This is a genomic window from Massilia sp. BHUDP2 (assembly GCF_046236355.1).
Taxonomy (GTDB): domain Bacteria; phylum Pseudomonadota; class Gammaproteobacteria; order Burkholderiales; family Burkholderiaceae_D; genus Telluria; species Telluria varians.
In genome coordinates this window covers 504,956-562,626 of sequence record NZ_JBJUVW010000004.1, presented here as the reverse complement: position 1 = coordinate 562,626, position 57,671 = coordinate 504,956, and the positions used below count along the sequence as shown (strand labels likewise).

Here is a 57,671-nt window from a genome sequence, read left to right as displayed (position 1 = left end):
AAACGCATTTTGAACGAGACAGAGGTATCACCATGAAAATGATTACCGCCATCATCAAGCCCTTCAAGCTGGACGAAGTCCGCGAAGCGCTGTCGGAGATCAACGTACAGGGCATGACCGTGACCGAAGTGAAGGGCTTCGGCCGCCAGAAAGGCCACACCGAGCTGTATCGCGGCGCGGAGTACGTGGTCGACTTCCTCCCGAAGATCAAGATCGAAGCGGCCGTCGACGACGCCGTGGTCGAGCAGGTGATCGACGCCATCTCGGGCGCTGCCCGCACCGGCAAGATCGGTGACGGCAAGATTTTCGTGGCCGACCTCAACCAGGTCATCCGTATCCGTACCGGCGAGACCGGCAACGACGCACTCTAAGGGGAAGCCGAATGAAGCATACCGTTACCAAAGTCCTCGCCGGCCTCGCTGCAGCCGGCCTGGCGCTGCCGGCGCTCGCCGCGCCCACCGTCAACAAGGGCGACACCGCGTGGATGTTCGTCGCCACGCTGCTGGTCATCATGATGTCGATCCCGGGCCTGGCGCTGTTCTACGGCGGCCTGGTGCGCGCCAAGAACATGCTGTCGGTGCTGATGCAGGTGTTCATGGTGTTCTCGCTGATCATCGTCCTGTGGTGCCTGTACGGGTACTCGCTGGCCTTCACCCAGGGCAATGCCTTCATCGGGGGCTTCGACCGCGTCTTCCTGAACGGGATCTATGACGCCGCGGCCGGCACCTTCAGCCAGGCCGCCACCTTCAGCAAGGAGACCATGATCCCCGAATTCATCTTCGTCGCCTTCCAGGGCACCTTCGCCGCCATCACCTGCGGCCTGATCGTCGGCGCCTTCGCCGAGCGCGTGCGCTTCTCGGCCGTGCTGCTGTTCATGGTGATCTGGTTCACCTTCGGCTACCTGCCGGTGGCCCACATGGTCTGGTTCTGGGCCGGCCCGGATGCGATTTCGGATGCCGCCAGCCTGGCGAGCGTCACCGAGAATGCCGGCTTCCTGTGGCAGCACGGCGCACTCGACTTCGCCGGCGGCACCGTGGTGCACATCAATGCGGCGGTGGCCGGCCTGGTCGGCGCGTATGTGATCGGCAAGCGCATCGGCCTGGGCCGCGAATCGATGGCCCCGCACTCGCTGACCATGACCATGATCGGCGCCTCGCTGCTGTGGGTGGGCTGGTTCGGCTTCAACGCCGGCTCGGCGCTGGAAGCGGGCGACGTGGCCGCGCTGGCCTTCATCAACACCCTGCTGGCGACCGCCGCGGCGGCCGTGTCGTGGATGTTCGGCGAGTGGGCCTTCAAGCGCAAGCCTTCGCTGCTGGGCGCGGTGTCGGGCGCGGTCTCGGGCCTGGTGGCGATCACCCCGGGCGCCGGCTTCGTCGGCCCGATGGGCGCACTGGTGATGGGCCTGCTGGCCGGCGTGGTCTGCCTGTGGGGCGTGACCGGCCTGAAACGCCTGCTGGGCGCCGACGACTCGCTCGACGTGTTCGGCGTGCACGGCGTGGGCGGCATCCTGGGCGCGCTGCTGACCGGCGTGTTCGCGGCGCCGCAGCTGGGCGGGCAGGGCGTCTGGGACTACGTCGCCAACAAGGCCTCGCCGGATTACTCGATCGCCGGGCAGCTGCTGGTGCAGGCCGAGGCGGTCGGCGTGACCATCGTGTGGTCGGCGCTGGTGGCCTTCATCGCCTTCAAGCTGGTGGACGTGGTGGTGGGCCTGCGCGTACCGGCCGATGCCGAGCGCGAAGGGCTGGACATCACCAGCCATGGGGAGTCGGCTTACCACCTGTAAGCGCGATGTTCCAAGGAAGGCGCCCGCATGGGCGCCTTTTTACGTTTACGACAAGTATGCGGACTTTAAATAAGGATATTCGTCCATACCTAAGGCTACCGATATAATTCGAATAAGCCACTACTAGGACGTCCACACCATGGTTCCGCACCTCGCCACCGCCCTGACCGGTCCCCTCCTGGACCTGGAAAAGAAGATTCTCGAAGCCACGCCCGCCATCGAACGCTGGTTCCGCCTCGAGTGGCAGGAGCATACGCCGCCGTTCTATTGCTCGGTCGACCTGCGCAATGCCGGCTACAAGCTGGCGCCGGTCGACACCAACCTGTTCCCGGGCGGCTTCAACAACCTGTCGACCGAGATGCTGCCGCTGACGGTGCAGGCCGCCATGGCCGCGATCGACAAGTATTGCCCGGATGCACGCAACCTGCTGATGATCCCGGAAGTCCACACGCGCAACCCGATGTACCTGCAGAACGTGGCGCGCCTGATGCAGATCTTCCGCCAGACCGGCCTGCACGTGCGCCTCGGCTCGTTGTCGCCGGACGTCACCCAGCCGACGCCGCTGGCGCTGCCTGACGGCAACATGCTGGTGGTGGAGCCGCTGGTGCGTTCGCCGAACGGCCGCCGCGTCGGCCTGGCCGATTTCGATCCCTGCACCATCCTGCTGAACAACGACCTTTCGAGCGGCATCCCTTCGATCCTGGAAAACATCCACGAGCAGTCGCTGCTGCCGCCGCTGCACGCCGGCTGGGCGCTGCGCCGCAAGAGCAACCACTTCAAGGCCTTCGACGAAGTGGCCAAGAAGTTCGGCAAGCTGATCGAGATCGACCCCTGGCTGGTCAACCCGCTGCACAGCAAGGTCGGCGAAATCGACCTGCAGCAGGACGTCGGCACCGAGCAACTGGCCGATGCCGTCTCGGCCCTGCTCTCGAAGATCAAGAAGAAGTACAAGGAATACGGCATGAAGGAGCAGAAGCCCTTCGTGATCGTCAAGCCCGATGCCGGTACCTACGGCATGGGCGTCATGACGGTGAAGGATGCCAGCGAGGTGCGCGACCTGAGCCGCGCCCAGCGCAACAAGATGACCGTCATCAAGGATGGCGTGGCGGTCACCGACATGATCGTGCAGGAGGGCGTACCGACCTTCGAATCCATCAACGACGCGGTGGCCGAGCCGGTGGTGTACATGATCGACCGCTACGTGGTGGGCGGCTTCTACCGCGTGCACGCCGAGCGCGGCATCGACCAGAACCTGAACGCCCCGGGCTCGCAGTACGTGCCGCTGGCCTTCGCCCAGCAGCACGCGGTGCCGGACCTGAAAGCCAAGCCGGGCACGGCGGCGCCGAACCGTTTCTACGTGTACGGCGTGGTGGCGCGCCTGGGCCTGCTGGCAGCCTCGCTCGAGCTCGAGCGCACCGATCCGAACCCGGAAGTTTATTAATCCGAAACACACCGGGGTCAGGTCTGACATTTAGACACGAGCTCGAGCATGGACAAAGTTGTATTGCTCAGTTCGTGTCCGAATGTCAGACCTGACCCTCGCAGTATGGGTAGCTTCGGGGCGGCTGGACGGCATTCCGGCGGGGCTCGTCCGCGAGCTTTCGCGTTTCCGGCTAAAATCGGGGTATCTCCTGCCATGGATGCCCCATGAAAATCGCTTTCCTCGCCGACCCGCTCTCCACGTTCAAGATCTACAAGGATTCGACTTTCGCGATGATGCGCGAAGCCGCCAGGCGCGGCCACGCCGTCTACGCCTTCGAACAGCGCGACATGGTGCTGGAAGAGGGCGTGGTGACGGCGGTCGTCACGCGCATCCACCTTACCGGCGAGGCCGACCAATGGTACCGCGCCGACCGGCCGGAAAGCGTGGAGCTTTCGTTCTTCGACGCCGTCATCGAGCGCAAGGACCCGCCCTTCGACATGGAATACGTGTACGGCACCTACCTGCTGGAGCTGGCCGAGCGCCAGGGCGCGCGCGTGTTCAACCGCCCGGGCGCGATCCGCGACCACAACGAGAAGCTGACGATCGGCCAGTTCAGCCAGTACACCTCGCCAACCCTGGTCAGCTCGAGCGCGGCGCGGCTGCGCGCCTTCCACGAGAAGCACGGCGACGTGATCTTCAAGCCGCTCGACGGCATGGGCGGGGCCGGCATCTTCCGCGTCAAGGACGACGGCATGAACCTGGGTTCGGTGATCGAGTCCCTGACCGGCAACGGCAAGCATACGATCATGGCGCAGAAATTCATCCCCGCCATCAAGCAGGGCGACAAGCGTGTGCTCGTGATTGACGGCAAGCCGGTGCCGTTCACGCTGGCGCGCATCCCGCAGGGGAACGAAGTGCGCGGCAACCTGGCCGCCGGCGGCCTGGGCGTGGCGCAGCCGATCACCGCGCGCGAGCGCGAGATCGCCGAGGCCATCGGCCCGGAACTGGCGGCGCGCGGCCTGTTGCTGGTAGGATTGGACGTGATCGGCGATTTCCTGACCGAAGTGAACGTCACCAGCCCGACCTGCTTCCAGGAGATCGCCGACCAGACCGGATTCGACGTGGCCGCGATGTTCATCGACGCGGTCGAACTGAAGGCAACAAAGTAAGCGAGATCCACTGACATGGTAGGCATCCTGCTGATGACCCACGCTCCGCTGGGCCAGGCATTCATCTCCGCGGTGGCCCACGTATTCCGTGGCCCCACCGAGCGCTTCGAGGCGATCGACGTGACCGCCGACCAGGACCTGGCCCAGGTGAACGCCCTGGCCAAGGAGGCGATCGCGCGCCTGGACGAGGGCGACGGCGTGCTGGTCATCACCGACATCAAGGGCGGCACCCCGTCCAACTGCTGCAACTCGCTGCATGATGCCGGCCACGTGGAAGTCATCGCCGGCATCAGCCTGCCGATGCTGCTGCGTGCGATCACCTACCGCCGCGACACCCTCGACGTGGTCGTGGAAATGGCCCTGGCCGGCGCCCAGAACGGCGCCGTGCGGGTGGATAACCGCATCCGCGTCGGATCGAGCTGAACACCCCATCCTTTTTGGCCACGCGCATAAAACGAGACAATAAGCGAGAACATGATTCAACAGGAATTCGAGATCATCAACAAGCTGGGCCTGCACGCCCGCGCCTCCGCCAAATTCACCCAGCTGGCCGCCAAGTTCAAGAGCGACGTCTGGCTCACCCGTAACGGCCGCCGCATCAATGCCAAGTCGATCATGGGCGTCATGATGCTCGCCGCCGGCAAGGGCGCCAAGGTGCTGCTCGAGGCCGACGGTCCCGACGAAGAAGCATGCATCGCCGCCCTGGGTGGCCTGATCAACGACAAGTTCGGCGAAGGCGAGTAATGCCGCGCGAAGCGGCAGCTCCCCGCCACACGGGACCCTCGATGGCATCGTTCACGCTCCACGGCATTCCGGTTTCGCGCGGCATCTCGATCGGCCGCGCGCACCTGCTCACGCCGGCCGCGCTCGACGTCAAGCACTACCTGGTCCCGGAAGAACAGGTCGAGGCCGAGGTCGCGCGCCTGCAGCACGCCATCGCCGAGGTGCACCGCGGCCTGCAGGCCCTGTGGACCGAGCTGCCCAAGGACGCCCCGACCGAACTGGGCGCCTTCATCGACGTGCATGCGCTGATCCTGTCCGACCCGATGATCTCGGAAGCGCCGCTCGACATCATCCGCACCCGCCACTACAACGCCGAATGGGCGCTGGTGACCCAGATCGACGAGCTGTCGAGCCAGTTCGACGAGATCGAGGACGAGTACCTGCGCGAGCGCAAGCACGACATCCAGCAGGTCGCCGAGCGGGTGCTGAAGGTCCTGATGGGCACCGCGCTGGAGATCCCGCCGCCGCTGGCGGGCGAGGACCACGCGCCGCCGCAGATGATCGTGGTCGCCCACGACATCTCGCCGGCGGACATGCTGGCCTTCCGCGACCGCGACGGGGAGACGCGCTCTTTCATCGGTTTCGTCACCGACGTCGGCGGCCAGAACTCGCACACGGCGATCGTCGCGCGCTCGCTCGACATCCCGGCGGTGGTCGGCATGAGCCAGGCCTCGCGCCTGGTCGAGCAGGACGACTGGGTGATCATCGACGGCGACGCCGGCGTGGTGATCTGCAACCCGAGCCAGCTGGTGCTGGAACAGTACCGCGCGCGCCAGGCCGCCCTGATCAAGGCGCGCAAGCGCCTGCTCAAGCTCAAGAAGACCCCGGCGGTGACCAAGGACGGCACCCCGGTCACGCTGCTGGCCAACATCGAGCTGCCGGACGACTGCCCGGCCGCGCTGGATGCCGGCGCGATGGGCGTCGGCCTGTTCCGCTCCGAGTTCCTGTTCATGGGGCGCGGCGGACTCGGGAATGCGCTGCGCATCCCGAGCGAGGACGAGCAGTTCGAGCAGTACCGCAAGGCGGTGGTGGCGATGAAGGGCCGCCCGGTCACCATCCGCACCCTCGACGTCGGCGCCGACAAGCCGCTCGACCCGACCGAGCACACGGCCCTCAACCCGGCGCTGGGCCTGCGCGCGATCCGCTACTGCCTGGCCGAACCCCAGCTGTTCCTGACCCAGCTGCGCGCGATCCTGCGCGCCTCGTGCTACGGGAAGGTGCGGATCCTGATCCCGATGCTGGCGCACGCCTTCGAGATCGACCAGACGCTCGCCATGATCGAGCAGGCCAAGGCCCAGCTGCGCGCCGAGAACGTCAAGTACGATCCAGGCGTGGAAGTCGGCGCCATGATCGAGATCCCCGCCGCCGCGCTGGCGCTGCCGATGTTCGTCAAGCGCATGAACTTCCTGTCGATCGGGACCAATGACCTGATCCAGTACACGCTGGCGATCGACCGCGTCGACTACGAAGTGGCGCACCTGTACAATCCGCTGCACCCGGCGGTCCTGATGCTGATCGCCCAGACCATCGCCACCGGCCAGAAGGCCGGCCTGGACGTCGCCGTGTGCGGCGAGATGGCGGGCGACACCAAGCTCACCCGCCTGCTGCTGGGCATGGGCCTGCGCGAATTCTCGATGCATCCGGCGCAGCTGCTGTCGGTGAAGCAGGAAATCCTGAACAGCGACCTGTCCGCGATCACCACCCGCACGCGCCGCATCCTGCGCTCGATCGAGCCGAACGAGATCGCCAGCGCGGTCGAGCAGCTCCAAACACTCTGACAAGAAACACCTCCACAGCTTCCATGGGATCGATCGGAAACGTCACACCACAGGCGATGCACTTCGCCGAGCCGCTGCGCCTGCAAAGCGGCGCCAGCATCGGCGACTACACGCTGATGTATGAAACCTATGGCACCCTGAACGCCGACAAGTCGAACGCGGTCTTGGTCTGCCACGCGCTGAACGCCTCGCACCACGTGGCGGGCACCTATGCCGACCAGCCCAAGAGCCAGGGCTGGTGGGACAACATGGTCGGCCCCGGCAAGCCGCTCGACACCAACCGCTTCTTCGTGATCGGCGTGAACAACCTCGGTTCCTGCTTCGGCTCGACCGGGCCGATGCACACCAACCCGGCCACCGGCAAGCCCTATGGCGCGGCCTTCCCGCTGCTGACGGTGGAAGACTGGGTGGCGGCGCAGGCACGCCTGGCCGACCGCCTCGGCATCGACTGCTTCGCGGCCGTGATGGGCGGCTCGCTCGGCGGCATGCAGGCGCTGTCGTGGAGCATCATGTTCCCCGAGCGCCTGCGCCACTGCATCGTGATCGCCTCCACCCCCAAGCTGTCGGCCCAGAACATCGCCTTCAACGACGTGGCGCGCCAGGCCATCCTGACCGACCCGGACTACCACGGCGGCGACTTCTACGAGCACGGCGTGGTGCCGAGGAACGGCCTGAAGGTGGCGCGCATGGTCGGCCACATCACCTACCTGTCGAACGACGACATGGCGGAGAAGTTCGGCCGCAAGCTGCGCAACGCGGCCGAGACCAATGACTACAAATTCGATTTCGGCATCGACTTCGAGATCGAGTCCTACCTGCGCTACCAGGGCGACAAGTTCTCGGAATACTTCGACGCCAACACCTACCTCCTGATTACCAAGGCGCTCGACTACTTCGACCCGGCGCGCGTCCACGGCGGCGACCTGGCCAAGACGCTCGAGGGCACAAAGGCCCAGTTCCTGATCGCTTCCTTCACCACCGACTGGCGCTTCTCGCCCGAGCGCAGCCGCGAGATCGTGGAGGCGCTGCTGTCGAACCGGCGCAAGGTGACCTATGCCGAGATCGACGCGCCGCACGGCCACGACGCCTTCCTGCTGGAAGACCCGCGCTACATGGCGGTGGTGCGCGCCTATTACGACCGCATTGCCCTCGAACTCGCAGGCAAGGAGGCCGCATGAACCTGAACGACCTGAACGCCCTGCGTCCCGACCTGGCCTTCATCGCCGACTGGGTGCGCGAGCGCGCCCACGTGCTCGACGTCGGCTGCGGCGACGGCGCCATGCTGCGCTACCTCGAGCTGAGCAAGGGCTGCACCGGCTACGGCGTCGAGATCGCCGACGACAAGGTGCTCGAGAGCACCCAGCGTGGCATCAGCGTGATCCAGCACGACATGGAACAGGGCCTGGACCTGTTCCGCGACAACGCCTTCGACGTGGTGCTGTGCCTGTCCTCGCTGCAGATGATGCAGCACGTCGAGGCGCGCCTGCGCGACATCGTGCGGGTCGGCCAGGAAGCCATCGTCTCCTTCCCGAACTTCGCCTACTGGCCGCACCGCGTGGCGCTGATCCGCGGCCGGATGCCGGTCTCGCGCACGCTGCCCTACCAATGGTTCGACACGCCCAACGTGCGCTACGCCACCATCCACGATTTCAAGGACCTGGCCGAGAAGTGCGGGCTGGAAGTGCTGGAATTCGTGGCGCTGGCCGAAGGCCGGCCGGTAAGCTTCCTGCCCAACCTGCGCGGCAGCCTAGCGGTATTTCGTTTGCGCAAGAAAACCGGCGTGGTGGCGTGAACGGATAGCTTCTTATGTGCGGTGGCGGCTTGTCGAGCCGGCCGCCATCCGCGATGATCGGCGCTATACAGCTTCCAACCCGTTACTTTCCTTGGAGATAGTGCTGCTAAGAACAGCCTATCGGTGACGAATGAAAAAACTTAAACACTTGGCCGCCAGCTTTGCCCTGCTCGCCGCATTCGGCACGGCCGGCGTCGACCTGGCCATCGCGCAGGATAGCCGCAACACGACGGTCCAGGACGGCATACAGGTCCGCCCATTGTCGCGCCTGAGCAAGTTCATTCCGGCAGAACAACTCAACGAAGCGGCGGCGCAGCAATACACGGAAATGATGAGCCAGGCGCAACAGAAAGGCGTGCTGCTGCCGGCCTCGCATCCTGAAGTCCAGCGCCTGCGCGCCATCGCCAAGCGCATCATCCCGCACACGGCGCGCTGGAACCAGGACGCGACCCAGTGGCAGTGGCAGGTCAACCTGATCGACTCGAAGGACGTCAACGCCTTCTGCATGCCGGGCGGCCGGATCGGTTTCTTCACCGGCATCCTGAGCTCGCTGAAGCTGACCGACGACGAAGTGGCGGCCGTGATGGGGCACGAAATCGCCCACGCCCTGCGTGAGCACAGCCGCGAAAAAATGGCGAAGCAGGGGCTGACCAACATGGGCGCGCGGGTTGGCGGCGCCCTGATCTCGGGCATCTTCGGCATCGATCCGGGCATCACCGGCACGATCGCCAGCTATGGCGCCCAGTTCGCCGGCCTGAAGTTCTCGCGCGACGACGAGCGCGAGGCCGACCTGGTCGGCCTGGACATCTCGTCGCGCGCCGGCTACGACCCGCGCGCCGGCATCGCGCTGTGGCGCAAGATGGCCGCGCTGAACCAGCGCGCGCCGATCGAGGTGTTCTCGACCCACCCGGGCGGCGAGAGCCGCATCAAGGACATGGAAAGGCACATGAACGTGCTGTTGCCGGTGTATGCGCGCGCCAAGGGCACCTCGGTCGCCAAGCTGCCGCCTTACCAGACCAATGTCGCCCTGCGTTGATGGTTGGAGTGCATGAGTAAAGGCAGGAAAGGGCACCAGGCCGAAGCCAACGCCTACGTTCCCTTGCCGACCCGCGACGGCGTCGCGCCCAGCTACCTGTGGATCACCGAGACGCGGGCCGGCGGCATGCTGCGCTTTCTCGCCGAACGCTTTCCCGACGTGCCGGAAGCCGCCTGGGCGCGGCGCCTGGCGCGCGGCGAGATCGTCGATGCGAAAGGGACATCCTTGCAGGCGGACAGCCAGGTGCGCCAGGGCATGCGCATCTGGTACTACCGCGAGCTGGAACAGGCCGAAACCCCGATCCCGTTCCGGGAACGGGTGCTGTTCCAGGACGAGCACCTGCTGGTGGCCGACAAGCCGCACTTCCTGCCGACCATCCCGACCGGGCGCTTCCTGCACGAGACCCTCCTGGTTCGCCTGAAGAAGCAGTTCGATCTGCCGCACCTGGTGCCGATCCACCGCTTGGATCGCGAGACCGCGGGCGTGGTGATCTTCTCGCACAATCCGGCGTCGCGCGGCGCCTACCAGTCGATGTTCCAGAAACGCGTGGTGACCAAGGTCTACGAGGCCCTGGCAGGCCCGATCGAGGGCCGGGAATTCCCCTTCACCTACCGCAGCCGCATGCAGGACGCGGAGCAATTCTTCGTGAGCGCGGAAGTGCCGGGCGAGCCGAATTCGGAAACCCTGGTCGAGCTGATCGAGCGGCGCGGCGAGGTGGCGCACTACCGGCTGCACCCGCACACGGGCCGCAAGCACCAGCTGCGCCTGCACCTGTCCGCGCTCGGCGCGCCGATCCTGAACGATGCCTTTTACCCGGTGGCGCTGCCCTGCAAGGGCGATGATTTCAGCGCGCCGCTGCAGCTGCTGGCGCGCTCGATCGCTTTCGAGGATCCGCTGGACGGCCGGCCGCGCCGCTTCGAGAGCGGCTTCCGGCTCGACTGGCCTTGAAGCCCTTCGGGCCTGTCAGGAAATAATCCCCGGCAGGTCGACCACCCACTGCGGCGAGCCGATGACCGCCACGTTCCCCGCGAGGTCGAGCACGGCCTCGTTGTTCATGTGCAGGTTGTAGAGGCCGGTCATCGAGATCCTGAAGTTCAAGACCGAGTCTGGACCGGCCGCGCTGTCGCTGGTGTACCAGTTGTTGCTGCTGCCGGTGAAGTTCAGCAGGTCGCCGGCGGCCTGCACCAGCTTGAACAGGCCGGTCGGACGGAACACGATCTGTTCGCTGAAGCCGAGCTTGAACTCGCGCGAGAGCTTGTTGCTGTCAAAACCGGTCACCGTCGGGCCGGTGGTGTCGATCACCAGGGTGAAGGCATTCGATGCGGCGCTGGTATTGCCCGCCTGGTCGATCTGCCTTGCCGTGATGAGGTAGCTGCCGTCGGTGGTGAACTTGTCGGCATCGCGCACCGTCAGTGTCCAGTTGCCGGCCGCATCCGCGCTCTGGCGGCCGATCTCGCGGCTGCCCGCGTACAGGACGATCGTGGCGCCGGCTTCCGCGCCGCTGCCCTTGAAGGTCGGCGTGGTGTCGTTGGTGATGTTGTCGGTGTTCGAGCTTCCGCTGTCGCTCGCCGCATCCAGGTCCGGCAGCGCCAGCTTTGCCGGCGGGGTGGTATCGATCCTCAGGTTGAACGATTCCGAATAGCCGCTCTTGTTTCCCGCGACGTCGTACTGCTTCAGGCCGACGCTATGGTAGCCGTCGCCGAGGACGGTGCTGGTGATGGTCCAGTTGCCCAGGGCGTCGGTGACGGTGTTGCCCACCTCGCGCTCGTCCACGAACAGCGCGACGACGCTGTTGGCCATCGCCCCGCTGCCGTGGAAGGTCGGGGTGGCGTCGCGCGTGATGCCGTCGCTGTTCGAGATGCCGGTGTCGCTCGAGGCGGCCAGCAGCGGCTTGGGCGGGGCGCTGTCCGGGCCGGTGAGGTCGACCACGACCCTGACCGATGGGGATTCGGCGCCGAGATTGCCGGCCCCGTCGACCTGGCGCACCTTGAAACTGTGCTCGCCTTCATCCAGCGGGGAGCTGACATAGGCGGTCCAGTTGCCGGTCCCGTCGCTGTAGCCGCTGCCGTATTCGGTCGTGCCGGCGAAGATCTTGACCTCCGTGTAGGGCTCGGCACCGCTGCCGCGCAGGGCCACCCAGCGCTCCCTGGTGATGCCGTCGCTGTCCGAGATGCCGGTGTCGCTGGCGAGGAAGGCGTTGGGCAGGGCGGCGGGGCCGACGGTGTCGATCGTCAGCTCCAGCACCATTGATGCTGCGCTGACATTGCCGGCGCGGTCGACCTGCTTCACCGTGATGCCGTGTTTGCCGTCCGCCAGCGGCGTCGTCGCGCCGAGGGTCGCCGACCACTGGCCGGCGGCATCGGCGCTGGCCGTCGCCAGCAGGGTCGCGCCGTCGTAGATCTGGACGCCGGCATGGGCCTCGACCACGCCGCTCAGCGTGGGCGCGTTGTCGCTCGTGATGCGGTCCCCGACATTGCCCGTATCGCTTGCGCTGCTCAAGGTCGGCTCGGCCGGCGCCACCGCGGCGACGGTGTCGATCGTCAGCACCAGCGGCGCGGAAGCGGCGCTGCGGTTGCCGCTGCCGTCCACCTGCCTGACCGTGATCTCGCGCACGCCGTCCGCCAGCGGCGTGGCCGCACCGAGCGTCAGGCTCCAGCTGCCATCGCCGGCTGCGGTGGTGGCGCCGAGCAGCTCGGCGCCTGCGTAGAGCTCGACCGTGGCATGGGCCAGGGCGGTGCCGGACAGGGTGGGCGAATTGTCGCTGGTGATGCCGTCGCCGGGCGTGCCCGAGTCGCTGGACAAGGCCAGCACGGGCGCCGCCGGCGCCGGCGGCGCGGCCGGGGCGTCGCTCGCGCCGCCGCTGATCGTCAGCGCCAGCGCCGGGGAGGCGTCGCTCCTGTTGCCGGCGCGGTCGACCTGCCTGACCGTGATGTCGTGCAGGCCATCCGCCAGCGGCGCGGCCGCGCCGATGGTCGCGCTCCAGGCGCCGGCGGCGTTGGCGACGGCGGTGCCGAGCAGGGTGGCGCCGTCGTAGATCTCGACCGTGGCATGGGCCTCCGCGCTGCCGGACAGGGTCGGCGAATTGTCGCTGGTGATGCCGTCGCCGAGCGTGCCGGAGTCGCTGCCGGCGTCCAGCACGGGCGCCGCCGGCGCCACCGGAATCGCGGTATCGATCGTCAGCGTCAGCGCGCTAGAGGCGGTGCTGGTGTTGCCGGCGCGGTCGCGCTGGACCACGGTCAGCTCGTGCACGCCGTCCCCCAGCGGGAGGATCGATGCGATGCTCCAGGCGCCGGCGGCGTCGGCGGTGGTGCTGCCCAGCCAGGTCGTGCCCTTGTAGATGCTGATGCGCGCGTGGGCCTCGCCCTTGCCGTGCAGGGCGGGGGAGGCGTCCTTGGTGATGTTGTCGCCCAGCGTGCCGGAATCGCTGGCTGCGGACAGCGTGGCCGCCGCCGGGGCCGTGGGGGCGATCGTATCGACCACCAGGTCGATCTTGCTTCCGTAGCCGCTGCCGTTGTAGATGCCGTCGCTGAAGTCGATATGGGCCGCGTCCAGCAGCTTGCCGGACAGGTCGGCCACGTTGCCGGCCAACTGCGAGGTGTCGGCAATGCGCAGGCTGGCGATGTCGTCGCCGGCTTCGATCGTGTAGGTAAACAGCATCTCGCTGCCGTACACGTCGTCGAGCACGGCGCGCTTGCCGTTGCTGAGGATGAGCGAGGGCGCGGTGTCGCCCGCCACCTTCACCTGCTCGCTGAAGCTGACGTAGAACTGGATCTGTTCGCCGGCGCGGTAGTAGCCGTCGGCGGCATGGACGGTCACGCGCTCGGCGCTGGGCAGGTGGCCGTCGTCGGTATGGAAAGAGATTTCGTACTCGCCGAACGGATTGCCGGCCATGTCGGTCAGCGTGCGCGGCAGGATGATGGTGTAGCCGGTGTCGGGCATCATCTGGTGCACCGCGGCCGGAATGCGCAGGGTGAGACCGTCCGCCGACAGCCAGCCGGTGTCGAAGGGGATGCTGCGATGGCCGTCGCCGATCCAGATCGTCAGCACATCTTCCTTGTACTCCGGGTCGTCGTTGTCGGTATCGGCGAACCAGCGCACGGCTTCGGTAAAGCCGATCACCAGGTCGGCACCGAGGTCGATGTCGACGCCGCCTTCGGGCGCGCTCTTCACGCCGGGCGCCTCGGTGTCCACCGTGACGGTGCGCGTCGCCGCCGGGCTGGCGTGGCCGTTGCCGACCACGCGCGCCACAATGGTGTTCGGTCCGTCGTCGAACAGATGGGCGGGCTGGTCGCCGGCGCGCTCGCTCTCGCTGTCGTAGCGCCAGGTGGTGATCCCGTTCTCGGTCGAGAAGCCGATCTTCGCCGGGTCGACCGTGCGGCCATTGATGACCAGCTCCAGGTGCTCGCCTTCGTCGATCGTGCCCACCAGGGTGCCGGAAACGACCTGGCGCGGGTCGTTGGTGATGCCGTCGTCCGCGCTGAGCCCGTTGTCATGGACCAGGAGGATCCGGGCGCCGACATGCGAGTCGACCAGGGTGTCGACCGCATAGGGTGCGGAGGTGACGGTGCCGCTGTGCGGCAGGCTGTCGCGCGGCTGGACGGCGGCCAGGTTCAGGCGCACGACGTTGGACGCGGAATCGACGCTGTCGTCCTGCACCAGGCGGAAGTGCCAGCTCAGGCCGTCCTCGCTGCGCGCGAGGTACTCGACGCGCGCGTGTTCGGCGCTGAACACCCCAAGGGGCACCGCGTCGACCGCATGCGAGAAGCTGACGAGCATCTCGAGCGGCGCGCCGGCCTTCAAGACCCCGTCCGCAATTGACACGGTCGCGCTCAGGCCCGGCGGCGGCGGCGGTGGCGGCTCTGCCGGCGGTGTGGTGAAGGCCGCGCTGCCCGGCAGCGTGATGGCCGCGAGCGGCTTGCCGCCGCTGAGCAGTGTGCCCGTGCCCATGTACACGTTCAGCGTGGCGCCCGCAGGCAGGCCGGCGCCACTAAAGCTCAGCTGGTGGCTCTCGCTGATGCTCACCTGGTCGAGCGACAGCTCTTTGGCGAAGCTGCCGCCCACTACACGCAGCCTGGGTTCGCCGGTGACGCGGTCGATCACGGTCTGCACGGCGCCGTCCGTCACGAAGATCGAACCGCTGCCCTTGCTGATGGCACCCGCAAATGTCAGGCGCACCCCGTCGGTGGTCCAGGCGGTGTCGATCGGGAATACGGAGGGGGGAATCGTGGTCGTGGGCATGGCCGGCTTTTGTTGTTATTAAATTAACTAAACATTCTGGTTGGAAAGTTACCAGACGGATAGTATCAACAAAAAGGCATGCCATTTCGCCAAAGCGGGCGATATGCTGTGTTTTCGCATCATCCCGGCAGCGAATCCCCCCGGGATGGGGGGGGGCAGGTCGCGGACAGGATTAGAAGCTCAGCTTATAAATTCTGCTGAACTATTAGAGATCGTAATCAATGATGAGCGGGGCGTGGTCGCTGAAACGCTCGTCCTTGTAGATCGACACCGACTTGGCGCGCGCCGCGATGCCCGGGGTGGCGACGTGGTAGTCGATGCGCCAGCCCACGTTCTTGGCATAGGCCTGGCCGCGGTTGCTCCACCAGGTGTAATCGGCGGCGTCCGGCGCCACCCTGCGGTGCACGTCCACCAGGCCGATTTCGTCGAAGATGCGGGTCATCCAGGCGCGCTCTTCCGGCAGGAAGCCGGAATTCTTCTGGTTGCTCTTCCAGTTCTTGAGGTCGATTTCCTTGTGCGCGATGTTCCAGTCGCCGCAGATCACGACTTCACGGCCTTCCGCTTTCAGCTCCTGCAGGTGGGGCAGGAACACCTCCATGAAGCGGAACTTGGCCAGTTGGCGCTCCGGCGACGAGGAGCCGGACGGGCAATACACCGAGATCACGGTCAGGTTGCCGAAATCGCAGCGGGTATAGCGGCCTTCGGCGTCGAATTCCATGCAGCCGAAGCCGATGCGCTTGTTGTCCGGCGCGACGCGGCTGTAGACGCCGGTACCCGAATAGCCCTTCTTCTCCGCGTAGTGGAAGTGGCCGTGGTAGCCGTGGGGCGCGAGGAATTCCTCGGTCATGTCGGCCTGCTGCGCCTTCAGTTCCTGCACGCAGATGAAATCGGCGGACTGGGTGGCGAGCCAGTTGAAGAAACCTTTCTTGTGGGCGGAACGGATACCGTTCAGGTTCGCGGAGATAATTCGTGGCATGGATCTGGTCAAGGTAACAATGCGGAGCGACGCGGCAGGGCGGCGCGGGAGCGCGACAGTGTAGCGTGTTTTGCCGGACGCCGGAATGGCGCGGCAAGGACGTTACAATACGTGCTTTCGAAATTTTGGGAGAAGCACGTGAGCGATCTGCGCCAGGAGTTTATTTCGTTTTCGGTGAAGGCCGAGGTATTGCGCTTCGGTGAATTCACCACCAAGGCCGGGCGTCAGTCGCCGTACTTCTTCAACGCCGGCCTGTTCCACGACGGCGCGACACTGGGCCAGCTGGCCCAGTTCTACGCCCAGACCCTGCTCGACTCGGGCGTGCAGTTCGACATGCTGTTCGGCCCGGCCTACAAGGGCATCACCCTGGCCAGCGCGACCGCGGTGGCGCTGGCCGCCAAGGGCCGCAACACCTCCTTCGCCTACAACCGCAAGGAAGCCAAGGATCATGGCGAGGGCGGCACCATCGTCGGCGCCAAGCTGGCAGGGAAGGTCGTGATCATCGACGACGTGATCTCGGCGGGCACCTCGGTGCGCGAATCGGTCGACATGATCCGCGCCGCCGGCGCCGAACCGGCCGCCGTGCTGATCGCCTTGGACCGCATGGAGCGTTCCGGCAAGGACGGCGCGCTGTCCGAGCATTCGGCGGTGCAGCAGGTGTCGAAGGAATTCGGCATCCCGGTGATCTCGATCGCCAACCTGGACGACCTGTTCACCTACCTCTCGAACGCGGGCGGTGCCGAGCTGGGCGCGCACAAGGACGCGGTGGCGGCCTACCGCACGCGCTACGGGGTATAAGAAGCGGCAGCCTGGCCATCACTCCCGGGTGGCCTTTTTCGCGCGGCCTTGGGTCATCAGGAACTTGGCCAGCGCGTGGTAGGCAGGAAGCGAAGTAGGGTCGTTCGCCGTATTTCCTGCATTCGGGTGGCTGGCAAATCGCGCGATCACCATCTCTGCCTTGGGATCGATGTAGAGCGCCTGGCCATGGACGCCACGGGCCATGAAGGCGCCATGCTCGTTATGGGTCACCCACCACATGCTGCGGTAAGACCATCCGGGCAGCAGCTTGTATCCTGCCTTCGCAAAATGGCCCCGATCGGCACCTTTCCGGATATCCTCGATCGCCGCCCTGGGCACGATCTGTTGTCCGTTATAGCGGCCGTCGTTGCGGATCATCTCCCCGAACTTCGCCAGGTCACGCAGCCCGGTGCTCAACCCGCCGCCCGCGAAAGGCGTCCCGGTCGAATCGACCGACATATAGGCGTCCTGTTCGGCGCCAAGCTTGCTCCAGAGTCGCTCGGAGAGTAGCTGCGCCACGGAGCGCCCGCTCACGCGTGCCAGGATCCACCCGAGTGCATCGGTATTCGCGGTCCGGTAGTGGAAGGCCTCGCCATGCAAGCCCTCCGGCTGCACGGTCTGCAGGAATTCATAGTAGGAGCGCGGGCCCTGGTAATCCTTCGGCTTCGGCAAGGGATTGCCGGCCGCGGCGTGCATCCAGACTTCCGCCTTCGGATCGGCGTAGTCTTCGCTGAACTTGATGCCAGTGGTCATGTCCATGACCTGGCGCACGGTGGCATTGCCGAAGGCGGAGCGCTTCAATTCAGGGACGTAGTCAGCCACCTTGCGCTCGGGGCTCAATGTCCCCTCCGCAACCATCATGGCCGCCAGCGTGCCGACGAAGGTCTTGGTGACGGACATTGCGCCGTGCTGTCCTTCCGGCTTGAGGACGCCGAAGTAGCGCTCGTAGACGATGCGCCCCTGGTGCAGAACGATGATGCCATCCGTATAGTTGGCCAGCAGCGAATCCTGCCAGCTCATCGGCTGATCGCTCCCCAGGGGCAGGAAGCTGATGGCGTCGATGTCCTTGCGAAGCTGGCGCTTGAGCGTGACCGGCGCGCTCAATCCCCGTGAGACGTTGACGGTCGGCATGAGCTGCCTAAAGTTGGAAACACTCCAGCGCAGCGCAGGAAATGTGAAGTAACTCCCATCCTCGAATCGCAGGATACGGTCGGGCGGCGGCGGAGAGCCGACCATCCAGCCAAGCCTGGCTGGATCGGATTCAATGGCATCAAGGACTTTCTCGCCGGCGGAAGCCAGGCCAGGCGCGAGGCTTGCCATGAACACCGTTGCAAGCACTGCCGGTACAACAGCTCGTGCAGATCTGTGTTCCATGTTCTCTCCCTGCATCAGGTTCCGATAATCAAGGGATGTGCTGCCGATATACCGAGCCTAGTATAGGCACAAATAAAAAAGACCGGAGCAGGCTCCGGTCTTCCTGGGTGGGACGGGTGGACAGCTCAGCCGGCCAGCTTCTTCTTCAGCAGCTCGGTCACCTGGGCCGGATTGGCCTTGCCCTTCGAGGCCTTCATGGTCTGGCCGATCAGGGCGTTGATCGCGGCTTCCTTGCCGGCGCGGTACTGCTCGACCGACTTGGCATTGGCTGCCAGCACTTCGTCGACGATCGCTTCCAGCGCGCCCGTATCCGAGATCTGCTTCAGGCCCTTCTGCTCGATCACGGTGTCGGCCAGGTTCTCGTCAAGCGACTTGGCTTCCCACATGGCGGCGAACACTTCCTTGCCAGCCTTGTTCGAGATGGTGCCGTCGGCGATGCGCTTGAGCAGCAGGGCCAGCTGGGCGGCGGATACCGGCGAGTCGTCCAGCTCGACGCCTTCGCGGTTCAGGGTCGACGACACGTCGCCCATCATCCAGTTGGCGGCGGCTTTCGCGTTTTCCTTGCCGGCCGCAAGCACCACGGCCTCGTAGTAGGTCGCCATCGCCTTCGAGGAGGTCAGCACCAGGCTGTCATATTCCGGCAGGCCGTACTCGCCGGTGAAGCGGGCGCGCAGGGCGCCCGGCAGTTCCGGCATGTCTGCCTTGACGCGCTCGATCCAGTCCTGGCCAATCACCAGCGGCGGCAGGTCCGGGTCCGGGAAGTAGCGGTAGTCCTGCGCGTCTTCCTTGGTGCGCATGGAGCGGGTTTCCTTCTTGTCCGGGTCCCACAGGCGGGTGGCCTGGATCACCTTGCCGCCGTCTTCGATCAGCTCGATCTGGCGCCGCACCTCGTAGTGGATCGCTTCTTCCATGAAGCGGAAGGAGTTCAGGTTCTTGATCTCGCAGCGGGTGCCGAATTCCTTCTGGCCGACCGGACGCACAGAGACGTTGACGTCGCAGCGGAAGGAGCCTTCCTGCATGTTGCCGTCGCAGACGCCCAGCCACACGACCAGCGAGTGCAGGGCCTTGGCATAGGCCACGGCCTCGTTCGCGCTGCGCATCTCCGGCTCGGACACGATCTCGAGCAGCGGCGTGCCGGCGCGGTTCAGGTCGATGCCGCTCATGCTGGCATAGTCCTCGTGCAGCGACTTGCCCGCATCTTCCTCGAGGTGGGCCCGGGTCAGGTTGACGGTCTTGGTCTCCAGCTTGCCGTCCTTCTCGTAGGCGAAGCTGATGGTGCCGCCCTGGACCACCGGGTCCTCGAACTGGCTGATCTGGTAGCCCTTCGGCAGGTCGGGGTAGAAGTAGTTCTTGCGGGCGAAGACCGATTGCGGCGCGATTCTAGCGCCCACGGCCAGGCCGAAGCGGATCGCGCGCTCGACGGCGCCGCGGTTCAGGACCGGCAGCACGCCCGGCAGCGCCAGGTCGACCGGGCTGGCCTGGGTGTTCGGCTCGGCGCCGAAGCGGATCGAGCTGCCGCTGAAGATTTTCGAATTGGTCGTGAGCTGCACGTGGTTCTCAAGACCGATGACGACTTCCCATTGCATAGTGTGTTCTCTCTCAGTTCTGTGCTGGCGCTACACGCCATCGGTCCTTAGACGCCTTCCGGCGCGCGGGTATGCCAGTCGGTCACTTGCTGGTACTGGTGCGCGATGTTCAGCAGCTTGGCTTCGGCAAAGTAGTTGCCGATGATTTGCAGGCCGACCGGGCGCTTGGCGTTTTTCTCGCCCTGGCCGAAACCGACCGGGATCGACATGCCCGGCAGGCCCGCCAGGCTGGTCGACAGGGTATAGATGTCGGCCAGGTAGTTCGCCACCGGGTCGTTCGCCTTCGAACCGAGATCCCAGGCCACCGTCGGCGCCACCGGGCCCATGATCACGTCGCACTTGTCGGCGAACGCGGCCTGGAAGTCGTCCGCGATCAGGCGGCGGATCTTCTGCGCCTGCACGTAGTAGGCGTCGTAGTAGCCGTGGCACAGCACGTAGGTGCCGACCATGATGCGGCGCTGGACCTCGCGGCCGAAGCCTTCGGCGCGGGTTTTGCGGTACATGTCCTGCAGATCCTTGTACTCGCTAGCGCGGTGGCCGTAGCGCACGCCGTCGAAGCGCGACAGGTTCGACGAGGCTTCGGCCGGGGCGATGATGTAGTAGGTCGGGATCGACAGCGCGGTCTTCGGCAGCGAGATCTCCACCAGGGTGGCGCCCAGCTTGACGAATTCGTCCAATGCGGCGCGCACCGCCTGCTCGACATCCTGCGCCAGGCCTTCGCCGAAGTATTCCTTCGGCACGCCGATGCGCAGCCCGTTCAGCGGCTTGTTCAGGTCGCGGGTGTAGTCTTCCGCCACGTTGCCCTGTTCGACCGTCAGGCTGGTCGAATCGCGCTCGTCGAAGCCGATCATTTCGTTCAGCAGCAGGGCGCAGTCCTCGGCGGTCTGGGCGATCGGGCCGCCCTGGTCGAGCGAGGAAGCGAAGGCGATCATGCCGAAGCGCGACACGCGGCCGTAGGTCGGCTTGATGCCGGTGACGCCGCAGAAGGCGGCCGGCTGGCGGATCGAGCCGCCGGTGTCGGTGGCGGTGGCGGCCGGCGCCAGGCGCGCGGCGATCGCGGCGGCCGAACCGCCCGAGGAGCCGCCCGGCACCGCCAGCGGATCCCAGGGGTTTTTCACCGCGCCGAAGGCCGAGTTCTCGTTGGCCGAGCCCATCGCGAATTCGTCGAGGTTGACCTTGCCCAGGGTGACCATGCCGGCGCGCTGGAAGCGCTCGACCACGGTGGCGTCGAAGGGGCTTTCATAATTGGCCAGCATCTTCGAGCCGGCTGTGGTGCGCCAGCCACGGGTGACGAAGATGTCCTTGTGCGCGATCGGCACGCCGGTCAGCGGGCCGGCCGAACCATCGGCGATGCGGGCGTCGGCGCCGGCGGCCTGCGCCAGGGTGCGTTCGCGGTCCAGGTGCAGGAAGGCGTTGTGACTGCTCGCTTCGATGCGGTCGAGGTAGTGGCTGGTGAGTTCGACGCTCGAGACCTGCTTCGATTGCAGGAGCGCGGACAGCTCTTTGATGGTCTTGTTGTGCATGTGCGTGTCTTGTGAAAAGCGGTTGCGTGCGAGTGTGCCGGATTACTCGATGACCTTCGGCACCAGGTACAGGCCGTCCTGCGCCTTCGGCGCCGGTGCCTGGTAGTCCTCGCGGCGGTTCTCCTCGGTGACCACGTCGTCGCGCAGGCGCAGCGGCAGCGCCATGATGCTTGCTAAGGGCTGCGACAATGGCGCAACGCCGGTCGTGTCCACCGCCTGCATCTGCTCGGCCAGGGCGAAAATGCCGTTCAGCTCGGCCAGCGCGGTTTCGGCGTGGGCTTCGTCCATTTCGAGCTGGGCCAGGTTGGCGATGCGTTTTACGTCTGAAAGTGTCAGGGACATGGCAAAGGGCGCGGCGTCAAGCCGCGTGCAAAATGTGGTTGGGCTAATAACGAAAGTTGGCAAGCGGTCAGCGAACGGTCTGCTACGTCCGATAAAACCTTGGTAACACCGCCGATCTCGCGTTGGAAATGGGGGGTAAAACCACCCGTTTTCAGCATTTAATCGACAAATTATAAGGTAGAATGGCGGGCTAATGCGCTGTCGGGCTGCGAGACCGCCCGCCGCAGGAAAGACCGCGAGGCACAATGCCTGTGCGGCGAGGACAATCCCGATCAATTTTCGACGCGCGCCCCGCGCGCAATCAGGACACACATGTTTGGTTCTTTACGCAGCTACTTCTCGAATGACCTGGCGATCGACCTCGGTACCGCCAACACCCTGATCTACGTGCGCGGCCTGGGCATCGTCCTGGACGAGCCGTCGGTCGTCGCGATCCGCCAGGAAGGCGGCCCGAACGGCAAGAAGACGATCCAGGCGGTCGGCAAGGAAGCCAAGCAGATGCTGGGCAAGGTGCCGGGCAACATAGAAGCCATCCGCCCGATGAAGGACGGCGTGATCGCCGACTTCACCGTCACCGAGCAGATGCTGAAGCAGTTCATCCGCATGGTGCACGATTCGAAATTCTTCCGCCCGTCGCCGCGCATCATCATCTGCGTGCCCTGCGGTTCGACCCAGGTCGAGCGCCGCGCGATCCGCGAATCGGCGCTCGGCGCCGGCGCCTCGCAGGTCTACCTGATCGAAGAGCCGATGGCGGCCGCGATCGGCGCCGGCCTGCCGGTCTCGGACGCTACCGGCTCGATGGTGGTCGACATCGGCGGCGGCACCACCGAAGTCGGCATCATCTCGCTGGGCGGCATGGTCTACAAGGGTTCGGTGCGCGTCGGCGGCGACAAGTTCGACGAAGCCATCGTCAACTATATCCGCCGTAACTACGGCATGCTGATCGGCGAGCAGACCGCCGAAGCGATCAAGAAGGCAATAGGGTCCGCTTTCCCGGGCTCGGAAGTCAAGGAAATGGAAGTCAAGGGCCGCAACCTGTCCGAAGGCATCCCGCGCTCGTTCACGATTTCCTCGAACGAGATCCTGGAAGCCCTGACCGACCCGCTCAACAACATCGTCTCGGCCGTCAAGAACGGCCTGGAACAGGCTCCGCCGGAACTGGGCGCCGACATCGCCGAGAAGGGCATGATGCTGACCGGCGGCGGCGCGCTGCTGCGCGACCTGGATCGCCTGCTGATGGAAGAGACCGGCCTGCCGGTGCTGGTGGCGGAAGACCCGCTGACCTGCGTGGTGCGCGGCTCGGGCATGGCGCTCGAGCGCATGGACAAGCTGGGCTCGATCTTCTCCTACGAATAAGAATACGGGACAGGGGCGACGCTAAAAGCGTCTCGGCGGGCAGGGCGCACGGAAGCATCGTGCGCCTCTGCCCGCCTTGACGTTGGCATGCCGCCCGGTCTAGACAGGACGCCAACCAGGACATGGAATACAGTCCTCCGCCGCTTTTCAAACAGGGTGCCCCGGCGCGGGTCAAGGCGATCGTCTTCGCCCTGATCTCGGTCGTGCTGCTGGTCGTCGACGCCCGCTACCAGACCCTGAGCTCGGTGCGGCAGGTGGCCGCCACCGTCCTCTATCCCCTGCAGATGGCCGCCCTGATGCCGCGCGAGGCGCTCGGCAACATGGCCGGCTACTTCTCCTCGATTTCCTCGCTCCAGAAGGAAGTGAACGAGCTCAAGACCCAGCAGCTGGCGCAGTCGCGCCTGCTGCAGCAGGCCCAGCTCCAGATGGCCGAGAACGCGCAGCTGCGCCGCCTGATGGATGCGAAGCAGCACCTGCCGGTCCAGGCCCAGATGACCGAGATCCTGTACGACGCGCGCGACCCGTCGACGCGCCGCATCGTGATCGACCGCGGCTCGCGCCACGACGTCGTACCCGGACTGCCGGTGATCGACCATGCGGGCGTGGTCGGCCAGGTCACGCGCGTGTTCCCGTTCACTTCCGAGGTCACGCTCCTGACCGACCGCGACCAGGCGATTCCCGTGCAGGTGCTGCGCAGCGGCCTGCGCAGCATCGCCTATGGCCGCGGGCAGTCCGGCCTGCTCGACCTGCGCTTCGTGGTGGCCAATGCCGACATCCAGGTGGGCGACGTGCTGGTGACCTCGGGCCTGGACGGCATGTATCCGGCCGGCCTGGCGGTGGCCAAGGTGGTGCAGGTCGAAAGCGTGGCCGGCGGCACCTTTGGGCGCGTGGTCGGCCAGCCGCTGGGCGGCATCGACCGCAACCGCCAGCTGCTGGTCATCATGTCGCAGTCGAACCTGCCGCCCAAGCCCGCGCCCGACGCGAAGCCGGCCGCCACCACCGCGCGCCGCAAGCTGCCGGACATGGCCCCGATCCCGGCGCCGCCGCTGGCGCCCGCGCCGCTGCCGCCGCAGGGCGTGCCCGCGCAGCCCGCCCGGCCGCCCGCTGCCGCTCCTGACCAGCAGGCCGGCGCCGCGCCTGCGGCCACCGCGCCGGCGCAGGCAGGTACTCCGGCGGTCCAATCCGCCGCCGTCAACCCGGGCGCCGTACCGGCCGCCAGGGCAGGGGGCGCCACGCCGCCGGCCGCGACCGCCGCGCAAGCGCCGGCGCCGGCCGGCACTGCCCCGGCCAGCGCCGTCCGCCCGGCCAACAGGGAGGGCCAATAATGCCCGGTAACCGTCCGCACTACATTCTGCTGCCCGTCAGCCCGCTGTTCATCACCTTCAGCCTGGTGTGCGCCTTCATGCTCAACCTGCTGCCGATGGGCCGCTGGGTCGGCGCGCCCGACTTCGTCGCGCTGGTGCTGGTGTTCTGGGGCATCCACCAGCCGCGCAAGGTCGGCATCGGGGTCGCCTTCGTCATGGGCCTCCTGATGGACGTGCACGACGCCAGCCTGCTGGGCGAGAATGCGCTTGCCTATACCCTGCTGTCCTACCTCGCCATCATGATCCACCGCCGCGTGCTGTGGTTCCGCCTGACGACCCAGGCCATGCACGTGCTGCCGCTGCTGCTGCTGGCGCAGGCGGTGCAGTTCTTTGTCCACTTCACCGCCTCGGGCCGTTTTCCCGGCGTGCTGTACTTCGCCGAGAGCATCGTCGCCGTCGCCCTGTGGCCGGTGATTACCTGGCTGCTGCTGGCGCCGCAGCGCCGCGCGGTCGACCGCGACCATACCCGCCCGATCTGACCGACCGAACCGAGTTTCCTGCGCTGTGACCGAATTCAAGGACAACGACCGCGAGATCCACCTGTTCCGCATGCGCCTCACGGCGCTGGTGGCGCTCGTCTTCATCTGCTTCGGCCTGCTGGTGGCGCGCTTCGTCTGGCTGCAGGTGCTGCGCCACGACCAGTTCGCCGCGCAGGCCGAGGGCAACCGCATCGCGCTGGTGCCCATCGTGCCCAACCGCGGCCTGATCGTCGACCGCAACGGCGTGGTCCTGGCGCGCAACTACTCGGCCTATACGCTCGAGATCACGCCGTCCAAGCTGCAGGCCAACCTGGAATCGACCATCGACGAGCTGTCCAAGCTGGTCGAGATCGACGCGCGCGACCGGCGCCGCTTCAAGCGCCTGCTGGAAGAGTCGCGCAGCTTCGCCAGCGTGCCGCTGCGCACCCGCCTGACCGACGATGAAGTGGCGCGCTTCACCGCGCAGCGCTTCCGCTTCCCGGGCGTGGAGGTGCAGGCGCGCCTGTTCCGCCAGTATCCGCTGGGCGAGACCGCCTCGCACGTGATCGGCTACATCGGCCGCATCAACCAGAAGGAGCAGGCCCAGCTCGAGGAAGACGGCCTGGATGCCAACTACAACGGCACCGAGCATATCGGCAAGGAAGGCGTGGAGAAGAAGTACGAAAACCACTTGCACGGCATCACCGGCTACGAGCAGGTCGAGCGCACAGCAGGCGGGCGCGCCGTCCGTACGCTGTCGCGCACGGCGCCGACGCCGGGCAGCAACCTGATCCTGTCGATCGACATCGAGCTGCAGAAGGTGGTCGAGGAAGCCTTCGGCGAGCAGCGCGGCGCGCTGGTGGCGATCGAGCCGGCCACCGGCGACGTGCTGGCCTATGTGTCGCGCCCGGGCTACGACCCGAACCTGTTCGTGGACGGCATCGATACCCAGAGCTGGAACGAGCTGAACACCTCGCTCGACCGCCCGCTGATGAACCGCCCGCTGTCGGGCGCCTACCCGCCGGGATCGACCTTCAAGCCCTTCATGTCGCTGGCCGCGCTCGAAATGGGCTTCCGCAAGCCGTCCGACGCGATCCGCGACGCCGGCTTCTACGTGCTGGGCGGGCACCGCTTCCGCGACGACAAGCCGGGCGGCCACGGCGTGGTCGACATGTACAAGTCGGTGGTGGAATCCTGCGACACCTATTACTACCAGCTCGGCAACGAGATGGGCATCGATAACATCTCGAACTTCATGAAGCAGTTCGGCTTCGGCGAACTGACCGGCATCGACCTCGAGCACGAGAAGGCGGGCGTGCGGCCATCGAAGGAGTGGAAGGCGAACCGCTTCAAGAGCCGCGCCGCCGGCAGGTGGCAGGGCGGCGACACCATCTCGATCTCGATCGGGCAGGGCTACAACAACTACACCATGATCCAGCTGGCGCACGCGGTCTCGACCCTGGCCAACAACGGCATCGTGATGAAGCCGCACCTGGTCAAGCTGATCGAGGACGGCGCCACCAAGCAGCGCACCCAGACCGTGCCGAAGGAAACCCGGCGCATCCCGCTCAAGCAGGAAAACATCGACTTCATCAAGCAAACCATGGTGGGCGTGACCCAGGATTCCAACGGCACCGGCCGCCGCGTGTTCGCCAACGCCGGCTACGTCTCGGCGGGCAAGACCGGCACCGCGCAGGTGATCGGCCTCAAGGGCGGCAAGTACAACGCCCACGCGATCGACGAGCGCCACCGCGACAATGCGCTCTACGTCGCCTTTGCCCCGGCTGACAAGCCGACGATCGCGCTGGCGCTGATCGTCGAGAACGCGGGCTTCGGCGCCGCGGCCGCGGCCCCGATCGCGCGCAAGGCGCTCGACTACTACCTGCTGGGCAAGCGTCCGGCGCCGCCGGCCTCGAAGACGGCGCCGGCACCGAAAGCCGCGCCGGCGCCGAAAGCCGCACCGCCCGCACCGGCCGCCGCGCCGGGCCCGGTCATCCAGGCCGCCGCCGCGGGCGCGCCCGGCGTCCCCGCCACACGAAAGGAATAAGCCATGGCGCACATTCCAGAACGCCGCTCGCTGCGGCGCCGCCTGCGTCCCTATTTCGCGGTCTTCGACTGGCCGCTCGGCCTGGTGCTGTTCGTGCTGATGATGACCAGCCTGATCACCATGGCCTCGGCCGGCGCCGAGTTCCCGGACCGCGTCGAGCACCAGATCCGCAACTTCCTGCTGTCCTTCGCCGTCATGTGGATCGCCGCCAACGTGCCGCCGCAAACCCTGATGCGGCTGGCCGTGCCGATCTACACCTTCGGGGTCGCGCTCTTGATCGCGGTGGCGATGTTCGGCATCATCAAGAAGGGCGCGCGGCGCTGGCTGCACGTGGGCGTCGATATCCAGCCCTCCGAAATCCTGAAGATCGCGACGCCGCTGATGCTGGCCTGGTACTTCCAGCAGCGCGCCAATGCCGGCACCTGGAAGAACTACCTCATCGCGGCGGTGATCCTCCTGATCCCGTTCACGCTGATCGCCAAGCAGCCCGACCTGGGCACCGGCCTGATGGTGTTCGCTTCGGGCTTCTACGTGATCTTCCTGGCCGGCCTGCCGTGGAAGGCCATCATCGCGCTGGGCGTCTCGGCCGCGGCGGCGATGCCGATCGCCTGGTCGATGCTGCACGACTACCAGCGCGAACGGGTGATGACCCTGATCGATCCGACTTCCGACCCGCTGGGCAAGGGCTTCCACATCATCCAGTCCGAGATCGCGATCGGTTCCGGCGGCCTGTTCGGCAAGGGCTACGGCCAGGGCACCCAGGGCGCGCTGGAATTCGTGCCCGAGCAGACCACCGACTTCGTGTTCGCCGTGTATTCGGAGGAATTCGGCCTGGTCGGCAACCTGTTCCTGCTGTTCGTCTACCTGCTGCTGATCGGGCGCGGACTGATGATCGCCGCGAATGCGCCGAACACCTTCACGCGCCTGCTGGCCGGGGCGATCACGATGATGTTCTTCACTTATGCTTTCGTCAACATGGGCATGGTGATTGGTATCCTGCCCGTCGTCGGAGTTCCCTTACCTTTCATGAGCTACGGCGGAACAGCCTTTATTACGCTCGGCCTCGGCGCTGGTATATTGATGAGCATTCAAAGACATCGTAAACTAGTGCAGACGTAATTTAACAAGGACCGCGCATGGCCGTTCCAAGAAAACAACTTGCCACGGTCATCGCACTGGCCATCTTCGCCACCGGCTGCAGCACCACCGACACCGGCGAACGCAAAAGCTTGATTCCTTTGCCGTGGAAGCATCCCAAGGCGAAGGTCGGCGAACTGCCCAAGCTGCCGCCCGCCAATTCCGGCCGCGGCGGCTACTACAAGGACGATGGTCCCGGCCTGAATCCGCCGGCGGGCCTGATGGACCTGCCCGATGCGGTGGTCAAGGCCGAACCCTATTCGCGCTGGGCCAACCGTCCCTACTCGGTGTTCGGCCAGACCTATACCCCGATCCTGCACCAGGATCCCTTCGTGCAGCGTGGCGTGGCCAGCTGGTACGGCGTGAAGTTCCACGGCCAGAAGACCTCGTCCGGCGAACTCTACGACATGTACAAGATGACGGCGGCGCATCCGACGCTGCCGATTCCTTCCTTCGCACGCATCACCAGCGTCGAAACCGGCAAATCGGTGGTGGTGCGCATCAACGACCGCGGTCCCTTCCACGCCAGCCGCATCGTCGACGTGTCCTACACGGCGGCGCTCAAGCTCGGCCTGCTGGGCAAGGGCAGCCACGAAGTCCAGGTCGAGCGCCTGTTCCCGGACGATCCGATCCGCATGGCCTCGGAGCGCCGTGTCGCCACTTCCGAAGCGCAATCGGCGCCGCCTGAAATCACCACGCTGATGCTGGAAGACCGCGTGCGCACCGACAGCGCCGCCGTGGCCGAGGTGGTGCCCAAGCTGGTCCCGCGCGGCAGCTTTTACGTCCAGCTCGGCGCCTACAGCCGCTCCGGCACCGCGGAAGCCATGAGCGAAAAGCTGATCGATGCCGGCATCGAAGTCGGCAAGCTCGAAGTGGTGAAGGTGGGTTCGGTGAACCGCCTGTACGGCGGACCGTTCGGCAGCCGCGAGGATGCGGCGGCGGCGGCGCAGGCGGTGCCGTCCTCGTTCGGACTGAAGCCGATCGTCGTCAAGCGATAAGCGCTTCCAGAGAATCTTTCCATCCTACGGAACGCCTGCATTGTTCGGCACCAGGACGTGCCGGACCGATCAGCGGCAGGGACGCAGCTGCACCCCAGCGAAATCGTCGGCAATGCCCGCCACGCGGGCGCGCTCGTCCGGCGTCAGGTCGCGGAACTGCCAGGCTGCGCGCGTGCCCTGCGGCCCGCGCGGCAGCACCCGCACCCCGCGCACGCCCTGTTTGCCGAGCGCCGCCACCAGACCCTGCGCGGCGGTCTCGGTCTTGAACACGCCCAGCGACACCGCCCATTTGAGCGGCGAGTCGCCCTGCATCACGAAGAAGTTCTGCACGCCTTTTTCCTTCAGCTCGGCCACGCGACGCTCGGCGCCTTCCTTGCCGCCGTTCGGCGGCAGGTAGACCAGGTGGCTGGTGATTTCCTGGAAGGGCACGCCCGTGCGCACGGCGCGTGCGCCCAGGTCGAGGCGGGCGATGCGGGTTTCGAAGCGGCGCGCATCGGCGGCCGCGAAGGCGCCGGCCTGGGTGCAGGCGACCGTCTCCACCTGCGGCGCTGGAACGGGTTCGGCGGGCGGCGCTTCCGGCGCCGCCGCGGTCTCGGCGGCCGCGCGCGCTTCAAGCGCGCTGAGCATCACCATGCGCTCGAGGGCCAGCTGGTTCTTCAGGCGCTGCGGCTCGCGTTCGCCACCCTCGAGCGTGCCGAGATAGCCTTGGCCGTAGGCCAGCAGCAGGGCGTTCAGCGCCAGCAGCGCCCAGAATACGAATTTCAACAAGTGCGCTCCTCCATCCCTAGGTGGCCGCCGCGTGCAGGCCGACCAGCACGATGTTATCGACCAGCAGGCAGGAGAACTTGAGGACCGGCGCGATATAAGGCGCCGCGCCGCCGGAAACGATGCACGCCGTGGCGGCGTGCGCTGCGTAGGCGCGCTCGATGGCGCCGGCCTGGGCCGACAGCACGCCGGAGACGATCGCGTCGTCGGTGTTGTCGCCGAAAACCGGCGGCGGGGCTGCGCCGCCCGGGCCTTCGCCCGGGCTCACCTGGGGCAACTGGGCCGTATTGCGGGCCAGCGAGCCGGCCATCAGGGCCAGGCCCGGCAGGATCATGCCGCCGATGAAGCGGCCGTCCTTCGTCACGGCATCGACCGTGGTCGCGGTGCCGCAGGTCGCCACGATCAGGTCCTGCCCGGGCGCCAGCGCACGCGCGCCGATGGCGGCGGCGAAGCGGTCGCAGCCGAGCTGGCCCGGGTTGCGGTAGCCGTTCTGCAGGCCGGCGCGTTCCAGAGTGGAGGCGAACCATTCGACCGCGATTCCGGTCGGCAGCGCCTGGGCGATGCGTTCGCGCACGGCGGCGCCGGCCACGTTCGAGACGATGGCGCGCGCCACGCCGGCCCGGCGCCACGTATCGGCGGCGCCATCGAGTCCGGCATGCGAGACCGCGTCGGTCAGCGTCCAGGCGCCCAGCGCGGCGCCGGGCGCCGCGATCGCCCACTTGATGCGGGTATTGCCCGCGTCGATCAGCAGCAGGTTCATGCCCGTCTCACTCGCTGAGCCGCAGCGACACGTCGCCCGCCAGCACGCTCGTGCGTCCCTCGGCGGTGTCCAGCAGCAGGCGGCCGGCATCGTCGACGCCCGCCGCCAGGCCTTCCTGCAGCACCTTGCCGTTGTCGAGGATGACGACGGCGCGGCCCTGCCAGGCATGGCGCAGGTTCCAGCGCGCGCTGAAGGCGGCGAAGCCCCGGCTGGCGAACAGGCGCAGCGCGTCGGCCAGGGCGTCGAGCAGGGCGGCCATCAGCTGGTCGCGGTCCATGCGCGCCAGCCAGGGCGCGCCGGCGGCGCTGCGCCCGAGTTGCGCTTCCACTTCGTCCGGCATGACGAGGTTCAGGCCGATGCCGATCACGGCCCAGGTGCCGCCGCCGCTGTCGCTTGACGCCGACTGGGTCTCGATCAGGATCCCGGCCAGCTTGTCGCCGTCCTTGAGCACGTCGTTCGGCCACTTGAGCTGGATCTGCACGCCGAGCTGCCCCAGCGCGTCGCCCAGCGCCACGCCGATCGCCAGCGGCAGGCCGGTGAGCCCCTGCAGGCCGCCTTCGAACTTCCAGGCCAGCGAAAAGGTCAGCGAATTCTCGCTGGAAGAGAGCCAGCTGCGGCCGGCGCGTCCGCGGCCCGCGGTCTGGTGCTCGGCGACCAGCAGCAGCGGCTCGCTGAGCTGCGCGGCGCGCGCCAGCAGGTCGGCGTTGGTCGAACCGGTCTCCGGCACGACCTCCACCGCGACACCGGCGCGGGACAAGGAAAAGATCTTCGCGGCGTTCATGCTTCCCCCTGGCGCTGTTTTGTCGGGGCACGCGAGAAGGCGAGATCGAACAAGGGGTTCGGCAGCAGGCGCAGCAGCTTGGCCGCGACGCCCATCTGCCAGGGCAGCACGCGGTAGCTGGAGCCGCGCGCGATGACCTTGGCTGCCTGGGCGGCGAAGCGCTCGGCGGGCATCAGGAAGGGCATGGGAAAACGGTTCTTGCGGGTCATGGGAGTGTCGATATAACCGGGGGCGATGGTGACCACCTTGATGCCGGAAGCACGCAGTTCCAGGCGCAGCGATTCGCAGTAGCTGTGCACCGCGGCCTTGGAGGCGCAGTAGGCGCCGGCGCCGCGCATGCCGCGGATGCCCGCCACGCTGCCGATCCCGACCAGGCGGCGCGGGCCCTGTTGGGCTTTCATGGAAGCGATGAAGGGTGCGAAGGTGGCGACGGTGGCGTTTACGTTCGTGGCGAACACGGCGTCGAACACCGCCAGGTCGGCGGGGCGCTCAGTGAGGGTGCCGTGCGAGATGCCGGCGCTGGCGATGACGATGTCGGCGCCGCCCTTGGCCGCGATGAAGTCGGCGGCAGCGGCGGCCACGGCGTCATGGTCGGTGACGTCGGCCGCGTAGACGCGGTGGCGTTCGGGGTGGGGGAGGCTGGCGGCGAGTTCTTCCAGCAGCGTGCGGCGCCGCGCCAGCAGGCCGAGGGATGCGCCGCGCGCCGCGTATTCGCGTGCCAGCGCCGCGCCGATGCCGCTCGAGGCGCCGGTGATGAATACCCGGTCTGCCGGCAAGCTCACTTCTTGTCTGCTTTGGCGCGCGCGACCAGCGTGTCCATCACCTGCAGGGTGCCCTGCAGCGCGTCGTTGCCGCTGACGTTGCCGGATTCGCCGACCATGCCGGGCGAGGTCAGGAAGCGGCCGTCGATCGCGATCATCGGCCAGTGGGTGATGCGGTAGGCTTCCATCATTGCCTGCGCGCGGCGCAGCTTGGCCTGCACGCCGAAGGAGCGGTAGGTGTCGATGAACTTGGCGCGGTCGATGCCGGCGCGGCTGGCCCAGTCGAACACCTGTTCGTCCTGGGTGAAGCCGACGCGCTCGACGTGGTAGGCATTGAAGACCTTGCCGTGGAACTGCTCGAGCAGGCCGAGCGATTCGAGCGTGAAGAACAGGCGCTGCTGCGCCGCCACCTGCGCGCCGCGCGGCACGTGCACGCGCCGGAACACGATGTTGTCGCCCTGTTTCTTGACCCAGTCGGCCAGGTAGGGCTCGAAGGAATAGCAGTGCGGGCAGTAATAGGCGAAGAACTCGATCACCTCGATTCTGCGCCCGCTGTCGGTCGGCTGGGCTTCCGGCAGCACCTGGTACTCGGCGCCTTCCTTTGGTGCTGCGGGAGAGGCGGCAGCGAAGCCGGGCGCGGCGAGCAGGGCGGTGCAGCAGATCAGGCGGCGAAGCGGGTTCATGCGGATCCTTCGGTGGGGTGGAAGAGATTAGCGCTGGCTGCGGACGACGGCCACGTCGATGCCGCTGTCGAGCAGCTTGGCGCGCGCCTTGTTCACGGCCTCCTGGCCGTTGTAGGGGCCGACCCGCACGCGGTGCAGCACGCCGCCGTCGGTGCTGCGGTCGGTGATCGCCGCTTCGAAGCCGAGCAGCGCCAGCTTGGCGCGGGTGTTCTCGGCATCGGACATCTCGCGGAAGGCGCCGGCCTGCAGGTAGTAGATGTAGCCGTCGCCGCCGGCGGCGGGCGCCGCGGCGGTGGCTGCCGGGGCCGGAGTGGCCGGAGCCGCGGCAGGCGCAGCCGGTGCGGCGGGTGCCGCGCCGCCCTGCATGCCGGCAATGGCCTGGCCCAGCGGATCGGCGTCGGCTGCGGCCGGCGCCGGCGCCGGTGCGGGTTCCGGCGCAGGGCGGTTGGCGCGTTCGGCGATCTGGCGGTTGGCTTCGCGCGCGGCGTCGCGGTTGCCGTACAGCGGCTTGTTCGGATCGCTCGCCTGGCTCGGCTCGAGGTCGGCCGGGCGGCCCATCTTGTTGGAACGGTCGGTGAAGGGCGACTGGCCCTTGGTGATCACGAGCGCGACCGCCACCGCGATCCCCAGGCCGATGATCAGGCCGATGATGATGCCGGTCAGGGTGCTGCCGCGCTGGCGCAGCGGGGAGAAGGTACGGATGGCGGTCATGTTGCGATTACTCTTGTGGTTCAGTAGGGGCACGTTCCATTTTGGCCGGCGCCGACACGCCGATCAGGGCCAGGCCGTTGCGGAGCACCTGGCGGGTGGCCAGGGCCAGGGCCAGGCGCGCCAGCTTCAGGGGCTCGTTGTCGTCGAGCAGCCACTTGTGGGCGAAGTAGTAGCTGTGCAGCTCGCCGGCCAGTTCGCGCAGGTAGAAGGCGACGTGGTGCGGGCTCAGCTCGAGCTTCGCGCGCTCCAGCATTTCCGGGTAGGCCGACAGCTTGGCCAGCAGGCTCGCTTCGTGCGGTTCGGTCAGCAGGGACAGGTCGGCGCCAGTCAGTTGCGCCTCAATGCCGCCCCAGTTGGCGAGCGCCGAGCAGATGCGGGCGTGGGCGTACTGCACGTAGTACACCGGGTTCTCGTCCGAGGTCTTGAGCGCGACGTCGACGTCGAACACGAATTCGGTGTCGGCCTTGCGCGAGATGAGGAAGAAGCGCACCGCGTCGCGGCCGCGCGTCACGTCGCCGTTGCCCGACCATTCGATCAGGTCGCGCACCGTGACGTAGGAGCCGGCGCGCTTGGAGATCTTGACTTCTTCGCCGTTCTTCATCACGGTGACCATCTTGTGCAGCACGTAGTCGGGATAGCCCTGCGGGATGCCGATGTTCACCGCCTGCAGGCCGGCGCGCACGCGCGCGATGGTGCCGTGGTGGTCGCTGCCCTGCACGTTGATGGCCTGGTCGAAGCCGCGGCGGAATTTCTGGATGTGGTAGGCCACGTCCGGCACGAAGTAGGTGTAGCTGCCGTCGGACTTGCGCATCACGCGGTCCTTGTCGTCGCCGTAGTCGGTGGTCTTGAGCCACAGCGCGCCTTCCTGCTCGTAGGTCTTGCCGGCGTCGACCAGGGCCTGCACGGCCGCTTCCACCTTGCCGTCCGCGTACAGCGAGGACTCGAGGTAGTAGTTGTCGAACTTGACGCCGAAGGCCTGCAGGTCCTGGTCCTGTTCGTTGCGCAGGTAGGTCACGGCGAAGCGGCGGATCGATTCGATATCGTCCACGTCACCCGATGCGGTGGCCGGCTCGCCGTCGCTGGCCGAGACGGTCTTTTTGGCCAGGAAGTCGCTGGCGATGTCGGCGATGTAGTCGCCGTTGTAGGCCGACTCGGGCCACTCGGCGTCGCCCGGCTTGAAGCCCTTGGCGCGCGCCTGCACCGAGGTGGCCAGGGTGGCGATCTGCACGCCCGCGTCGTTGTAGTAGAACTCGCGGGTGACGTCGTGGCCCTGCGCTTCGAACAGCGAGGACAGGGCGTCGCCCAGTGCGGCCTGGCGGCCGTGGCCCACGTGCAGCGGGCCGGTCGGGTTGGCCGAGACGAATTCGATGATGGCGTGGTGGCCCTTGCCGGCGCTGCCGCGGCCGAAGGCCGCGCCCTGTTCGAGCACGGTGCGTACGACCGACTGCTTGGCGCCGGCGGCCACGCGCAGGTTGATGAAGCCGGGGCCGGCCACGTCGGCCGAGTCGACCAGGCCGAAGGCAGCAGGCTCGGCGAGCAGGGCGGCGACCAGGCGGGTGGCCAGTTCGCGCGGGTTGGTCTTGAGCGGCTTGGCCAGCTGCATGGCGATGTTGCAGGCGATGTCGCCGTGGCTCGGATCGCGTGGACGTTCCAATACGACGTTGGGAGTGAGGTCGGTGCCGGCGACGATCGGCGCGAGGGCGGCCTGGAACAGGGCAACGATCTGTTGTTTTTGTTGGGCGAGCATGGGGATGTCGATCTGATAAAAATGGCGGGCCTGCGGACAGGCAAACAGCGATCATTATACTGGTTTGGCGCATCGCGCAATATGTTCACCGCGGCAAGTTGTCAGCTTCGTTAAGCGGCACCAAAGCCTAAGCCGTTACAATGAGGGCCATTTTTCACTGCACCGACCCCGCCATGACCGACAAGCGCCCGACGCTCACCCTGAAACCGAAAGCCAAGCCGGCACGTTCCGCGTCGCCGCAGGGCAGGGAGCGGCCCCAGGGCGCCGGCCAGGCGGCGGCCGCCAAGCCGTCCTATCGTCCGTCGGCCGAGCGTGAAGCCATGCGCGAACCCGCGCGCGCGCCGCAGCGCGAGCATGCGCACCAGCCGGCAGCCGCGCAGCCGCGCCTGCGCCAGAGCCATGAAGCGAAGGTGGCGCCGCAGCGCGACTACCGCCCCGACCTGAAGGCCGATTCGCTGGCCCTGGCCTTGCTGGGCGCGGCCAATGCGATCGCGCGCGTGCGCGCCGGCGCCGCGCTGCCGCAGGCGCTTGCCGGTGTGTTTACGGCCTATGACGTGACGCCGCAGGCACGCGGGGCGATCCAGGACATCGCCTACCGCAGCATGCGCCAGCTGGGCCGCAGCGACACCCTGCTGGGCCTGATGACGACCAAGGCGCCCGAGCCGCCGATGCTGGGCGGCCTCTTGTGCGCCGCGTTGACCCTGCTCGATCCGCCGCCGGGCACGCAGGCGCCCTACGAAGCCTTCACCGTGGTGGACCAGGCCGTCAACGCCGCCGCCAGCCACCCCGACTTCGCCCATGCCAAGGCCATGGTCAATGCCGTGCTGCGCCGCTTCCTGCGCGAGCGCGAAGCCCTGCTGGAGCAAGCCCTGAAGCAGCCGCTGGCGCGCTGGAACTACCCGCAATGGTGGATCGACAGCACCCGCGCCGCCTACCCCTCCGAGTGGGAACGCATCCTCGCGGCCGGCAACGCGCACCCGCCGCTGACCCTGCGCGTGAACCGCCGCCGCACGGGTGTCGAGGCTTACCTGGAAACGCTGGCGCAGGCCGGCTTCGCGGCCGAGCAGGTAGGGCCCACGGCCGTGCGCCTGGCGCAGGCCGTCAACGTCAGCCAGATCCCGGGCTTCCACGAGGGCGTGGTGTCGGTCCAGGACGCCGGCGCCCAGCTGGCCGCGCCGCTGCTCGACCTGCAGGACGGCATGCGCGTGCTGGACGCCTGCGCGGCGCCGGGCGGCAAGAGCGGCCATATCCTCGAGGCCGCCGACGTCGACCTGACCTCGGTCGACGCCGATCCGCAGCGCCTGGCGCGCGTGGGCGACAACCTGGGCCGCCTGGGTCTGACGGCGCGGCTGGTCGCGGCCCAGGCCCAGGACACGGACTGGTGGGATGGCCGCCAGTTCGACCGCATCCTGGCCGACGTGCCCTGCACGGCGTCGGGCATCGTGCGCCGCCACCCGGACATCCGCTGGCTGCGCCGCAAGTCCGACACGCTCCAACTTGCAACACTTTCTAGCAAAATACTCGACAATCTTTGGCAGATGCTGCTGCCCAATGGTAAATTGTTGTTTGTGACATGTTCGCTCTGGCCCCAGGAATCGGAGGCGCAGGCTGCCGCGTTTGCGGCCCGCCACGACGCCATCCGCCTCGACGCGCCGGGCCAGCTGCTGCCAGCCAGCGGTGCCGGGCAGGATCATGACGGCTTGTTCTATGCGCTGTTCCAGAAAAAATAGCGGCGCGATGATCCACTAGATAACCTCGGCTTTCAATTTTTTTGGCTCCGGCGCACCTGTGACCTTACGTTTTCTTTGCCTCCTCGCTTGCCAGCTGCTGCTGGTCTTCGCGTGTTCGCAGGCACGGGCGGCCGAGGTCATCGACATCACCAAGGTCGAGATCCAGGCCAGCGAGGACGGCTACCGCCTCAACACCGCATTCGCCTTCGACCTGAACCACGAGCTGCAGGACGCGGTCCAGCACGGCATCAAGCTGCATTTCACCACCGAGATCGAGATGACGCGCCCGCGCTGGTGGTGGCGCGACGAGAAGGCGGTGTTCTCCAAGCGCACCATCGGCATCTCCTACGACATGCTGACGCGCCAGTACATCGTCACCACCGGCGGCAGCGTGCCGCAGCCCTTCAATACCCTCGACGATGCGCTGTCGCTGATCCGGCGGCCGGCGCGCTGGCTGATCGCCCCGAAAGACGCCCTCAAGAAGGGCGAGGTCTACAACGTCTCGGTGCGCATGTTCATGGACCGCGACTTCCTGTCCAAGCCGCTGCAGGTCAACGCCATCAATGATTCGAGCTGGCGCCTGAGCTCCAACAGGAAGACCTTCACCTACCGTGCAGAATGATCCAGGTACGCGGTAAATCGTTCAACCGGGCGCTGCGCTACGCGCTGGTGGTGGGCGGTGCGATCGCCTCGATCCTGCTGTTCCTGCTGGCCTCGGCCTCGGACAACTCCGGCTTCTTCGACCGTTATTACGTCTGGCTGCTGGGCGTGAACGCCGGCATGGCCGTGCTGCTCCTGATCCTCGTGGTGGTCGCGCTGGCGCGCCTGTATTCGCGCTACAAGGCCGGCAAGTTCGGCTCGCGCCTGGTGGCGCGGCTGGTGCTGCTGTTCGCCGGCATCGGCATCCTGCCGGGGCTGGTGATCTTCATGGTGTCGGTGCAGTTCGTCTCGCACTCGATCGACAGCTGGTTCGACGTCAAGATCGAGGCCGCGATCGAATCCGGCCTGAACCTCGGCCGCGCCGCCCTCGACGAGGCGGTGGCCGAACTGGGCGCCACCGGCCAGACCGCCGCCGCCACGCTGGCCGGCCAGGACGCGGTGATGGTGCAGGGCGTCCTGAGCGGCCTGGTGAACGACATCAGCGGGATGCAAAGCGCCATGCTGCTCACCTCCGACGGCACGGTGCTGGCATCGAGCGCGCAGGACCGCAACCTGAACCTCGACCTGGACCGTCCGACGCCCGACATGCTCAAGTCGGCCGCGCTGCCGGGGGGCTATGCGCGCCCGGAAGGCACCATGGACCGCGACGCCTCCGCGCAGGCGGACGGGCCGGACCAGAACGGGCTCGATGCCGCCACCGGCCTGCGCTTGCGCGTGGTGCTGGCGGTGCCCGAAGCGGCCGGCATGGAGCCGCGCTACCTGCAGCTGCTGCAGTCGGTGCCGGTCAACCTGGCCTCGAATGCGGTGGTGCTGCGCAGCGCCTCCGAGGAATACCGCTCGCGCGACCAGGCCCGGCGCGGCCTGCGCAAGATGTACATCGAGACCCTGACCTTGACCCTGCTGCTGGCGATCTTCGGCGCGATCGGCTCCGCCTTCCTCATCGCCGGCAACCTGGCGCAGCCGCTCCTGGTGCTGGCCGAGGGCACGCAGGCGGTGGCCGAGGGCGACCTGTCGCCGCGCCCGACGGTCGAGACCAACGACGAACTTGGCACCCTGACGCGCTCCTTCAATGCCATGACCGGCCAGCTGTTCGAGGCGCGCAGCGCGGTCGAGCGCAACCGCATGGCGCTGCAGAACGCCAAGGCCCACCTGGAGTCGGTGCTGGCCAATATGTCGGCGGGCGTGATCGTGCTCGATGCCGAGGGGCGGGTGGTGAACTCGAACGACGCCGCCTACCGCATCCTGCAGGTCGAGCCGGGGGCGCTGGCCGGCCCGCTGGCCAGCATTCCAGGCCTGGAGACCTTCTACAACTGCATCACGCGTGCGATCTCGGCGCAGAGCGCGCAGAGCGCGGCCAGCACCGACCGGCGCCGGCGCGCCCACTGGCAGCAGCAGATCGAGATTCCGCGCCGCGGCAGCAGCGACGAGCAGGAGCACGACATCACGCTGCTGGCGCGCGGCTCGCGCCTGCCGGTGGGCACCGGCAGCGGCTTCATCGTGGTGTTCGACGATATCTCGGACGTGATTGCGGGCCAGCGCTCGGTGGCCTGGGGCGAGGTGGCGCGCCGCCTGGCGCACGAGATCAAGAACCCGCTCACCCCGATCCAGCTGTCGGCCGAGCGCCTGCAGATGAAACTGGAATCGAGCCTGCCGCCGCAGGAAGCCGAACTGCTGAAGAAGAGCACCAGCACCATCGTCAACCAGGTCGACGCCATGAAGCGCATGGTCGACGACTTCCGCGACTATGCGCGCACGCCGCCGGCGGTGCTGGAGCCGCTCGACCTGAACGGCCTGATCGACGAGATCCTGCAGCTCTACCTGTCCGAGGACGGGTCGGACATCATCCACGCCACGCTGGCACCGGACCTGCCCAGGGTGATGGGCGACGCTACCCAGCTGCGCCAGGTGATCCACAACCTGGTGCAGAACGCCCAGGACGCGCTGGTCGACCGCGGCCCCGATGCCCCGGCCCCGCGCGTGGACGTCACCACCGAGGCCATCCACTACGAAGGCGCGGACGGCGCCGCCGGCACCGCGGTGCGCCTGGCGATTACCGACAACGGCCCCGGCTTCTCGCCGCGCATCCTGGCGCGCGCCTTCGAGCCCTACGTCACCTCGAAGGCGCGCGGCACCGGCCTGGGCCTGCCGATGGTCAAGAAGATCATCGACGAACACGGTGGCAGGATCGACATCGGGAACCGTCCGGACGGATGTGGCGCGTCAGTATTCATTTTGCTGTTAAAGTTAGCTCCCGAGGCGAACTTGTCCGAAATATAAAAGACGGCATAAAATGCGGTATGACGGGTAAGAGATCAGGAAGATAGAACGATGGCGAACATACTCGTAGTTGATGATGAAATGGGCATCCGGGAGTTACTCTCGGAAATCCTTGGCGACGAAGGCCACGCCATCACGCTGGCGGAGAACGCGCAGCAGGCCCGCGAGGCGCGCGCCGCCGGCGCTCCCGACTTGGTCCTGCTGGATATCTGGATGCCGGATACCGACGGCGTCACCCTGCTCAAGGAATGGCAGCGCGACGGCCTGCTCACCATGCCGGTCATCATGATGTCCGGCCATGCCACCATCGACACCGCCGTCGAAGCGACCCGCATCGGCGCCCTGAATTTCCTCGAGAAGCCGATCGCCCTGCAGAAGCTGCTCAAGGCCGTGCAGCAGGGCCTGACCCGCGCGCAGGAAGTGGCGCGCGCGCCCATGGCGGCGCCGCGCCCGGTCGCAGCCGCCGCCGTTCCCGCGGCGGACAGCGGCGCCGGCGCAGCCAACGTGGCGGCCGCCCCGATGTTCGCGCAGGCGCCGCAGCAGATGGCCAACGGCTCGCGCCTGGTCCATGCGATTTCGCAAGGCGAGGGCACCGGTTACACGCTGTCCTTTGACCTGCCGCTGCGCGAAGCCCGCGACGCCTTCGAGCGCATGTACTTCGAACACCATCTGGGCCGCGAAGGCGGCAGCATGACGCGCGTGGCCGAGAAGACTGGCCTGGAACGCACCCACCTGTACCGCAAGCTCAAGCAGCTCGGCGTCGAGCCGGGCAAGCTCGCCAAGAAGGGCGTCTGATTGGCCGGACCCGTTCCGGTTACCCTGGTCACCGGTCCCAGTGCCGGCGCACGCGAGGCGGCCATCGCCTCGCTGCTCGACGCCACATCGCCTCCTGCGCCTGCCGGCGCGGCACGGGCCGCCCCCTTCAGCGCCGTCATCCTCGAAGGGCTTGCTTCAGGCAGCTCACCCATCCCCGACTTGTCCTCTGTCAGACTTGTCCGACTCGCACCCGGGTGCGTGTGCTGTACCGGCAACCTGGTTTTGCGTGTAACATTAAATCGACTGTTGCGCCAAGGCCCGGAACGCCTGTTCATCGGTGTGGCGAGCAGCGAGCATCTTGATCAGTTGCGATCGTGGCTGCAAGCAGCGCCATACGATCAGCTGTTGGCACTGAACCCGACCCTGCAAGCTTGACATCTTTGCTTACACAGCGTGTCCTTGAAATCGGTTCAGCAAGCCCCACCTCTTAACCGAAGTGATCAGCCAACTGCCTGCCGCCAAGCGGTTGGTTCACTATCGGGTGGCTCGGATAGCCGAGACACCCCTCACTCTGATCGAGAGAAGGAGTCATCATGAACATGATCTATAACAGCGAACAGTACAGCGTCGTCGAATTTGGCGTGGATCGCGACCTCGAAGCCCTGCGCTTCGGCGGATACGAGATCGTCGACAAGGCCGGCCGGCGCGAAGCGTTCATCGGCGGCAAACTGGCTCAATCTTTCCGCCGCGATGTGAACAACCTCATCGCCAGCGAGCCGACCATGGAAGAAATCGACGACTTCCTTGGTTCCTACGACACTCTGATGAGCCAGCCGGTCGTGCTGCACTAATTCATCAGGAAGGGCTACTACGGTTCCGGGACGTAGTAGCTCCACCGGCACCTCTGGGCGTGTTAAGCTGCGCGCCATGTGCCAACTCCTCGGAATGAACTGCAACGTCCCCACGGACATCGTTTTCTCCTTCACCGGCTTCGCCCATCGCGGCGGACGCACCGATACCCACCACGACGGCTGGGGCATCGCTTTCTTCGAAGGCAAGGGCGTACGCCACTTCGTCGACCACCAGGCCGCCGTCGCCTCGCCGATCGCCGAACTGATCAAGCGCTACCCGATCAAGTCCACCAACGTCATCGCCCATATCCGCAAGGCCACCCAGGGCCAGGTCGCGCTCGAAAACTGCCATCCTTTCGTGCGCGAGATGTGGGGACGCTACTGGGTGTTCGCCCACAATGGCGACCTGAAGGACTTCGCGCCTGTACTTAACGGGCCGTTCCGCCCGGTCGGCACGACCGACAGCGAGCTGGCCTTCTGCTGGCTGATGCAGAGCCTGCGCGACGAGTTCGGCGACGGATCTTCGCGCAGCGCGCCCTCGCTGGCCGAACTGCGCGCCGCCCTCGAAAAACTGGTGCCGCAAATCGCTGCCCATGGGACCTTCAACATGATGCTCTCGGACGGCACCGCGCTGTTCACCCACTGCTCGACCAAGCTGTGCTACATCGTGCGCCAGTATCCGTTTGCCGCGGCGCACCTGGCGGACGAAGACCTCTCGGTCGACTTCTCGCAGGTGACCACGCCGAACGACCGGGTTGCCATCATCGTGACCGAACCCTTGACCAACAACGAGACCTGGATCCCCTTCGCACCCGGCGAACTCAAGCTGTTCGTGGATGGGCTGCCACAATAATGGCAAAAAGCTATCATTCCATTGATAAATTAATGCCAATAATCCACTAACAGGGGCGGATACGGTAAAGTAGCCCTGTTCGCGAGCCTATCCAGACGACATGACCGATACCGCCAGCCATGACCAGCCGCTGAAATTGCGCAATTTCTACCTCGGGCGCCAGCCGGTGCTCGACCGTAACCAGGCGCTGTTCGGCTACGAGCTGCTGTTCCGCGGCAGCGCCCAAGGGAAGGCAGAGATCGATTCCGGCCTGTCCGCCAGCGCCGGCGTGATCCACCATGCTTCGCAACTGGGCCTGCCGCGCGCGATCGGCGACGCCACCGCCTTCCTGAACGTCGACACCGACGTACTTCACAGCGACATGTTCGCCTTCCTGCCGCGCGAACGCACCGTGCTCGAGATCGTGCGCTCGGTGGAGCCGAACGACGCCGTTATCGGGCGCATGACCGAACTGTCGCAGCACGGCTTTCGCTTCGCGGCGGAAGCCTCGGCCCATGGCGCTGCTTTGTCCCGCCTGCTGCCCGTCATCGACTACGTCAAGATGGACCTGCGCGAACTGCCGGTGGTGACCCTGCTGTCGCTGGCGCCGCGCCTGCGCGGCACCGGCAAGCGCCTGGTGGCCGAGAAGGTCGAGACCCACAGCGAATACCGCACCTGCCTGGACATCGGCTTCGATTATTTCCAGGGCTATTATTTTGCCAAGCCGACCGTGATCGCCGGCCGCAAGCTGTCGCCGTCGCAGGCGGCGGTGCTGGATCTGTTGAACCTGGTGACCTCGGACGCCGACAATGCCGAGATCGAGCGCGCCGTGAAGAAGGACGTGACGCTCGGCCTGAACCTGCTGCGTCTGGTGAATACGCCGGCCGCCGGGGCAGGGCGCAAGATAGAGTCGGTCAGCCAGGCCCTGATGCTGCTGGGGCGCCGCCAGCTGCAGCGCTGGCTGCAGATCCTGCTGTACGCCGAGCCGGGCGTGCGCGGCCACAACCTCAGCCCGCTCCTGATGCTGGCCACCACCCGCGCGCGCCTGATGGAACTGCTGGCGCAGCGCCTGCGTCCGGGCCAGCGCAACGTGGCGGAGATCGCCTTCACGGTGGGCATGATGTCGCTGATGGACACCCTGTTCTGCATCCCGATGCAGGACATCGTGGAACAGATCCCGGTGATCGACGAAGTGCGCCATGCGCTGCTGGTGCGCCGCGGCTTCTTCGGCGAGCTGCTGCGCCTGGCCGAATCGATCGAGCGCATGGACGATGCGCAGGACGAGGTGATGCCGGCGCTGCACGAATTGTCGATGGATGGCGACGACCTGGCCGAGCTCGAGGTGTCGGCCTTCGAGTGGAGCGACAAGGTCGTTCGCTACGCGATGTAGGGTGGGCGGCTATGCCGCCCACGCGGTGATAGTTAGCAGCAAGATCATCGCGCGTGAAATCGGAGCCTTGAGCGATCACCGCGTGGGCGGGAAACCCGCCCACCCTACGTGGCACCGGAACGCGTCCACTGCTGGTGCAGCTCCGGATCCGTGCGCAGCTCCCACACCCCCAGCACGACCGTCGCAATGCCCGCCAGGACCAGGCTCCAGGTCATGGCCGGGTCGCGCACGACCCCGACCAGCCAGGGCGAGACTGCCACCCACACCCCCACGACGATATTCAGCAGCACGGCCCAGACATAGGTCCTGACCAGGTCGAATGCGGCCAGCAGCGCGATGATCGCGCCCGCGATGTAAGCGTTGATCGCCGGGGGCGAATAGGAAGGATAGCCGAGCGCCCAGGGCGACATGAACAGCCAGGCGCCGATCACGACCATGAGCTGGTCCTGCCAGTGCCGGGACGACGGATGTAGCGCCATGATGTGATCCTCCATGCGTGGACGTCGCATTGCTTGGACAATGCTGCAGCGTGGAAGTTTGCGGAGGGCAGGGAAACGCCGCCGGCATCGACCGGCGGCGCAGGGGAGGATCAGGACAGGTTCGGCGCCAGGTAACGCTCGAGTTCGCTCTTGTCCATGCCGCGGCGGCGCGCCATGTCCTCGAGCTGGTCTTCGCCGATCTTGCCGACCACGAAGTACTTCGAGTCCGGGTGGGCAAAGTAGAAGCCCGACACCGCGGCGCCCGGGTACATGGCGAAGGACTCAGTCAGTTCCATGCCGATCTCTTCCGCCTGCAGGGTGCGGAACAGCTCGGCCTTGACGGTGTGCTCCGGGCAGGCCGGGTAGCCGGGGGCCGGACGGATGCCCTGGTAGGCTTCCTTGATCAGCGCCTCGTTCGACAGGTCCTCGCCCGCCGCGTAACCCCACAGGTCGGTACGGACGCGCTCGTGCAGGTATTCGGCGAAGGCCTCGGCCAGGCGGTCGGCCAGGGCCTTGAGCATGATCGAGGAATAGTCGTCGAGGGCCGCTTCGAAGCGCTGCTCGTGCTTCTCGATCCCCAGGCCGGCGGTGACCGCGAACATGCCGATGTAGTCGGCGATGCCGGAATCCTTCGGCGCCACGAAATCGGACAGGCACTGGTTCGGGCGCTGCTCGCCGTCGACCACCGGCTTGACGCCCTGCTGGCGCAGGCCGTACCAGGTGAAGGCGACTTCCTCCCGCGATTCGTCGGTATAGATCTCGATATCGTCGTCGTTGACGGCGTTGGCCGGCAGCAGCGCGATGGCGCCGTTGGCGGTCAGCCAGCGGCCTTCGATGATCTTCTTGAGCATCGCCTGGGCTTCCTCGAACACCTTGGTGGCGGCTTCGCCCACCACCTCGTCGGTGAGGATGGCGGGGTAGGGGCCGGCCAGGTCCCAGGTCTGGAAGAAGGGACCCCAGTCGATGTAGCGCGCCAGTTCGGCCAGCTCGACGTTCTTGAAGACGCGGCGGCCGATGAACTTCGGCTTCACCGGTGCGTAGGCGAGCCTGGCCTTGTTGCCGCGCGCCTGCTCGAGGGTGAGCATCGGCAGCGCCTTCTTGTTGGCGTGCTGCACGCGGATGCGCTCGTAATCCTCCGCGAGCTCGATGATGTAGGCGTCGCGCGTGTCGTCGGTCAGCAGCGACTGGCCCACCGACACCGAACGCGAGGCGTCCGGCACGTAGACCACCGGGCCTTCGTAGTGCGGCGCGATCTTGACGGCGGTGTGGGCGCGGCTGGTGGTGGCGCCGCCGATCAGCAGCGGGATCTTCTTCTCGCGGAAGTAGGGATCGCGCTGCATCTCGCGCGCCACGTGCGCCATCTCTTCCAGCGAAGGCGTGATCAGGCCCGACAGGCCGACGATGTCGGCGTTCTCTTCCTTGGCCTTGGCCAGGATATCGGCGGCCGGGACCATCACGCCCATGTTCACGATCTCGAAGTTATTGCACTGCAGGACCACCGAGACGATGTTCTTGCCGATGTCGTGCACGTCGCCCTTGACGGTCGCGATGACCATCTTGCCCTTCGGCTTGGCGACGATGCCGGTACGGCGTTCTTCTTCCGCCTTCTCTTCTTCGATGAAGGGCACCAGGTGGGCCACGGCCTGCTTCATCACGCGCGCCGACTTGACCACCTGCGGCAGGAACATCTTGCCCTGTCCGAACAGGTCGCCGACGATGTTCATGCCGTCCATCAGCGGGCCTTCGATCACGTGGATCGGGCGGCCGCCGGACGCCAGGACCTGCTGGCGCATCTCTTCGGTGTCCTCGACGATCCACTGCGTGATGCCGTGCACCAGCGCGTGCGCCAGGCGCTTCTCGACCTTCGCCTCGCGCCACTCCAGGTTCTGTTCCTGCTTGCCGGCGCCGGCCTTCAGGGTGCCGGCGAATTCGATCATGCGCTCGGTGGCGTCCTCGCGGCGGTTCAGCACCACGTCCTCGACGCGCTCGCGCAGCTCGGCGGGCAGGTCGTCGTAGACGCCGACCATGCCGGCGTTGACGATCCCCATGGTCATGCCGGCCTTGATCGCGTGGTACAGGAACACGGTGTGGATCGCCTCGCGCGCCGGGTCGTTGCCGCGGAAGCTGAACGAGACGTTCGACACGCCGCCGGACACCTTTGCGTGCGGCAGGTTCTTGCGGATCCAGGCGGTGGCTTCGATGAAGTCCACGGCGTAGTTGTTGTGCTCTTCGATGCCGGTGGCGATCGCGAAGATGTTCGGGTCGAAGATGATGTCTTCCGGCGGGAAGCCGACCTTCTCGACCAGCACTTGATAAGCGCGGGCGCAGATCTCGGTCTTGCGCGCGAAGGTGTCGGCCTGGCCCTGCTCGTCGAAGGCCATCACGATGACGGCGGCGCCGTAGCGGCGGCACAGCGTCGCCTGGCGGATGAATTCTTCTTCGCCCTCTTTCAGCGAGATCGAGTTGACGATGGCTTTGCCCTGCACGCACTTCAGGCCGGCCTCGATGACGCTCCATTTCGAGGAGTCGATCATGATCGGCACGCGCGAGATGTCCGGTTCGGACGCGATCAGGTTCAGGAAGCGCGTCATTGCGGCCACGGAGTCGAGCATTGCCTCGTCCATGTTGATGTCGATGACCTGGGCGCCGTTCTCGACCTGCTGGCGCGCCACCGACAGCGCCTCGTCGAACTGCTCGTTCAGGATCATGCGGGCAAACGCCTTGGAACCGGTGACGTTGGTGCGCTCGCCGACGTTGACGAACAGCGAACTGTCGTCGATGGTGAAGGGCTCGAGGCCCGACAGGCGCATCGCGACCGGGACCTCAGGGACCTGGCGCGGCGGCGACGCTTCGAGAATCTTCGAGATGGCGGCGATGTGGTCCGGCGTGGTGCCGCAGCAGCCGCCGGCGATGTTGATGAAGCCGGCGTCGGCGAATTCGCGCAGCAGGGCCGAGGTGTCGCTGGGGAGCTCGTCGAAACCGGTGTCGCTCATCGGGTTGGGCAGGCCGGCGTTCGGGTAGATGCACACGAAGGTATCGGCGATCGTCGACAGCTCTTCGGCATACGGGCGCATCAGCGCGGCGCCCAGTGCGCAGTTCAGGCCGACGGTCAGCGGCTTGGCGTGGCGCACCGAGTTCCAGAAGGCGGCCACGGTCTGGCCCGACAGGATGCGGCCCGAGGCGTCGGTGACGGTGCCCGAGATCATGAGCGGCAGGCGCGGGGTTTCCGGATGCTCTTCGAAGTACAGGTCGATCGCGAACAGCGCGGCCTTGCAGTTCAGGGTGTCGAAGATGGTCTCGACCAGCAGCACGTCGGAACCGCCGTCGACCAGGCCGCGCACCTGTTCATGATAGGAGGCGACCAGCTGGTCGAAGGTGATGTTGCGGAAGGCCGGGTCGGTCACGCTGGGCGAGATCGAGGCGGTCTTCGGGGTCGGGCCGAGGGCGCCGGCCACGAAGCGCGGCTTGTCCGGGGTACTGTATTTGTCGCAGGCGGCGCGCGCGAGCTTGGCGGCTTGCACGTTCATCTCGTAGGCGAGATGCGCCATGTGATAGTCGTCCTGCGCCACGCCGGTGGCACCGAAGGTATTCGTTTCGATCAGGTCGGCGCCGGCGGCGAGGTAGCGCTCGTGGATCTCCTGGATGATGTGCGGCTGGGTGAGCGTGAGCAGCTCGTTGTTACCCTTGACGAAGAGCTCGCGCTGGCCGGCGCCTTCCGGCGCGCTGAAGTCCTTGAAACGCTCGCCGCGGTAGGCGGCTTCATCGAGCTTGTACTGCTGGATGATGGTGCCCATCGCGCCATCCAGGATCATGATGCGGCGCTTCAGGATGTCGCGCAGCTGGGAATCGATCGGGGAAATGGAGCGAAGTGGGGCGTTCATGGTGTCGTCTTTCTACGGCTTTACAGGCCGTTTACTATTGGGCGGTCTACGATTATACGTCAGGACGCCGGCTTGCTCTGCGGAGGGCGAAAATGCGATCCGCGTATGTATCTTTATGTATTGATTTCGCCGACTGTTACATGACGTTACAAAACCTAACACATCCGCAATCTTTACGTTACATACACGGACGACAATTAACGCGTCGTCACAGGTTGGCGAAGCTTTTAACGGGATGATTGCATGAACAAAGAATATGAGCCGGATTGGGACCAGCCGGTGAACCGCATCGAAGAACCGGCTGTCGCCGTGAAGCCCCAAACGATCAACGGCGTGAAACAGATCGTGACGATCCGTTTGGACGTGGACATGCTCGAATGGTTCAAGTCGGCGGGTCCGGGTTACCAGACCCGTATCAACCAGGTACTGCGCGAGTACATGGACGCCCAGCGCACGGCTGGGTCGCAAGAGAAGTGATGTATCGGGGCGAATGCCCCGATTTTCTTTTCAGAAGAAGATTTTTCCGCCTAGCGGGAAACTCTTGAGGAATTCCGCCGCAGCCAGGCGTTTGCCGCCGGGCTTTTGAAGTTCGGTCATGCGCAATGCACCGCTGCCGCAGGCAACCACGATGCCCCCCGCATCCGCCGCCAGCACCTGGCCCGGCGACCCATTTCCGGATGCCAGCTCCGCATTCCACACCTTGACCGTCACGCCGTCGACCAGCCCGTGCGCACCCGGGAAGGGATTGAAGGCACGCACCCGGCGCCACAGCACCTCGGCGTCCAGGGCGAAATCCAGCTTGGCTTCTTCCTTGCTGATCTTGGCGGCGTAGGTCACGCCGGCTTCCGGCTGCGGCACCGCCTCGAGCTGGCCCTGTTCCATCTTGCGCAGCGCCTCGACGATCATGCGTCCGCCAAGCATGGCCAGCTTGTCGTGCAGGCTGCCGGTGGTGTCCGTGTCTTCAATGGCGACGCGTTCGATCAGCATCATCGGCCCGGTGTCGAGGCCTTCTTCCATGCCCATGATGGTCACGCCGGTCTCAAGGTCGCCGGCTTCGATCGCGCGGTGGATCGGCGCCGCGCCGCGCCAGCGCGGCAGCAGGGAACCATGGATATTGATGCAGGGCTTGATATCGAGCGTGCTGCGCGGCAGGATCAGGCCGTAGGCCGCCACCACCATCACGTCGTAATCGAGCGCCAGCAGGCGCTCGTGGGCGGCACGCGCTTCCTCGGCGCGCTGCGGGTCCTTGGCGTCCATGCGCAGCGACAGCGGCTGCGCCACGGGCATGTCGTGCGCCAGCGCATACTGTTTCACTGCCGAGGCCTGCAGCTGCATGCCGCGCCCGGCCGGGCGGTCGGGCTGGGTCAGGACCAGGGGAATCTCGAAGCCGGCCTCGTGCAGGGCACGCAGGGCGACAGCGGCGAACTCGGGCGTGCCGGCAAAAACGAGCTTCATCGGGGCCCCTGTCAGCGGCGGGCGCTGCGCAGGGCGGCTTCGCGCTCCATGCCGCGCTCTTCCTTCTGCAGCTTGGCCTTGATGCGGTTGCGCTTGAGCGGCGACAGGTACTCGACGAAGACCTTGCCCATCAGGTGGTCCATCTCGTGCTGGATGCACACGGCCAGCAGGCCGTCGGCCTCGAGCTCGAACTCCTTGCCTTCGACGTCGTAGGCCTTGACCTTGACGCGCGCCGGGCGCTCGACGCCGTCGTAGATGCCGGGCACCGACAGGCAGCCTTCGTCGTAGACCTGCTTCTCGTCGCTGGCCCAGGTGATTTCCGGATTGACGAAGACCAGCAGCTGGTCGGTGGTTTCGCTGACGTCGATGACGACCACGCGCTCGTGCACGTCCACCTGGGTGGCGGCCAGGCCGACGCCCGGTGCGTCGTACATGGTCTCGGCCATGTCCTTGACCAGCTGGCGCAGGTGCTCGGTGCCGAATTCGGTGACCGGCTTGGCAATCTTGTGCAGGCGTGGATCAGGGTAGCGGAGGATCTTCAATAAGGCCATGGTCGAAAAAGTAAGAGGAGATAGGTGTTCAATAAGATTGTTGCGCGCGTACAGAAATGCAACACATCCCCGATCCTGCAAGACGCGGTTTGTCTTGCTAGTTCAGGGATTTATGTGCAGAATTTGATTCAGTACGGCAACCTTTTGTCGATCAGAGCGGGTCATCGTGCTGTCTCTTTCCAGCAGACGATGCGCGCTGCCAGCCCTTCGGTGTCAAAGCCGCAATCCATGTGCGCCAAGCGGACGCAACGACGGACACAATGACGGAAATAAGCAATGAAAAATTTTAGCACAGTCGTGACCCGCGCTGCTGCCGCGGCCCTCGTCGCGTGTGCCGTGGCCGGCCCGGTCCAGGCCGCTCCAGCATCGTCCGCCGCTTGCGCTTTCCGCCCCAACGCGCCCGACCAGCATGTCGTGGTCAAGGGCGATACCCTCTGGGATATTTCCGCCACTTTCTTGCAGAACCCCTGGTGCTGGCCGCAGGTGTGGGGCATGAACCGCGACGAGATCCGCAACCCGCACTGGATCTATCCCGGCCAGGTCATCTATTTCGACCGCACGCGCGGGCGCCTGTCCCTGAGCCGCCCGGGCAGCGGCGACGGACGGGGCGAGCCGCCCATCACCAAACTGTCGCCGCAGCTGCGCAGCGAATCGCTCGAGCGCGACGCCGTGCAGTCGATCCCGGCCGGCATGATCGAGCCTTACCTGACCCAGCCGCTGGTGGTCGAAGCCAATGCCCTGGCCGGCGCTCCGCGCATCGTCGGGTCGCAGGAAGGCCGCGTCTACCTGGGCACGGGCGACCGCGTCTATGTCAAGGGCGAGCTGCAGGGCGGCAAGACCTTCCAGGTATTCCGTCCGAGCGGCCCGCTGCGCGATCCGCAGACACGCAAGGTGCTGGCGCACGAGGCCGCCTACCTGGGCACCGTCACGCTCGACCGCGAAGCGGCGCCGGGCGTGGACGCGCATACCTTCCGCGTTGCCGAGACGCGCCAGGAAATGGGCGTGGGCGATCTCCTGATCCCGATGCCGCCGACGCCGGTGCGCAATTACATGCCGCATGCGCCGGCCCAGCCGGTCGATGCGCGCGTGATGTCGATCCATGGGGGCGTCAGCTACGCCGGCCAGAGCCAGGTGGTGACTGTCAATCGCGGCACAGTTGACGGGCTCGATGTCGGTTCCGTGCTGCAGCTCTATCATCTCGGGAAGACGGTGCCGGACCCGGCCAGCAAAGGCGTGCTCGGCTTCGGCAAACGGACGATCAAGCTGCCCGACGAGCAATATGGCAGCCTGTTCATTTTCCGCGTGTTCAGCAATGTCTCGTACGGACTGATCATGCAAGTGACGGCGCCGGTGGAAGTCGGCGACGTGGCCCGCTCACCGGAGTAAACCCTACCGTGCAGGACACGGCTCCCCACACTGTCGCCAGCCTGCCGGACGCCCGCGCCATCGCCGACTGGATCCGGCTGGAAGGAACGGCGGGCGTGGGGTGTCGCACCGGCCGGTTGCTGCTGGACGTATTCGGCTCGCCCGCGGCAATCTTCCGCGCCGGGCATGCGGCCCTGGCCGCCCATGTGCCGGCCGCGCAGGCCGCCGCCTTGTGCGCGCCGGTCTCGGCCGGGATCGCGCGGCAGATCGAGCTCACGCTGGCCTGGCTGTCGGAAGCGAACCGCCATCTCCTCACGCTGCACGACCCCGATTATCCGCAAAGCCTGCGGCACATCCCCGATCCGCCGCTTCTCCTTTATCTACACGGACAGCGGGCCTTGTTGTCCTCGCCCATGATCGCCGTGGTCGGCAGCCGCAATGCCAGCACGCAGGGCAGGGCCAATGCGGCAGGCTTTGCGGAAAGCTTGTCGCATGCGGGTCTGTGCGTGGTGTCGGGCATGGCGCTCGGCATCGATACGGCCGCACACGAAGGCGCCTTGCGCGGTCCGGGTTCGACCATCGCCGTCATCGGCACCGGAGCAGACCGGGTCTACCCGGCGCGCAACCGCCCGCTCGCGCACCGCATTGCGGACGAAGGCTGCATCCTCAGCGAATATGCACTCGGCACCCCGCCGGTCGCCGGCAACTTCCCGCGCCGCAATCGCATCATCAGCGGCCTGGCGGCCGGCGTGCTGGTGGTCGAGGCGGCGGCGCAGTCGGGTTCCCTGATCACGGCGCAGATGGCGGCCGAGCAGGGGCGCGAAGTCTTTGCGCTGCCCGGGTCGATCCATTCGGCGCTGGCCAAGGGTTGCCATCAACTGATCCGCGAAGGCGCGCAACTGGTCGAGACCGTGGACGAGGTGCTGGCCGCGCTGCGGGTCTCGCCGCTCGTGCGGCAGGCTGCAGCGCTACCCGTCGCTGCCGGCGACGATGCGCTGCTGTCCGCGCTGGGCCACGATCCGGTGGAACCCGATGCGCTGCTGGCGCGCCTCGGTCTTGACGCCGGTGCGCTGGCCGGCGAACTGCTGGCGCTCGAACTGGCCGGGCTGCTCGAACGCTTGCCCGATGGCCGTGTCCAGCGCGTGGTGCGTGCCGCGTGAATACGAGAAAGTATGGCTGTTCTCGTCATGCACGATGCATGAAGGCAGTGCGAAAAAGAGTATTCTTCTTGCGATATTTTTGTGAAATGCATGGCCTTAATTTTGTTAAAAATCGACAAAACTGAATGAACGGATAAGGCCACGAAACAACGTTTTTTACGTAGAGGGCGCCACGTGGCGTGCCAGGCTTGTGCCTCGGCGAGCTTAGCTGCTACAGTAGCGTCACTATGTTCGACATCCTGGTCTACCTCTACGAGACGTACTATCGTCCTGACGCCTGCCCCGAGCCGGCGGCCCTGGCACGCAAGCTGTCCGCCGTCGGTTTCGATGACATCGAGATTTCCGAGGCGCTGGACTGGCTCTCCGGGCTGACCGAAGTGGCAGTTTCCGACGCCATCGATGCCTGCACCGGCATCCGCTACTACGTGGACGAGGAATACATCGAACTGGGTAGCGCCGCGATCGGCTTCATCCAGTTCCTCGAGAGCGCCAAGGTGCTCAGCCCCGTGCAGCGCGAGATCGTCATCGAACGCGCGCTGGCCTGCGACGAGTCGCCGGTGGCGCTCGGCAAGCTCAAGATCATCGTGCTGATGGTCCTGTGGAGCCAGGGCAAGGAACCCGATGCGCTCATGTTCGACGACCTGTTCGGCGACGACGACGACCAGGAACCACGATTGCTGCACTGAGCAATCCAATACGAGACACGACGGGGCCGAGGCCCCGTTTTTCGTTTCTACGGCACTATTTTCGGGCGTGTGCGCGGGGCCGGACCGTGCCTCGTCAGCGGTACGCACACTTGCGGTGCGGCTGTCATCGCGCTTATCATTGGCCGCTCAATCCAGATTGTTACCATACAGACACTACGGCTTTCACAACCGTCCAGCCCGGGAGCATGTATGATGCGCGGGCAAAAGCCACTTATATATAGAGCACCCGAGAAACACTATGACCAAATCCCTCATCATCGCAGAGAAGCCGTCGGTCGCGAACGACATCGCGAAGACGCTGGGCGGCTTCACCAAGCACGATGAGTACTTCGAATCCGACGAATACATCCTGTCGTCCGCCGTCGGCCACCTGCTCGAGATCACGGTGCCCGAGGAGTACGACGTCAAGCGCGGCAAATGGAGCTTCACGCACCTGCCGGTGATCCCGCCGTACTTCGCGCTGAACCCGATCGCCAAGACCGAGTCGCGCCTCAAGGTGCTGAACAAGCTGATCAAGCGCAAGGACGTCACCACCCTGATCAACGCATGTGACGCGGGACGCGAAGGAGAACTCATCTTCCGCCTGATCGCGCAGGCCGCCAAGGCCAAACAGCCGGTCAAGCGCCTGTGGCTGCAGTCGATGACGCCGAACGCGATCCGCGAGGGCTTCGCCCACCTGCGCAGCGACGAAGAGATGCTGCCGCTGGCCGACGCCGCGCGCTGCCGCTCCGAGGCCGACTGGCTGATCGGCATCAACGGCACCCGCGCCATGACCGCCTTCAACTCGAAAGAGGGCGGCTTCTACCTGACTACCGTCGGCCGGGTGCAGACCCCGACCCTGTCGATCGTGGTCGAGCGCGAAGAGAAGATCAAGAAATTCGTCCCGCGCGACTACTGGGAAGTGCGCGCCGAGTTCGTGTGCGCCGCCGGCGTCTACGAAGGGCGCTGGCTCGACCAGAACTTCAAGAAGGACGAGAACGATCCGGAGAAGCGCGCCGAGCGCCTGTGGAGCCGCGCCGCCGCCGATTCGATCGTCGCCGCCTGCCGCGGCAAGCAGGGCATCGTCACCGAGGAGTCGAAGCCGACCACCTCGATGGCGCCGGCCCTGTTCGACCTGACCAGCCTGCAGCGCGAGGCCAACGGCCGCTTCGGCTTCTCGGCCAAGAACACGCTCGGCCTGGCCCAGGCGCTGTACGAGAAGCACAAGGTGCTGACCTATCCGCGTACCGATTCGCGCCACCTGCCGGAAGACTACATCGCGACCGTCAAGAACACGCTGGAGTCGCTGAACGAGACCAACAACTACCAGCAGTTCTCGAAGCAGGTGCTGAAGAACGGCTGGGTCAAGCCGAACAAGCGCATCTTCGACAACACCAAGATCTCGGACCACTTCGCGATCATCCCGACCGGCGTCATCCCGAAGAACCTGACCGAGCCGGAACAGAAGCTGTACGACCTGGTCACGCGCCGTTTCCTGGCCGTGTTCTTCCCGCCGGCCGAGTTCCTGGTGACGACCCGCTTCACCGAAGTCTCGGGCCACCAGTTCAAGACCGAGGGCAAGGTGATGACCAACCCCGGCTGGCTGGCCGTGTACGGCAAGGACGCCACCGGCGACGACAAGGATGGCGCCAACCTGGTGCCGGTGCAGAAGGGCGAGAAGGTCCTGGCCGACAAGGTCACGCCGAACGGCCTGGTGACCAAGCCGCCCGCGCGCTATACCGAAGCGACGCTGCTGTCGGCGATGGAAGGCGCGGGCAAGCTGGTCGACTCCGACGAGCTGCGCGACGCCATGGCCGGCAAGGGCCTGGGTACGCCGGCGACGCGCGCAGCCATCATCGAAGGCCTCTTGACCGAAAAATACCTGGTGCGCGAAGGGCGTGAACTGATCCCGACCGCGAAGGCATCGCAGCTGATGACGCTGCTGCGCGGCCTGGGCGTGAACGAACTGACCGCGCCCGAGCTGACCGGCGAGTGGGAGTTCAAGCTCTCGCAGATGGAGAAGGGCAAGATCTCGCGCGACGAATTCATGCGCGAGATCGCGCAGATGACGCAGATTATCGTCAAGCGCGCCAAGGAATACGACAACGAGACCATCCCGGGCGACTACGCGACCCTGAAGACCCCGTGCCCGAACTGCGCCGGCGTGGTCAAGGAAAACTACCGTCGCTTCGCCTGCACCAAGTGCGACTTCTCGATGTCGAAGACGCCGGGCAGCCGCCAGTTCGAGATCAATGAGGTCGAGGAGCTGCTGGAGAAGCGCACGATCGGCCCGCTGCAGGGCTTCCGCTCGAAGATGGGCCGTCCGTTCGCGGCGATCCTGCGCATCGTGCGCGACGAGGACATCCAGAACTTCAAGCTCGAATTCGACTTCGGCCAGGACCAGGACGATGGCGAGGAAGGCGAGGGCGTCGACTTCACCGGCCAGACCGCGCTCGGCCCCTGCCCGAAGTGCGCCAGCGGCGTGTACGAGATGGGCCTGGCCTACGTGTGCGAGAAGACGGTCGCCAAGCCCAAGGCCTGCGACTTCCGCAGCGGCCGCATCATCCTGCAGCAGGAGATCCTGCCGGAACAGATGGCCAAGCTGCTCAACGACGGCAAGACTGACCTGCTGCCGGGCTTCGTTTCGCAGCGCACGCGCCGTGCCTTCAAGGCCTTCCTGGTGCGCGGCAAGGACGGCAAGATCAGCTTCGAGTTCGAGGAGCGCAAGGCCAAGCCGGCGGCAAAAGGCAAAGCCGCTGCAGCCGACGGCGCCGCGGATGGGGCCGATGGCGCGGCCGAACCGGCGGTGAAGGCGGTGAAGCCGGCCGCCAAAAAGGCGCCGGCGAAGACCGCGGCGAAAGCTCCGGCCAAGACCGCGGCGCGCAAGCCGGCGGCGAAGAAGATCGCGACGGCGGCGAAGAAGTAAGCGCAGCACTTCCGATAACGAAAAACGCGAACCTGTGGGTTCGCGTTTTTTTTTGCTCTGAAGGCCTCCTCCATTTACCTCGCATAGTCCTGTCGCATCCATTCCTCACCTCATAAAAATTTGCTTCTCATTAAGCTCTTGTTCCGGTAATAATCGAACAAGCAATACACCCAAGTTTCATCATTCGGTCGCCTGCCTGCAGGCATCACACTTATAACGATATCGAGACCCCGTCTGACCCCATGAAGCTCTCCGACCTGAAAATCGCGACCCGCCTGTACCTCGGCTACGGCGTCCTGATCGGCATCACTTCCATCGTCGTCGCCATCGCTTACGGCAACGTCACCGCGCTCGATTCCGCCAACGACGCCAACGTGCACACCTACAAGGTGCTGGCCGAAGTCGACGGCGCCATGGAGGCGCTGGTCAACATCGAAACGGGCGAGCGGGGCTATGCCCTGACCGGCCAGGAGGCCTCGCTGCAGCCCTACACGGCCGGCCTGCAGGAATTCCGGCAGCACCTCGAGCGGGCGCTGGCGCTCACCGCCGACAACGAGGCGCAGCAGGGGCGCCTCAAGCAGCTGGCGCAGCACCAGCGCGACTGGATGGCGCACGCCATCGAGCCGGTGATCGCCCAGCGCCGCGCCGCCGTCGGCGACGACCTGTCGCAGGTTGTCGCGACCGTCAGGGAGGGCAAGGGCAGGGCAGGCATGGATGCCATGCGCGCGACGGTGGCGCAGATCAGGGCCGCCGAAGACACGCTGCTGGTGGAGCGCGCGGCGCAGATCGGCGAAGCCCGTTCGGCCATGCGCCGCACCCTGATCGGCGGCGGCCTGATCGCCGCGGTGCTGGCGGTCTTCATGGCCTACCAGCTGGGCCGGAACATCAGCATCCCGCTGGGCCGCGCGGTCGGCCTGGCGCGCAGGGTGGCCGAGGGCGACCTGACCGCCGAGGTCAAGGTCCGCACCCGGGACGAAGCCGGCGAACTGATGGCCGCGCTGAAGGACATGAACGCTTCCCTGGTGGCGATCGTCTCGAAGGTGCGCGCCGGAACTGAGACCATCGCGACCGCGGCCAGTGAGATTTCGGCCGGCAACCACGACCTTTCCAGCCGTACCGAACAGCAGGCTGCCTCGCTCGAGGAAACCGCGTCGTCGATGGAAGAGCTGACCTCGACCGTCAAGCAGAACGCCGACAACGCACGCCAGGCCAACCAGCTGGCCGCGAGCGCCGCCGACACCGCCGCGCGCGGCGGCGAAGTGGTGGCCGAGGTGGTGACCACGATGGGCTCGATCAACGAAGCCTCGCGCAAGATTGCCGACATCATCACCGTCATCGACGGCATCGCCTTCCAGACCAACATCCTGGCGCTGAATGCGGCCGTGGAGGCGGCGCGCGCCGGCGAGCAGGGCCGCGGCTTCGCGGTGGTGGCGGGCGAGGTGCGCAACCTGGCGCAGCGCTCGGCCGCAGCCGCCAAGGAGATCAAAGGCCTGATCGGCGACT

Annotated in this window: 49 protein-coding genes (2 of these 49 running past the window's edge); 32 read left to right on the top strand and 17 right to left on the bottom strand. The window is 66.3% G+C overall.

Going from position 1 to position 57,671, the window contains the following annotated elements:
• The 12 genes from ACK6C6_RS24130 to ACK6C6_RS24075 form a co-directional block, all read left to right on the top strand.
• On the top strand, position 1 holds a 1-nt sliver of the coding sequence (locus tag ACK6C6_RS24130; protein WP_036210353.1) for a TorF family putative porin. Its footprint begins 731 nt before the window's first position; just 1 of its 732 coding nucleotides falls inside the window; the start codon falls outside the window, past its left edge; its stop codon straddles the left edge of the window (only 1 of its three bases is visible, at position 1).
• A gap of 31 nt (positions 2-32) precedes the next feature.
• A complete protein-coding gene (gene glnK, locus ACK6C6_RS24125; protein ID WP_027865875.1) occupies positions 33-371 on the top strand; it encodes a P-II family nitrogen regulator in 339 nt (112 codons plus the stop codon).
• Between the two features lie 11 nt (positions 372-382).
• Positions 383-1,783 carry an ammonium transporter gene (amt, locus tag ACK6C6_RS24120; protein WP_292037875.1) on the top strand — a complete coding sequence of 467 codons (1,401 nt, stop codon included), beginning with the start codon at positions 383-385 and terminating at the stop codon, positions 1,781-1,783.
• Between the two features lie 139 nt (positions 1,784-1,922).
• Positions 1,923-3,224 (top strand): glutamate--cysteine ligase, encoded by a 1,302-nt coding sequence (gshA, locus tag ACK6C6_RS24115; RefSeq protein WP_036210361.1) that lies wholly within the window; start codon positions 1,923-1,925, stop codon positions 3,222-3,224.
• Positions 3,225-3,430: 206 nt separating this feature from the next.
• A complete protein-coding gene (gshB, locus tag ACK6C6_RS24110) occupies positions 3,431-4,375 on the top strand; it encodes a glutathione synthase (RefSeq protein WP_409269672.1) in 945 nt (314 codons plus the stop codon).
• A gap of 15 nt (positions 4,376-4,390) precedes the next feature.
• Positions 4,391-4,798 carry a PTS sugar transporter subunit IIA gene (locus ACK6C6_RS24105; protein ID WP_209589681.1) on the top strand — a complete coding sequence of 136 codons (408 nt, stop codon included), beginning with the start codon at positions 4,391-4,393 and terminating at the stop codon, positions 4,796-4,798.
• A 51-nt stretch (positions 4,799-4,849) separates the two neighbouring features.
• Positions 4,850-5,119, top strand: coding sequence for an HPr family phosphocarrier protein (locus ACK6C6_RS24100; protein WP_027865870.1), 270 nt, complete (start codon positions 4,850-4,852; stop codon positions 5,117-5,119).
• Positions 5,120-5,160: 41 nt separating this feature from the next.
• Positions 5,161-6,936 (top strand): phosphoenolpyruvate--protein phosphotransferase, encoded by a 1,776-nt coding sequence (gene ptsP / locus ACK6C6_RS24095; protein ID WP_409269721.1) that lies wholly within the window; start codon positions 5,161-5,163, stop codon positions 6,934-6,936.
• Positions 6,937-6,959: 23 nt separating this feature from the next.
• Positions 6,960-8,114 carry a homoserine O-acetyltransferase gene (locus ACK6C6_RS24090; RefSeq protein ID WP_152570935.1) on the top strand — a complete coding sequence of 385 codons (1,155 nt, stop codon included), beginning with the start codon at positions 6,960-6,962 and terminating at the stop codon, positions 8,112-8,114.
• A complete protein-coding gene (gene metW / locus ACK6C6_RS24085) occupies positions 8,111-8,728 on the top strand; it encodes a methionine biosynthesis protein MetW (protein WP_036210373.1) in 618 nt (205 codons plus the stop codon). The genes ACK6C6_RS24090 and metW overlap by 4 nt, the downstream gene beginning before the upstream one ends.
• A 130-nt stretch (positions 8,729-8,858) precedes the next feature.
• The gene (locus ACK6C6_RS24080; protein ID WP_036210375.1) at positions 8,859-9,764 is read left to right on the top strand and encodes a M48 family metallopeptidase; all 906 of its coding nucleotides are present in this window, start codon (positions 8,859-8,861) and stop codon (positions 9,762-9,764) included.
• 12 nt (positions 9,765-9,776) lie between these two features.
• Complete coding sequence (locus tag ACK6C6_RS24075) at positions 9,777-10,712, top strand: pseudouridine synthase (RefSeq protein WP_409269669.1); 936 nt, start codon at positions 9,777-9,779, stop codon at positions 10,710-10,712.
• Positions 10,713-10,727: 15 nt separating this feature from the next.
• Here ACK6C6_RS24075 and ACK6C6_RS24070 read toward each other — a convergent pair whose 3' ends face one another.
• Positions 10,728-15,002, bottom strand: coding sequence for an Ig-like domain-containing protein (locus ACK6C6_RS24070; protein ID WP_409269667.1), 4,275 nt, complete (start codon positions 15,000-15,002; stop codon positions 10,728-10,730).
• A 205-nt stretch (positions 15,003-15,207) separates the two neighbouring features.
• On the bottom strand, positions 15,208-15,978 hold the full coding sequence (locus tag ACK6C6_RS24065; RefSeq protein ID WP_409269665.1) for an exodeoxyribonuclease III: 771 nt from the start codon (positions 15,976-15,978) through the stop codon (positions 15,208-15,210).
• Positions 15,979-16,116: 138 nt separating this feature from the next.
• Between ACK6C6_RS24065 and pyrE the strand changes: the two genes are divergently transcribed.
• Positions 16,117-16,776, top strand: coding sequence for an orotate phosphoribosyltransferase (gene pyrE / locus ACK6C6_RS24060; RefSeq protein ID WP_209589676.1), 660 nt, complete (start codon positions 16,117-16,119; stop codon positions 16,774-16,776).
• Positions 16,777-16,794: 18 nt separating this feature from the next.
• On the opposite strand, the gene ACK6C6_RS24055 is transcribed toward pyrE, so the two are convergent.
• From ACK6C6_RS24055 to gatC, 4 genes are all read right to left on the bottom strand, one after another.
• Complete coding sequence (locus tag ACK6C6_RS24055; RefSeq protein WP_409269663.1) at positions 16,795-18,096, bottom strand: serine hydrolase domain-containing protein; 1,302 nt, start codon at positions 18,094-18,096, stop codon at positions 16,795-16,797.
• Positions 18,097-18,275: 179 nt separating this feature from the next.
• Complete coding sequence (gatB, locus tag ACK6C6_RS24050) at positions 18,276-19,736, bottom strand: Asp-tRNA(Asn)/Glu-tRNA(Gln) amidotransferase subunit GatB (RefSeq protein ID WP_409269661.1); 1,461 nt, start codon at positions 19,734-19,736, stop codon at positions 18,276-18,278.
• Between the two features lie 47 nt (positions 19,737-19,783).
• Positions 19,784-21,259, bottom strand: a complete 1,476-nt coding sequence (gene gatA / locus ACK6C6_RS24045) for an Asp-tRNA(Asn)/Glu-tRNA(Gln) amidotransferase subunit GatA (protein WP_409269659.1) — start codon at positions 21,257-21,259, stop codon at positions 19,784-19,786.
• A 42-nt stretch (positions 21,260-21,301) separates the two neighbouring features.
• Positions 21,302-21,601 (bottom strand): Asp-tRNA(Asn)/Glu-tRNA(Gln) amidotransferase subunit GatC, encoded by a 300-nt coding sequence (gene gatC / locus ACK6C6_RS24040; RefSeq protein ID WP_027865859.1) that lies wholly within the window; start codon positions 21,599-21,601, stop codon positions 21,302-21,304.
• A 312-nt stretch (positions 21,602-21,913) separates the two neighbouring features.
• On the opposite strand from gatC, the gene ACK6C6_RS24035 reads away from it, so the two are divergent.
• From ACK6C6_RS24035 to ACK6C6_RS24010, 6 genes are all read left to right on the top strand, one after another.
• Complete coding sequence (locus tag ACK6C6_RS24035; RefSeq protein ID WP_027865858.1) at positions 21,914-22,957, top strand: rod shape-determining protein; 1,044 nt, start codon at positions 21,914-21,916, stop codon at positions 22,955-22,957.
• Between the two features lie 122 nt (positions 22,958-23,079).
• The gene (gene mreC / locus ACK6C6_RS24030) at positions 23,080-24,282 is read left to right on the top strand and encodes a rod shape-determining protein MreC (RefSeq protein WP_409269657.1); all 1,203 of its coding nucleotides are present in this window, start codon (positions 23,080-23,082) and stop codon (positions 24,280-24,282) included.
• The gene (gene mreD / locus ACK6C6_RS24025; protein WP_027865857.1) at positions 24,282-24,800 is read left to right on the top strand and encodes a rod shape-determining protein MreD; all 519 of its coding nucleotides are present in this window, start codon (positions 24,282-24,284) and stop codon (positions 24,798-24,800) included. The genes mreC and mreD overlap by 1 nt, the downstream gene beginning before the upstream one ends.
• A gap of 25 nt (positions 24,801-24,825) precedes the next feature.
• Positions 24,826-26,826, top strand: a complete 2,001-nt coding sequence (mrdA, locus tag ACK6C6_RS24020) for a penicillin-binding protein 2 (protein ID WP_209589671.1) — start codon at positions 24,826-24,828, stop codon at positions 26,824-26,826.
• Between the two features lie 3 nt (positions 26,827-26,829).
• The gene (rodA, locus tag ACK6C6_RS24015; RefSeq protein WP_209589670.1) at positions 26,830-27,945 is read left to right on the top strand and encodes a rod shape-determining protein RodA; all 1,116 of its coding nucleotides are present in this window, start codon (positions 26,830-26,832) and stop codon (positions 27,943-27,945) included.
• A 17-nt stretch (positions 27,946-27,962) separates the two neighbouring features.
• A complete protein-coding gene (locus ACK6C6_RS24010) occupies positions 27,963-28,961 on the top strand; it encodes a septal ring lytic transglycosylase RlpA family protein (RefSeq protein ID WP_409269655.1) in 999 nt (332 codons plus the stop codon).
• A 69-nt stretch (positions 28,962-29,030) separates the two neighbouring features.
• Here ACK6C6_RS24010 and ACK6C6_RS24005 read toward each other — a convergent pair whose 3' ends face one another.
• From ACK6C6_RS24005 to argS, 7 genes are read right to left on the bottom strand one after another with little or no spacing between them, the layout of a single operon-like run.
• Positions 29,031-29,729: an SPOR domain-containing protein gene (locus ACK6C6_RS24005; protein ID WP_409269653.1), complete on the bottom strand. Its 699-nt coding sequence runs from the start codon at positions 29,727-29,729 to the stop codon at positions 29,031-29,033.
• Positions 29,730-29,745: 16 nt separating this feature from the next.
• The gene (locus tag ACK6C6_RS24000; protein WP_409269651.1) at positions 29,746-30,486 is read right to left on the bottom strand and encodes a type III pantothenate kinase; all 741 of its coding nucleotides are present in this window, start codon (positions 30,484-30,486) and stop codon (positions 29,746-29,748) included.
• A gap of 7 nt (positions 30,487-30,493) precedes the next feature.
• A complete protein-coding gene (locus ACK6C6_RS23995) occupies positions 30,494-31,267 on the bottom strand; it encodes a biotin--[acetyl-CoA-carboxylase] ligase (protein WP_409269650.1) in 774 nt (257 codons plus the stop codon).
• Positions 31,264-32,049 carry an SDR family oxidoreductase gene (locus ACK6C6_RS23990; protein WP_409269648.1) on the bottom strand — a complete coding sequence of 262 codons (786 nt, stop codon included), beginning with the start codon at positions 32,047-32,049 and terminating at the stop codon, positions 31,264-31,266. The genes ACK6C6_RS23995 and ACK6C6_RS23990 overlap by 4 nt, the downstream gene beginning before the upstream one ends.
• The gene (locus tag ACK6C6_RS23985) at positions 32,046-32,711 is read right to left on the bottom strand and encodes a thiol:disulfide interchange protein DsbA/DsbL (RefSeq protein ID WP_409269647.1); all 666 of its coding nucleotides are present in this window, start codon (positions 32,709-32,711) and stop codon (positions 32,046-32,048) included. Before ACK6C6_RS23985 ends, ACK6C6_RS23990 begins: the two co-directional genes overlap by 4 nt.
• A 27-nt stretch (positions 32,712-32,738) precedes the next feature.
• Positions 32,739-33,422: an SPOR domain-containing protein gene (locus tag ACK6C6_RS23980; RefSeq protein WP_409269645.1), complete on the bottom strand. Its 684-nt coding sequence runs from the start codon at positions 33,420-33,422 to the stop codon at positions 32,739-32,741.
• A gap of 7 nt (positions 33,423-33,429) precedes the next feature.
• Positions 33,430-35,169, bottom strand: a complete 1,740-nt coding sequence (gene argS / locus ACK6C6_RS23975) for an arginine--tRNA ligase (RefSeq protein ID WP_409269644.1) — start codon at positions 35,167-35,169, stop codon at positions 33,430-33,432.
• A 320-nt stretch (positions 35,170-35,489) separates the two neighbouring features.
• Here argS and rsmB point away from each other — a divergent pair, with 320 nt between their 5' ends.
• The 7 genes from rsmB (at position 35,490) to ACK6C6_RS23940 (ending at position 43,665) form a co-directional block, all read left to right on the top strand.
• On the top strand, positions 35,490-36,899 hold the full coding sequence (gene rsmB / locus ACK6C6_RS23970; protein ID WP_409269720.1) for a 16S rRNA (cytosine(967)-C(5))-methyltransferase RsmB: 1,410 nt from the start codon (positions 35,490-35,492) through the stop codon (positions 36,897-36,899).
• A gap of 58 nt (positions 36,900-36,957) precedes the next feature.
• Positions 36,958-37,521, top strand: coding sequence for a DUF4390 domain-containing protein (locus tag ACK6C6_RS23965; protein WP_036210401.1), 564 nt, complete (start codon positions 36,958-36,960; stop codon positions 37,519-37,521).
• On the top strand, positions 37,518-39,836 hold the full coding sequence (locus ACK6C6_RS23960) for an ATP-binding protein (RefSeq protein WP_209589660.1): 2,319 nt from the start codon (positions 37,518-37,520) through the stop codon (positions 39,834-39,836). The genes ACK6C6_RS23965 and ACK6C6_RS23960 overlap by 4 nt, the downstream gene beginning before the upstream one ends.
• Positions 39,837-39,887: 51 nt before the next feature.
• Complete coding sequence (locus ACK6C6_RS23955) at positions 39,888-40,631, top strand: response regulator (protein WP_209589659.1); 744 nt, start codon at positions 39,888-39,890, stop codon at positions 40,629-40,631.
• Positions 40,632-41,185: 554 nt separating this feature from the next.
• Complete coding sequence (locus ACK6C6_RS23950; RefSeq protein WP_027865841.1) at positions 41,186-41,443, top strand: DUF3567 domain-containing protein; 258 nt, start codon at positions 41,186-41,188, stop codon at positions 41,441-41,443.
• A 76-nt stretch (positions 41,444-41,519) separates the two neighbouring features.
• On the top strand, positions 41,520-42,296 hold the full coding sequence (locus ACK6C6_RS23945; protein ID WP_409269642.1) for a class II glutamine amidotransferase: 777 nt from the start codon (positions 41,520-41,522) through the stop codon (positions 42,294-42,296).
• Positions 42,297-42,396: 100 nt separating this feature from the next.
• The gene (locus tag ACK6C6_RS23940; RefSeq protein WP_409269641.1) at positions 42,397-43,665 is read left to right on the top strand and encodes an EAL and HDOD domain-containing protein; all 1,269 of its coding nucleotides are present in this window, start codon (positions 42,397-42,399) and stop codon (positions 43,663-43,665) included.
• 104 nt (positions 43,666-43,769) lie between these two features.
• Here the strand turns inward: ACK6C6_RS23940 and ACK6C6_RS23935 are convergent, their stop codons facing one another.
• Both ACK6C6_RS23935 and metH read right to left on the bottom strand, forming a co-directional pair.
• Complete coding sequence (locus ACK6C6_RS23935) at positions 43,770-44,144, bottom strand: SPW repeat protein (RefSeq protein ID WP_409269640.1); 375 nt, start codon at positions 44,142-44,144, stop codon at positions 43,770-43,772.
• A 110-nt stretch (positions 44,145-44,254) separates the two neighbouring features.
• Positions 44,255-48,025, bottom strand: coding sequence for a methionine synthase (metH, locus tag ACK6C6_RS23930; RefSeq protein ID WP_409269639.1), 3,771 nt, complete (start codon positions 48,023-48,025; stop codon positions 44,255-44,257).
• 243 nt (positions 48,026-48,268) lie between these two features.
• Between metH and ACK6C6_RS23925 the strand changes: the two genes are divergently transcribed.
• Positions 48,269-48,502 carry a BrnA antitoxin family protein gene (locus tag ACK6C6_RS23925; RefSeq protein WP_027865836.1) on the top strand — a complete coding sequence of 78 codons (234 nt, stop codon included), beginning with the start codon at positions 48,269-48,271 and terminating at the stop codon, positions 48,500-48,502.
• Between the two features lie 30 nt (positions 48,503-48,532).
• On the opposite strand, the gene fmt is transcribed toward ACK6C6_RS23925, so the two are convergent.
• Positions 48,533-49,480: a methionyl-tRNA formyltransferase gene (fmt, locus tag ACK6C6_RS23920; protein WP_409269638.1), complete on the bottom strand. Its 948-nt coding sequence runs from the start codon at positions 49,478-49,480 to the stop codon at positions 48,533-48,535.
• An 11-nt stretch (positions 49,481-49,491) separates the two neighbouring features.
• A complete protein-coding gene (gene def, locus ACK6C6_RS23915) occupies positions 49,492-50,031 on the bottom strand; it encodes a peptide deformylase (protein ID WP_209589653.1) in 540 nt (179 codons plus the stop codon).
• A gap of 276 nt (positions 50,032-50,307) precedes the next feature.
• On the opposite strand from def, the gene ACK6C6_RS23910 reads away from it, so the two are divergent.
• The 5 genes from ACK6C6_RS23910 to ACK6C6_RS23890 all read left to right on the top strand — a co-directional run.
• Positions 50,308-51,417, top strand: a complete 1,110-nt coding sequence (locus tag ACK6C6_RS23910) for a LysM peptidoglycan-binding domain-containing protein (protein ID WP_209589652.1) — start codon at positions 50,308-50,310, stop codon at positions 51,415-51,417.
• Between the two features lie 8 nt (positions 51,418-51,425).
• Positions 51,426-52,556 (top strand): DNA-processing protein DprA, encoded by a 1,131-nt coding sequence (gene dprA, locus ACK6C6_RS23905; RefSeq protein WP_409269637.1) that lies wholly within the window; start codon positions 51,426-51,428, stop codon positions 52,554-52,556.
• A 227-nt stretch (positions 52,557-52,783) separates the two neighbouring features.
• Positions 52,784-53,242 carry a DUF494 family protein gene (locus ACK6C6_RS23900; RefSeq protein WP_036210414.1) on the top strand — a complete coding sequence of 153 codons (459 nt, stop codon included), beginning with the start codon at positions 52,784-52,786 and terminating at the stop codon, positions 53,240-53,242.
• Positions 53,243-53,501: 259 nt separating this feature from the next.
• The gene (locus ACK6C6_RS23895) at positions 53,502-56,168 is read left to right on the top strand and encodes a DNA topoisomerase III (protein WP_409269636.1); all 2,667 of its coding nucleotides are present in this window, start codon (positions 53,502-53,504) and stop codon (positions 56,166-56,168) included.
• A 242-nt stretch (positions 56,169-56,410) separates the two neighbouring features.
• Positions 56,411-57,671: the 5' portion of a methyl-accepting chemotaxis protein gene (locus tag ACK6C6_RS23890; protein ID WP_409269635.1), read on the top strand. The gene runs 443 nt beyond the window's last position; 1,261 of the gene's 1,704 nt are visible here — the first part of the coding sequence; it begins with the start codon at positions 56,411-56,413; its stop codon lies off the right edge, out of view.

Coding starts and splice junctions, on each gene's coding strand:
- gatC (WP_027865859.1), bottom strand. CDS start 21,601: ATGTCCCTGACACTTTCAGACGTAAAACGCATCGCCAACCTGGCCCAG.
- fmt (WP_409269638.1), bottom strand. CDS start 49,480: ATGAAGCTCGTTTTTGCCGGCACGCCCGAGTTCGCCGCTGTCGCCCTG.
- metH (WP_409269639.1), bottom strand. CDS start 48,025: ATGAACGCCCCACTTCGCTCCATTTCCCCGATCGATTCCCAGCTGCGC.
- ACK6C6_RS23985 (WP_409269647.1), bottom strand. CDS start 32,711: ATGAACCCGCTTCGCCGCCTGATCTGCTGCACCGCCCTGCTCGCCGCG.
- ACK6C6_RS24055 (WP_409269663.1), bottom strand. CDS start 18,096: ATGGCAAGCCTCGCGCCTGGCCTGGCTTCCGCCGGCGAGAAAGTCCTT.
- ptsP (WP_409269721.1), top strand. CDS start 5,161: ATGGCATCGTTCACGCTCCACGGCATTCCGGTTTCGCGCGGCATCTCG.
- rsmB (WP_409269720.1), top strand. CDS start 35,490: ATGCGCGAACCCGCGCGCGCGCCGCAGCGCGAGCATGCGCACCAGCCG.
- ACK6C6_RS23910 (WP_209589652.1), top strand. CDS start 50,308: ATGAAAAATTTTAGCACAGTCGTGACCCGCGCTGCTGCCGCGGCCCTC.
- rodA (WP_209589670.1), top strand. CDS start 26,830: ATGGCGCACATTCCAGAACGCCGCTCGCTGCGGCGCCGCCTGCGTCCC.
- ACK6C6_RS24105 (WP_209589681.1), top strand. CDS start 4,391: ATGGTAGGCATCCTGCTGATGACCCACGCTCCGCTGGGCCAGGCATTC.
- mreC (WP_409269657.1), top strand. CDS start 23,080: ATGGAATACAGTCCTCCGCCGCTTTTCAAACAGGGTGCCCCGGCGCGG.
- mreD (WP_027865857.1), top strand. CDS start 24,282: ATGCCCGGTAACCGTCCGCACTACATTCTGCTGCCCGTCAGCCCGCTG.
- ACK6C6_RS23955 (WP_209589659.1), top strand. CDS start 39,888: ATGGCGAACATACTCGTAGTTGATGATGAAATGGGCATCCGGGAGTTA.
- ACK6C6_RS24070 (WP_409269667.1), bottom strand. CDS start 15,002: ATGCCCACGACCACGATTCCCCCCTCCGTATTCCCGATCGACACCGCC.
- ACK6C6_RS24000 (WP_409269651.1), bottom strand. CDS start 30,486: ATGAACCTGCTGCTGATCGACGCGGGCAATACCCGCATCAAGTGGGCG.
- ACK6C6_RS24090 (WP_152570935.1), top strand. CDS start 6,960: ATGGGATCGATCGGAAACGTCACACCACAGGCGATGCACTTCGCCGAG.
- argS (WP_409269644.1), bottom strand. CDS start 35,169: ATGCTCGCCCAACAAAAACAACAGATCGTTGCCCTGTTCCAGGCCGCC.
- gatA (WP_409269659.1), bottom strand. CDS start 21,259: ATGCACAACAAGACCATCAAAGAGCTGTCCGCGCTCCTGCAATCGAAG.
- ACK6C6_RS24035 (WP_027865858.1), top strand. CDS start 21,914: ATGTTTGGTTCTTTACGCAGCTACTTCTCGAATGACCTGGCGATCGAC.
- ACK6C6_RS24065 (WP_409269665.1), bottom strand. CDS start 15,978: ATGCCACGAATTATCTCCGCGAACCTGAACGGTATCCGTTCCGCCCAC.
- ACK6C6_RS24075 (WP_409269669.1), top strand. CDS start 9,777: ATGAGTAAAGGCAGGAAAGGGCACCAGGCCGAAGCCAACGCCTACGTT.
- ACK6C6_RS23980 (WP_409269645.1), bottom strand. CDS start 33,422: ATGACCGCCATCCGTACCTTCTCCCCGCTGCGCCAGCGCGGCAGCACC.
- metW (WP_036210373.1), top strand. CDS start 8,111: ATGAACCTGAACGACCTGAACGCCCTGCGTCCCGACCTGGCCTTCATC.
- gshB (WP_409269672.1), top strand. CDS start 3,431: ATGAAAATCGCTTTCCTCGCCGACCCGCTCTCCACGTTCAAGATCTAC.
- ACK6C6_RS24010 (WP_409269655.1), top strand. CDS start 27,963: ATGGCCGTTCCAAGAAAACAACTTGCCACGGTCATCGCACTGGCCATC.
- ACK6C6_RS24100 (WP_027865870.1), top strand. CDS start 4,850: ATGATTCAACAGGAATTCGAGATCATCAACAAGCTGGGCCTGCACGCC.
- def (WP_209589653.1), bottom strand. CDS start 50,031: ATGGCCTTATTGAAGATCCTCCGCTACCCTGATCCACGCCTGCACAAG.
- ACK6C6_RS23950 (WP_027865841.1), top strand. CDS start 41,186: ATGAACATGATCTATAACAGCGAACAGTACAGCGTCGTCGAATTTGGC.
- glnK (WP_027865875.1), top strand. CDS start 33: ATGAAAATGATTACCGCCATCATCAAGCCCTTCAAGCTGGACGAAGTC.
- ACK6C6_RS23945 (WP_409269642.1), top strand. CDS start 41,520: ATGTGCCAACTCCTCGGAATGAACTGCAACGTCCCCACGGACATCGTT.
- ACK6C6_RS23935 (WP_409269640.1), bottom strand. CDS start 44,144: ATGGCGCTACATCCGTCGTCCCGGCACTGGCAGGACCAGCTCATGGTC.
- ACK6C6_RS23995 (WP_409269650.1), bottom strand. CDS start 31,267: ATGAACGCCGCGAAGATCTTTTCCTTGTCCCGCGCCGGTGTCGCGGTG.
- ACK6C6_RS23895 (WP_409269636.1), top strand. CDS start 53,502: ATGACCAAATCCCTCATCATCGCAGAGAAGCCGTCGGTCGCGAACGAC.
- gshA (WP_036210361.1), top strand. CDS start 1,923: ATGGTTCCGCACCTCGCCACCGCCCTGACCGGTCCCCTCCTGGACCTG.
- ACK6C6_RS23925 (WP_027865836.1), top strand. CDS start 48,269: ATGAACAAAGAATATGAGCCGGATTGGGACCAGCCGGTGAACCGCATC.
- ACK6C6_RS24080 (WP_036210375.1), top strand. CDS start 8,859: ATGAAAAAACTTAAACACTTGGCCGCCAGCTTTGCCCTGCTCGCCGCA.
- ACK6C6_RS23960 (WP_209589660.1), top strand. CDS start 37,518: ATGATCCAGGTACGCGGTAAATCGTTCAACCGGGCGCTGCGCTACGCG.
- gatB (WP_409269661.1), bottom strand. CDS start 19,736: ATGCAATGGGAAGTCGTCATCGGTCTTGAGAACCACGTGCAGCTCACG.
- ACK6C6_RS23900 (WP_036210414.1), top strand. CDS start 52,784: ATGTTCGACATCCTGGTCTACCTCTACGAGACGTACTATCGTCCTGAC.
- amt (WP_292037875.1), top strand. CDS start 383: ATGAAGCATACCGTTACCAAAGTCCTCGCCGGCCTCGCTGCAGCCGGC.
- ACK6C6_RS23940 (WP_409269641.1), top strand. CDS start 42,397: ATGACCGATACCGCCAGCCATGACCAGCCGCTGAAATTGCGCAATTTC.